Source organism: Diaphorobacter limosus, from assembly GCF_033100095.1.
GTDB classification, from domain to species: domain Bacteria; phylum Pseudomonadota; class Gammaproteobacteria; order Burkholderiales; family Burkholderiaceae_C; genus Alicycliphilus; species Alicycliphilus limosus.
The window spans coordinates 3,791,401-3,847,529 of record NZ_CP136921.1 but is presented as its reverse complement, the minus strand read 5'-3'; the positions used below and the strand labels follow the sequence as shown (position 1 = coordinate 3,847,529).

52 protein-coding genes, 1 tRNA gene and 1 riboswitch (2 of these 54 only partly in view) are annotated in these 56,129 nt (G+C 66.7%); of the genes, 12 read left to right on the top strand and 41 right to left on the bottom strand.

The window, feature by feature from the left end:
• The 6 genes from mobB to P4826_RS18490 form a co-directional block, all read right to left on the bottom strand.
• Positions 1–31, bottom strand: the beginning of a protein-coding gene (mobB, locus tag P4826_RS18515; protein ID WP_317701810.1) for a molybdopterin-guanine dinucleotide biosynthesis protein B. 521 nt of this gene lie to the left of the window's left edge; the window shows 31 of its 552 coding nt (coding positions 1–31); its start codon is at positions 29–31; its stop codon lies off the left edge, out of view.
• A 70-nt stretch (positions 32–101) separates the two neighbouring features.
• The gene (thrC, locus tag P4826_RS18510; protein ID WP_317701809.1) at positions 102–1,532 is read right to left on the bottom strand and encodes a threonine synthase; all 1,431 of its coding nucleotides are present in this window, start codon (positions 1,530–1,532) and stop codon (positions 102–104) included.
• A gap of 8 nt (positions 1,533–1,540) precedes the next feature.
• Positions 1,541–1,969, bottom strand: coding sequence for a PIN domain-containing protein (locus tag P4826_RS18505; RefSeq protein WP_317701808.1), 429 nt, complete (start codon positions 1,967–1,969; stop codon positions 1,541–1,543).
• Positions 1,970–1,975: 6 nt separating this feature from the next.
• The gene (locus P4826_RS18500) at positions 1,976–2,239 is read right to left on the bottom strand and encodes a type II toxin-antitoxin system Phd/YefM family antitoxin (protein WP_317701807.1); all 264 of its coding nucleotides are present in this window, start codon (positions 2,237–2,239) and stop codon (positions 1,976–1,978) included.
• 61 nt (positions 2,240–2,300) lie between these two features.
• Positions 2,301–3,635: a homoserine dehydrogenase gene (locus P4826_RS18495; protein WP_317701806.1), complete on the bottom strand. Its 1,335-nt coding sequence runs from the start codon at positions 3,633–3,635 to the stop codon at positions 2,301–2,303.
• Between the two features lie 68 nt (positions 3,636–3,703).
• Positions 3,704–4,936 (bottom strand): pyridoxal phosphate-dependent aminotransferase, encoded by a 1,233-nt coding sequence (locus tag P4826_RS18490; RefSeq protein WP_317701805.1) that lies wholly within the window; start codon positions 4,934–4,936, stop codon positions 3,704–3,706.
• A gap of 128 nt (positions 4,937–5,064) precedes the next feature.
• Here P4826_RS18490 and P4826_RS18485 point away from each other — a divergent pair, with 128 nt between their 5' ends.
• From P4826_RS18485 to P4826_RS18475, 3 genes are all read left to right on the top strand, one after another.
• Positions 5,065–5,439 carry an Mth938-like domain-containing protein gene (locus tag P4826_RS18485; protein WP_317701804.1) on the top strand — a complete coding sequence of 125 codons (375 nt, stop codon included), beginning with the start codon at positions 5,065–5,067 and terminating at the stop codon, positions 5,437–5,439.
• A gap of 27 nt (positions 5,440–5,466) precedes the next feature.
• Positions 5,467–5,554 (top strand) — tRNA-Ser (locus tag P4826_RS18480).
• A gap of 58 nt (positions 5,555–5,612) precedes the next feature.
• Positions 5,613–6,308: a class I SAM-dependent methyltransferase gene (locus P4826_RS18475; RefSeq protein ID WP_317701803.1), complete on the top strand. Its 696-nt coding sequence runs from the start codon at positions 5,613–5,615 to the stop codon at positions 6,306–6,308.
• 4 nt (positions 6,309–6,312) lie between these two features.
• On the opposite strand, the gene bluB is transcribed toward P4826_RS18475, so the two are convergent.
• The 17 genes from bluB to P4826_RS18390 form a co-directional block, all read right to left on the bottom strand.
• Positions 6,313–6,999, bottom strand: a complete 687-nt coding sequence (gene bluB, locus P4826_RS18470) for a 5,6-dimethylbenzimidazole synthase (protein WP_317701802.1) — start codon at positions 6,997–6,999, stop codon at positions 6,313–6,315.
• Positions 6,989–7,516: a methylated-DNA--[protein]-cysteine S-methyltransferase gene (locus tag P4826_RS18465; protein ID WP_317701801.1), complete on the bottom strand. Its 528-nt coding sequence runs from the start codon at positions 7,514–7,516 to the stop codon at positions 6,989–6,991. The genes bluB and P4826_RS18465 overlap by 11 nt, the downstream gene beginning before the upstream one ends.
• Positions 7,517–7,519: 3 nt before the next feature.
• Positions 7,520–9,097 carry a hypothetical protein gene (locus P4826_RS18460; protein WP_317701800.1) on the bottom strand — a complete coding sequence of 526 codons (1,578 nt, stop codon included), beginning with the start codon at positions 9,095–9,097 and terminating at the stop codon, positions 7,520–7,522.
• A gap of 116 nt (positions 9,098–9,213) precedes the next feature.
• A complete protein-coding gene (locus tag P4826_RS18455) occupies positions 9,214–11,352 on the bottom strand; it encodes a TonB-dependent receptor (protein WP_317701799.1) in 2,139 nt (712 codons plus the stop codon).
• Positions 11,353–11,384: 32 nt separating this feature from the next.
• Positions 11,385–11,828, bottom strand: a complete 444-nt coding sequence (locus P4826_RS18450; protein WP_425605188.1) for a VWA domain-containing protein — start codon at positions 11,826–11,828, stop codon at positions 11,385–11,387.
• A 221-nt stretch (positions 11,829–12,049) separates the two neighbouring features.
• Complete coding sequence (locus P4826_RS18445) at positions 12,050–13,087, bottom strand: magnesium chelatase ATPase subunit I (protein WP_317701797.1); 1,038 nt, start codon at positions 13,085–13,087, stop codon at positions 12,050–12,052.
• A 197-nt stretch (positions 13,088–13,284) separates the two neighbouring features.
• On the bottom strand, positions 13,285–17,085 hold the full coding sequence (cobN, locus tag P4826_RS18440; RefSeq protein ID WP_317701796.1) for a cobaltochelatase subunit CobN: 3,801 nt from the start codon (positions 17,083–17,085) through the stop codon (positions 13,285–13,287).
• Between the two features lies 1 nt (position 17,086).
• Positions 17,087–18,145, bottom strand: coding sequence for a cobalamin biosynthesis protein CobW (gene cobW / locus P4826_RS18435; protein WP_317701795.1), 1,059 nt, complete (start codon positions 18,143–18,145; stop codon positions 17,087–17,089).
• A 400-nt stretch (positions 18,146–18,545) separates the two neighbouring features.
• Complete coding sequence (locus P4826_RS18430) at positions 18,546–19,388, bottom strand: ABC transporter substrate-binding protein (protein WP_317701794.1); 843 nt, start codon at positions 19,386–19,388, stop codon at positions 18,546–18,548.
• Positions 19,388–19,957 (bottom strand): cob(I)yrinic acid a,c-diamide adenosyltransferase, encoded by a 570-nt coding sequence (gene cobO, locus P4826_RS18425; protein WP_317701793.1) that lies wholly within the window; start codon positions 19,955–19,957, stop codon positions 19,388–19,390. The genes P4826_RS18430 and cobO overlap by 1 nt, the downstream gene beginning before the upstream one ends.
• Positions 19,958–20,080: 123 nt before the next feature.
• The gene (locus tag P4826_RS18420; protein WP_317701792.1) at positions 20,081–20,758 is read right to left on the bottom strand and encodes an energy-coupling factor ABC transporter permease; all 678 of its coding nucleotides are present in this window, start codon (positions 20,756–20,758) and stop codon (positions 20,081–20,083) included.
• Between the two features lie 36 nt (positions 20,759–20,794).
• Positions 20,795–21,562, bottom strand: a complete 768-nt coding sequence (locus tag P4826_RS18415; RefSeq protein WP_317703799.1) for an ABC transporter ATP-binding protein — start codon at positions 21,560–21,562, stop codon at positions 20,795–20,797.
• A gap of 166 nt (positions 21,563–21,728) precedes the next feature.
• On the bottom strand, positions 21,729–22,778 hold the full coding sequence (locus P4826_RS18410) for a FecCD family ABC transporter permease (protein ID WP_317701791.1): 1,050 nt from the start codon (positions 22,776–22,778) through the stop codon (positions 21,729–21,731).
• Positions 22,779–22,844: 66 nt separating this feature from the next.
• Positions 22,845–23,732, bottom strand: coding sequence for an ABC transporter substrate-binding protein (locus P4826_RS18405; RefSeq protein WP_317701790.1), 888 nt, complete (start codon positions 23,730–23,732; stop codon positions 22,845–22,847).
• Positions 23,729–24,316 (bottom strand): bifunctional adenosylcobinamide kinase/adenosylcobinamide-phosphate guanylyltransferase, encoded by a 588-nt coding sequence (cobU, locus tag P4826_RS18400; protein WP_317701789.1) that lies wholly within the window; start codon positions 24,314–24,316, stop codon positions 23,729–23,731. The genes P4826_RS18405 and cobU overlap by 4 nt, the downstream gene beginning before the upstream one ends.
• Entirely contained in the window at positions 24,316–25,662 is a 1,347-nt protein-coding gene (locus P4826_RS18395) for a cobyrinic acid a,c-diamide synthase CobB (RefSeq protein WP_317701788.1), read from the bottom strand. The genes cobU and P4826_RS18395 overlap by 1 nt, the downstream gene beginning before the upstream one ends.
• Positions 25,663–25,677: 15 nt before the next feature.
• Positions 25,678–27,567, bottom strand: coding sequence for a TonB-dependent receptor domain-containing protein (locus P4826_RS18390; protein WP_317701787.1), 1,890 nt, complete (start codon positions 27,565–27,567; stop codon positions 25,678–25,680).
• Positions 27,568–27,655: 88 nt separating this feature from the next.
• A riboswitch (cobalamin riboswitch) is annotated at positions 27,656–27,898 on the bottom strand.
• A gap of 39 nt (positions 27,899–27,937) precedes the next feature.
• Here P4826_RS18390 and P4826_RS18385 point away from each other — a divergent pair.
• Entirely contained in the window at positions 27,938–28,159 is a 222-nt protein-coding gene (locus tag P4826_RS18385; RefSeq protein WP_317701786.1) for a DUF904 domain-containing protein, read from the top strand.
• On the top strand, positions 28,156–28,524 hold the full coding sequence (locus P4826_RS18380) for a cell division protein ZapA (RefSeq protein WP_317701785.1): 369 nt from the start codon (positions 28,156–28,158) through the stop codon (positions 28,522–28,524). The genes P4826_RS18385 and P4826_RS18380 overlap by 4 nt, the downstream gene beginning before the upstream one ends.
• Before the next feature lie 253 nt (positions 28,525–28,777).
• On the opposite strand, the gene P4826_RS18375 is transcribed toward P4826_RS18380, so the two are convergent.
• From P4826_RS18375 to hemN, 4 genes are all read right to left on the bottom strand, one after another.
• Positions 28,778–31,261 (bottom strand): sensor domain-containing protein, encoded by a 2,484-nt coding sequence (locus tag P4826_RS18375; protein ID WP_425605187.1) that lies wholly within the window; start codon positions 31,259–31,261, stop codon positions 28,778–28,780.
• Complete coding sequence (locus P4826_RS18370) at positions 31,258–32,523, bottom strand: HD-GYP domain-containing protein (protein WP_317701784.1); 1,266 nt, start codon at positions 32,521–32,523, stop codon at positions 31,258–31,260. Before P4826_RS18370 ends, P4826_RS18375 begins: the two co-directional genes overlap by 4 nt.
• 105 nt (positions 32,524–32,628) lie before the next feature.
• On the bottom strand, positions 32,629–33,351 hold the full coding sequence (locus P4826_RS18365; protein WP_317701783.1) for a sulfite exporter TauE/SafE family protein: 723 nt from the start codon (positions 33,349–33,351) through the stop codon (positions 32,629–32,631).
• A 3-nt stretch (positions 33,352–33,354) separates the two neighbouring features.
• Positions 33,355–34,737: an oxygen-independent coproporphyrinogen III oxidase gene (gene hemN / locus P4826_RS18360; protein WP_317703797.1), complete on the bottom strand. Its 1,383-nt coding sequence runs from the start codon at positions 34,735–34,737 to the stop codon at positions 33,355–33,357.
• A gap of 186 nt (positions 34,738–34,923) precedes the next feature.
• Here hemN and fnr point away from each other — a divergent pair, with 186 nt between their 5' ends.
• Positions 34,924–35,652 carry a fumarate/nitrate reduction transcriptional regulator Fnr gene (gene fnr / locus P4826_RS18355; protein ID WP_317701782.1) on the top strand — a complete coding sequence of 243 codons (729 nt, stop codon included), beginning with the start codon at positions 34,924–34,926 and terminating at the stop codon, positions 35,650–35,652.
• Positions 35,653–35,686: 34 nt separating this feature from the next.
• On the opposite strand, the gene P4826_RS18350 is transcribed toward fnr, so the two are convergent.
• From P4826_RS18350 to P4826_RS18310, 9 genes are all read right to left on the bottom strand, one after another.
• Positions 35,687–35,974, bottom strand: a complete 288-nt coding sequence (locus P4826_RS18350) for a hypothetical protein (protein WP_317701781.1) — start codon at positions 35,972–35,974, stop codon at positions 35,687–35,689.
• A gap of 83 nt (positions 35,975–36,057) precedes the next feature.
• Positions 36,058–36,336 carry a FixH family protein gene (locus P4826_RS18345; protein WP_317701780.1) on the bottom strand — a complete coding sequence of 93 codons (279 nt, stop codon included), beginning with the start codon at positions 36,334–36,336 and terminating at the stop codon, positions 36,058–36,060.
• 79 nt (positions 36,337–36,415) lie between these two features.
• The gene (gene ccoG, locus P4826_RS18340; RefSeq protein WP_317701779.1) at positions 36,416–37,858 is read right to left on the bottom strand and encodes a cytochrome c oxidase accessory protein CcoG; all 1,443 of its coding nucleotides are present in this window, start codon (positions 37,856–37,858) and stop codon (positions 36,416–36,418) included.
• Positions 37,859–37,943: 85 nt separating this feature from the next.
• A complete protein-coding gene (gene ccoP / locus P4826_RS18335) occupies positions 37,944–38,858 on the bottom strand; it encodes a cytochrome-c oxidase, cbb3-type subunit III (protein WP_317701778.1) in 915 nt (304 codons plus the stop codon).
• A gap of 29 nt (positions 38,859–38,887) precedes the next feature.
• Positions 38,888–39,028, bottom strand: a complete 141-nt coding sequence (locus P4826_RS18330) for a cbb3-type cytochrome oxidase subunit 3 (RefSeq protein ID WP_317701777.1) — start codon at positions 39,026–39,028, stop codon at positions 38,888–38,890.
• A 12-nt stretch (positions 39,029–39,040) separates the two neighbouring features.
• The gene (ccoO, locus tag P4826_RS18325; RefSeq protein ID WP_317701776.1) at positions 39,041–39,673 is read right to left on the bottom strand and encodes a cytochrome-c oxidase, cbb3-type subunit II; all 633 of its coding nucleotides are present in this window, start codon (positions 39,671–39,673) and stop codon (positions 39,041–39,043) included.
• An 18-nt stretch (positions 39,674–39,691) separates the two neighbouring features.
• A complete protein-coding gene (gene ccoN / locus P4826_RS18320) occupies positions 39,692–41,131 on the bottom strand; it encodes a cytochrome-c oxidase, cbb3-type subunit I (RefSeq protein WP_317701775.1) in 1,440 nt (479 codons plus the stop codon).
• A 65-nt stretch (positions 41,132–41,196) separates the two neighbouring features.
• A complete protein-coding gene (gene ccoS, locus P4826_RS18315) occupies positions 41,197–41,334 on the bottom strand; it encodes a cbb3-type cytochrome oxidase assembly protein CcoS (protein ID WP_317701774.1) in 138 nt (45 codons plus the stop codon).
• Between the two features lie 2 nt (positions 41,335–41,336).
• Positions 41,337–43,715, bottom strand: coding sequence for a heavy metal translocating P-type ATPase (locus P4826_RS18310; RefSeq protein ID WP_317701773.1), 2,379 nt, complete (start codon positions 43,713–43,715; stop codon positions 41,337–41,339).
• 112 nt (positions 43,716–43,827) lie between these two features.
• Here P4826_RS18310 and P4826_RS18305 point away from each other — a divergent pair, with 112 nt between their 5' ends.
• Positions 43,828–44,271: a universal stress protein gene (locus P4826_RS18305; protein ID WP_317701772.1), complete on the top strand. Its 444-nt coding sequence runs from the start codon at positions 43,828–43,830 to the stop codon at positions 44,269–44,271.
• A gap of 111 nt (positions 44,272–44,382) precedes the next feature.
• Here the strand turns inward: P4826_RS18305 and P4826_RS18300 are convergent, their stop codons facing one another.
• Genes P4826_RS18300 through P4826_RS18280 form a run of 5 tightly spaced genes read right to left on the bottom strand, consistent with a single transcriptional unit; the run spans position 44,383 to position 50,014 of the window.
• Positions 44,383–45,942, bottom strand: coding sequence for a malonate--CoA ligase (locus P4826_RS18300; protein ID WP_317701771.1), 1,560 nt, complete (start codon positions 45,940–45,942; stop codon positions 44,383–44,385).
• Positions 45,943–45,960: 18 nt separating this feature from the next.
• Positions 45,961–46,776 carry an enoyl-CoA hydratase/isomerase family protein gene (locus P4826_RS18295; RefSeq protein ID WP_317701770.1) on the bottom strand — a complete coding sequence of 272 codons (816 nt, stop codon included), beginning with the start codon at positions 46,774–46,776 and terminating at the stop codon, positions 45,961–45,963.
• 29 nt (positions 46,777–46,805) lie between these two features.
• Entirely contained in the window at positions 46,806–47,828 is a 1,023-nt protein-coding gene (locus tag P4826_RS18290; RefSeq protein WP_317701769.1) for a Bug family tripartite tricarboxylate transporter substrate binding protein, read from the bottom strand.
• A 48-nt stretch (positions 47,829–47,876) separates the two neighbouring features.
• Positions 47,877–49,349: a malonyl-CoA decarboxylase gene (locus P4826_RS18285; protein WP_317701768.1), complete on the bottom strand. Its 1,473-nt coding sequence runs from the start codon at positions 49,347–49,349 to the stop codon at positions 47,877–47,879.
• Positions 49,346–50,014 carry a GntR family transcriptional regulator gene (locus P4826_RS18280; protein ID WP_317701767.1) on the bottom strand — a complete coding sequence of 223 codons (669 nt, stop codon included), beginning with the start codon at positions 50,012–50,014 and terminating at the stop codon, positions 49,346–49,348. Before P4826_RS18280 ends, P4826_RS18285 begins: the two co-directional genes overlap by 4 nt.
• Positions 50,015–50,307: 293 nt before the next feature.
• On the opposite strand from P4826_RS18280, the gene P4826_RS18275 reads away from it, so the two are divergent.
• From P4826_RS18275 to P4826_RS18255, 5 genes are all read left to right on the top strand, one after another.
• A complete protein-coding gene (locus P4826_RS18275) occupies positions 50,308–51,183 on the top strand; it encodes a pirin family protein (RefSeq protein ID WP_317701766.1) in 876 nt (291 codons plus the stop codon).
• A 14-nt stretch (positions 51,184–51,197) separates the two neighbouring features.
• The gene (locus P4826_RS18270) at positions 51,198–52,112 is read left to right on the top strand and encodes a pirin family protein (RefSeq protein ID WP_317701765.1); all 915 of its coding nucleotides are present in this window, start codon (positions 51,198–51,200) and stop codon (positions 52,110–52,112) included.
• A gap of 347 nt (positions 52,113–52,459) precedes the next feature.
• Positions 52,460–53,233: an SDR family oxidoreductase gene (locus tag P4826_RS18265; RefSeq protein ID WP_317703796.1), complete on the top strand. Its 774-nt coding sequence runs from the start codon at positions 52,460–52,462 to the stop codon at positions 53,231–53,233.
• A gap of 21 nt (positions 53,234–53,254) precedes the next feature.
• Positions 53,255–54,487, top strand: coding sequence for an acyl-CoA dehydrogenase family protein (locus P4826_RS18260; protein ID WP_317701764.1), 1,233 nt, complete (start codon positions 53,255–53,257; stop codon positions 54,485–54,487).
• Between the two features lie 8 nt (positions 54,488–54,495).
• Positions 54,496–56,129: the 5' portion of a long-chain fatty acid--CoA ligase gene (locus P4826_RS18255; RefSeq protein ID WP_317701763.1), read on the top strand. The gene runs 64 nt beyond the window's last position; 1,634 of the gene's 1,698 nt are visible here — the first part of the coding sequence; it begins with the start codon at positions 54,496–54,498; its stop codon lies off the right edge, out of view.

Sequence of the window (56,129 nt, the reverse complement as noted above, 5' to 3'; positions counted from 1 at the left end):
CCGAATAACCGGCAAAGCCCAGCACCTTCACACCGCCGCTCCTTATGCAAAAATGATAGCTATCAGCAGCCTACCAGCAAGCGCTACGCCCTCATTTGACTTCAATCACAGTGCGCGGCGATATAGGCCTTCACCCGCTCGACATCGGCCGGCAGCTGCTGCACGCGCTTGGGTAGCAGCTCTATGCCCTCGAACCTGGCCGGACGCTCGGGCGCGCGGCCCAGGGCCTCTTGGATGGTCTCGGCAAACTTGATGGGCAGGGCCGTCTCCAGCACGATCATCGGCACGGCCAGGTCGCCGCGCCGCTCGCGCGCCACCTTCACGCCATCGGCGGTGTGGGTGTCGATGATCTGGCCGAAGCGCTGATACGTGTCACGGATGGTGGCCAGGCGGTCGGCGTGCGTGCTCTTGCCGCTCACGAAACCATATTTGCCGGCCGTGTCCTGGAACACGGCGTCCTGGCTCAGGTCGAAGCGCCCCGCCCGGCCCACGCCGTCGGCAAACAGGGCCTGGGTACGCGCGCCGTCGCGGCCCACCAGGTCGAACACGAAGCGCTCGAAGTTGCTGGCCTTGCTGATGTCCATCGAGGGGCTGGACGTCTCGTAGGTGTGCTCGCTGGCGCGCACCTGGTAGACGCCGGTGCGGAAGAACTCGTCGAGCACGTCGTTCTCGTTCGTGGCCACCACCAGGCGGTCGATCGGCAGACCCATCTGGCGCGCCACATGGCCGGCGCAGATGTTGCCGAAGTTGCCGCTGGGCACGGTGAAGCTGACCTTCTGCTCGTTGCCTTGCGTGGCCTGTATGTAGCCGGCAAAGTAGTACACCACCTGGGCCAGCAGGCGCGCCCAGTTGATGGAGTTGACGGTGCCGATCTTGTAGCGGGCCTTGAAGGCATGGTCATTGCTCACGGCCTTGACGATGTCCTGGCAGTCGTCGAACACGCCCTCTATCGCCAGGTTGTGGATGTTCTCGTCTTGCAGGCTGAACATCTGCGCCTGCTGGAAGGGGCTCATGCGGCCGTGCGGGCTGGTCATAAAGACGCGCACGCCCTGCTTGCCGCGCATGGCGTATTCGGCCGCGCTGCCGGTGTCGCCACTGGTGGCGCCCAGGATGTTCAGCTCTTCGCCACGGCGCGCCAGCTCGTACTCGAACAGGTTGCCCAGCAGCTGCATGGCCATGTCCTTGAAGGCCAGCGTGGGGCCGTTGGACAGCGCTTCGATCCACAGGCCGTCTTCCAGCTGGCGCAGGGGCACGATCTCTTTCGTGCCGAAGACCTCTTGCGTATAGGTCTTGGCACACAAGGCCTTCAGGTCGGCGGCGGGAATGTCGTCGATGTACAGCGAGAGGATGCGAAACGCCAGCGCGGCGTAGCCTTCCTCGTTGTAGGCGCGGCGCAGCTGGGTCAGCGCAGCGTCGTCGATCTGCGGGTAGGTCTCGGGCAGGTACAGGCCGCCGTCGGGCGCCAGGCCTTCGAGCAGGATGTCGCAAAAACGCTTGCGTTCGGGGTGGCCGCGGGTGGAGAGGTATTGCATGGTGTTACTCAAGCCTGGGACACGTCGGCCCAGGGGTTGACGAGCCTGAGGCCCGTGTCTTCAAAGTGGCGCGTGTTGCGGGTGACGAGGGGCAGGCCGTGGTGCAGCGCCGTCGCGGCAATCACCATGTCCAGGGCATCCTGCATACGGCCCATGGCGCGCAACGAAGCCTTGAGGTCGCCAAACTGGCGCCACACGGCATCGTCGGAGGCAAGAATACGACCATCGAACTGCTGAGCCAGCTCCAGCGCCCATGCCTGTAGGCGATTGCGCTTGGCGCCATGTGGCAGGCAGGCGATGCCGTAATGGATTTCGGCAAAGGATGCCGCAGCGATGGCGCAATCATGGTGGTGCCGACGCAGCCAGTCGAGCACGCCAGCATGGGGTTGGGGATAAGTCGACTCCGATATCGTGCAGGTATCGAGCAGCCAGCGCATGGCGAGTCAATCCTCGCCAAACATGGGCGAGCGCCCCGGGTTTGTGTCGCGCGGCATCTCAGGTAGCCCGCCCTCGACCTTGGGCGCGCTGAGCAAAAACTCCAGGAACCCGTCATCGGCAGGCTCCTGCATGTCGCCCTCGGTCACCGCGACCACCCGCACCACGGGCTTGCCATGGCGCGTGACGGTCTGCGGCCCTTCGGTGAGGGCGCGCTCGATCACTTCGCTGAAGTGGTTCTTGGCTTCTTGCACTTGCCAGATTGCGGACATGGCGACCTCCTGATGGCGTCAATCTGGCCAGAATTTTACGCATTCTGGCCAGATTAATCCATCAGTTCAGTTCTTCCTTGCGGATGCGCGTGATCGGTGCCAGCACCGTGGGCAAGGCCTGGATCTGGGCCAGGGCGCCGTCCATGTCGCCCTCGCGCGTGTCGTGGGTGAGGATGATGACGTCGGTTTGCGTCGAGCCCTCGCCGCCCACCTCGTCGGCCTCGCGCTGCAGCACGGCGTCGATGCTGATGCCGGCGTCGGCCAGCAGACCGGTGATCCGGGCCAGCACGCCGGCCTGGTCGGCCACGCGGATGCGCAGGTAGTAGCTGGTGACCACCTCGGCCATGGGCAGCACGGGCAGGTCCTGCCCCGCCGCGCCCAGCGTGTGGCTCTGGAAGGCCAGCGGCGGCACACGGTGCGCGGGGTCGGCCTCGATCAGGCGGGTGATGTCCACCAGGTCGGCGATCACGGCGCTGGCTGTGGGCTCCGAGCCCGCGCCCTTGCCGTAGTACAGCGTGGTGCCCACGGCGTCGCCGTGCACCACCACGGCGTTCATCGCGCCCTCGACGTTGGCGATCAGGCGCTTGGCCGGCACCAGGCTGGGGTGCACGCGCAGCTCCACGCCCTTGTCGGTGCGCTTGGTGATGCCCAGCAGCTTGATGCGGTAACCGAGCTGCTCGGCGTAGCGGATGTCGGCGGCGCTCAGCTTGGTGATGCCCTCCACATAGGCCTTGTCGAACTGCACCGGAATGCCGAAGGCAATCGCCGACATGATGGTGGCCTTGTGCGCGGCGTCCACGCCCTCGATGTCAAACGTCGGGTCCGCCTCGGCGTAGCCCAGGCGCTGCGCCTCCTTCAAGACCACGTCGAAGTCCAGGCCCTTGTCGCGCATCTCGGACAGGATGAAGTTGGTCGTGCCATTGATGATGCCGGCCACCCACTGGATCTGGTTGGCCGACAGGCCCTCGCGCAGCGCCTTGATGATGGGGATGCCGCCGGCCACGGCCGCCTCGTAGGCGACGACTACGCCCTTGTCGGCGGCGGCCTTGAAGATCTCCGTGCCATGCACGGCCAGCAAGGCCTTGTTGGCCGTGACCACATGCTTGCCGGCGGCAATCGCCTCCAGCACCAGTTGTTTGGCTATGCCGTAGCCGCCGATCAGCTCGATGACGATGTCGATCTCGGGGTTGGCAATGACCTCGCGCGCATCGCCCACCACGCGCGTGCCCTCGCCGACGATGGAGCGGGCGCGCGCGGTGTCCAGATCGGCCACACAGGCGATCTCTATGCCGCGGCCGGCCCGGCGGCGAATCTCTTCCTGGTTGCGTTGCAAGACGTTGAACACGCCGCTGCCCACGGTGCCGATGCCCAGCAGGCCTACTTGTATGGGTTTCATTTCAGTTTTACCAGTCAAAAATGGCTCTAGCGCCCTACTATCAAGCGCCACTAGCTATAAAAAAATAGTCAAGCCGCCTTGGCGTTGCGCTGTCGATAGGTTGCCAGGAAGGCCGCCAGACGCGCGACCGCCTCACGCAGGTCGTCCTCGTGCGGCAGAAAGACGATGCGGAAATGCTGGTTGTCCGGGTAATTGAAGCCCGAGCCCTGCACCAGCATCACGCGCGTGGCGCGCAGCACCTCCATGAAGAACTGGCGGTCGTCGGCGATCGGGTACATGTCCGGATCCAGGCGCGGGAACATGTACAGCGCCGCCTGCGGCTTGACGCAGCTGACGCCCGGAATCTGCGTGATCAGCTCATAGGCCAGGTCGCGCTGGCGGCGCAGGCGCCCGCCCTCTTTCACCAGGTCGTTGATGCTCTGGTAGCCGCCCAGCGCCGTCTGTATCGCCCACTGGCCCGGCACGTTGGAGCCGAGCTTGATGTTGGCCAGCATGTTCAGGCCCTCGATGTAGTCGCGCGCCGCAGCCTTGTCGCCCGAGATCACCATCCAGCCGGCACGGTAGCCGCAAGAGCGGTAGGCCTTGGAGAGCGAATTGAAGGTCAGCGTGAGCACGTCGGAGGACAGGCTGGCCATGGCCGTGTGGCCCACGCCGTCGTACAGCACCTTGTCGTAGACCTCGTCGGCAAACAGCACCAGCTCATGCTCGCGCGCGATCGCGACGATGCCGCGCAGCAGTTCGTCCGAATACAGCGCGCCGGTGGGGTTGTTCGGGTTGATGACCACGATGCCGCGCGTGCGCGGCGTGATCTTGGCGCGGATGTCGGCCAGGCTCGGCATCCAGCCGTTGTCCTCGTCGCACAGGTAATGCACGGGCTTGCCGCCGGCAAGACTGGCCGAGGCAGTCCACAGCGGGTAGTCGGGCGCCGGCACGAGCAGCTCATCGCCGTCATCCAGCAGCGCCATGGTGGCCATCACGATCAGGTCGCTGGCGCCATTGCCCAGGTAGATATCGTCCAGCGTCACGCCGGCCACGCCCTGCTGCTGGCTGTAGTGCATCACCGCCTTGCGCGCCGCGAAGATGCCCTTGCTGTCCGAGTAGCCCGCCGAGTTGGGCAGGTTGCGGATCATGTCCTGCTGGATTTCCTCGGGCGCATCAAAGCCGAACGGCGCCAGGTTGCCGATGTTGAGCTTGATGATCTTCTGGCCCTCGTCCTCCATCTGCTTGGCCGCGTCCACGATCGGGCCGCGGACGTCGTAGAGAACATTGCTGAGCTTGGCGGATTTGTGGATGGGCTTCATGCGCGGGCAGGTGGTCAGGAGCTGGCACCGATGGAGCCAGCGAGACAGTCGGTGAAACCTATAATTTAAGCACAGTTCCCACCCGCGGCCCCGTCGCCAACGGCGGCCCCAGACCTCTCACGGCGCCCATGAAATTCCAGCCCGACCAATTCGACGTGCAGACCATCACCGCCTACGGGCCGGGCTGGATCAGCGTGGACGCCGACAAGATCACCAGCAGCGTCATCATCAGCTCGCGCGGCCAGCGTATCGCCTGGGACTGCAGCCGCTTTGAAGACCTGACCCCGGCCCACTTCGCGCAACTGGCCGAGCTGGACGCCGAGGTGGTGATCTTTGGCAGCGGCGCGCGCAACCGCTTCCCCCCGCCCGCCTGGCTGCAGCCGCTGATGGCCAGGCGCATGGGCCTGGAGACCATGGACACCCAGGCCGCCTGCCGCACCTACAACATCCTGGCCGGCGAAGGCCGCAACGTGGTCGCGGCCCTGCTGCTGGAGACCCCTTGATGCGCGTTTAGAATACGCGGCTTGCCTGGAGACTTGGGTGAGTGGTTTAAACCAGCAGTCTTGAAAACTGCCGACGGGCAACCGTCCGTGAGTTCGAATCTCACAGTCTCCGCCACCCCGCCCTGTCATCAACGCCCGCCACTGTGGCCGGTGGCGGCTTGCCACGCCGCACCATGACCCGCCTGATCACCGACGAACTGGATCTCCTCGCCGAGCTGGTGCCCGCCCCCGGGCCGCAGGTGATAGAGCTGGGCTGCGGCGCCGCGCGCATGGCGCAGCAGATGCTCAAGCGCTGGCCGGGCCTGCGCTACATGGGCCTGGAGGTGGATGCCATACAGCACGCACGCAACCTGCAAGACCCGCCAGAGGGCATGCGCTTCGTGGCCGCTGGGGCGCAGGACATTCCCTGTGGCGATGGCGAATTTGACCTGGCGCTGATGCTCAAGTCCCTGCACCATGTGCCGCTGACGGCCATGGACCAGGCGCTGGCCGAGGTGGCGCGGGTGCTGCGCCCTGGTGGCTACCTGTATGTCTCCGAGCCCGTGTATGCCGGGCCGCTCAACGAGATCGTGCGCCTGTACAACGACGAAGGCGTGGTGCGCGCCGCGGCACAGGCGGCCGTGGATCGTGCCCTGTCAGCCTTCGGCAGCCCCTGGCAACAGGTGGCCGAGCGGCGCTTTGACATGCCGGTGCAATTCAGCGACTTTGCCGAGTTCGACCAACGCATGATGCGCCCCACGTTTGCCGATCACCGCATCGATGCCGCGCTGCAGGAGCGTGTGGCCGCGGCCTTTGCGCCGCATTGCACGGCCGAGGGCGCACGTTTTGTGCGCCCCATGCATGTGCGGCTGCTGCAACGCCAGGCTTGAGCCTTCAGGCCCGATCCAGCCAGTCGGCCTGCCGCCTCCAGCCATCGTCAAACACCACCGATGCGAGCGGCGCCCGGCGTGCCCAGCGTTCGCGGGCAAGCATGGGCTCCTCGTAAAAACCATGCACCGGCCCCAGGCAGAGCAGCGCCACGGCGCGCGCGCCCGGCGGCAGTTGCAGCAGCCGGGCGACATCGGCCGGATCGAAGAAGGACACCCAGCCCATGCCCAGCCCCTCGGCGCGCGCCGCCAGCCACAGGTTCTGGATAGCGCAGGCGACCGAGGCCAGATCCATCTCGGGCAGGGTGCGACGGCCGAACACATGGGCCTCGCGCCCATCGGCCAGGGCCACGGCAAAGACCTCGGCGGCATCGAGCAGGCCTTCGACCTTGAGCTGCAAAAAGCCATCGCGGCGCTCGCCCAGGGCGTCGGCCGTGCGCTGGCGCTCCACCTCGACACAGGCATGGAGCTGCTCGCGCAGGGCGCGGCTGCGCACGCGGATGAAGCGCCAGGGCTGCATGAAGCCGACGCTGGGCGCGTGGTGCGCGGCGGTGAGCAGGCGCGTGAGCACCTCGGGCGCCACGCTGCCGCCGGCGAAGTGGCGCATGTCGCGCCGCTCGTCGATGGCGCGGTAGATGGCGGCGCGCTCTTGTGCGCCGTAGGCCTGGGCCGTGGGTGGGGTGTCAGATGCCATGTAAATCCTGTTGTTGCGCCCGGCCTTCCAGTGCCAGCAGGGCCTGCTTGCGCGCCAGGCCGCCGCCAAAGCCGGTCAGGCTGCCGTTGCTGCCGATCACGCGGTGGCAGGGCACGATGATGGACACCTTGTTGGCGCCGTTGGCCGCCGCCACGGCGCGCGTGGCCGTGGGTTGGCCTATGGAGCGGGCCTGCTGCGCATAACTGCGCGTCTGGCCGTGGGGAATGGCCAGCAGCGCCTGCCAGGCGGCCAGCTGAAAGGCGGTGCCCACAAGATCGAGCGCCACGCCAAAACCCTGGCGCCGCCCGGCAAAGTATTCGGCCACCTCGGCCCGGGTCTGGGCCAGGATGGGGCTGGCGCCCGCCTGCACGGCCGTGCCGCGCGCCGCCTGCACCTGGGCCAGTTCACGCTCCAGGCCCTTCTGGCCGACGAATTCAAGCAGGCACAGGCCGGCCGGCGACGCCACAGCCAGCATGTCGCCCAAGGGGGTGGTGAAGGTGCAGGAGTGCAGCGTCATGGTTCAGGCTTCCTGGGCCGCGATTGTCGCCCCAGCCCTCGCCACCCCCGATGGCCGCTGGCGCCGGCGCTTTGGCACCAGCACGCGCCAGGCCAGCACGCAGGATGTGACGCACAGCGCCACCCCAAGCAGCGACAGCCCCACGACCAGCGCTTCGCGCAGCAGCGGGCGTGCCAGCAGCGGCGCGAAGTCCAGGCTGTGCAGGCCGTGGTAGAGCCAGCGTTTGTAGGGCGTGCGGTTGTCGGCCTGCATGACGATGCGCGCGCTGGCAGGGTCGGCATAGACCGTGATGCCGTCCTGCGGCCAGTGCGCGCGCCACACGGGCAGCGGGCGCCGCGCCAGGGCGTCGATGTCCTGGGTGCGTGCGTAGTAGGCGTCGTCGTACTGCGCCAGCTGCGCGATCTGCGGCGGCGGCAGTTGCGGGCGCATGGCGGCCAGCGCCTGCAGCACGGCAGCGTCGGGCAGGGCCGCGCGCACGGCCGCACCATCGGTTGCACTACTGACTGCACTACTGGCGCCGTCGTCGGCGCGCACCAGGCGCTGGGCCAAGGCGCCATCGGCCAGGCGCCCCTGCACGCGCCACCAGGCTTGGCCGGCGACCTGCTGCATGTCCAGCTCCAGCGGCGTCAGGCCGGCGGCCTGCGCCAGCGCCGTGGCGGCGGCCGGGCCGCGTGTCAGCACCGGGGCAGCCCCGGCCCACAGCGCACGCGCCCGCAGCTCCAGCCGGGTGCCGTCAAAAACGCCGAACGGCCCCATGGACAGCAGACCGGACAACATCCAGGTGAAGGTAAACACCCCAGCCACCAGTCCGGTGATGTGGTGCCAGCGCCACCAGGGTTTGCGGTAGGGAATCCAGCGGCTCTTGTTCAAGAACAGCTGCCACACACCCAGCACCAGCCCGGTGGCGGCCAGCAGCACGGCGGGTATCGACAGCCACACCACCACCTGGTGCCACGCGGCCGGAAACATGCGCAACACGGTCGGGTAAATCCAGTGCGGCACGGCGCCCAGCCAGTTCCAGAAGCGCTCGGCGCGGCGTGTATCGCGCACCACCTCTGCGGCGCCGGGTGACACGTACAGCTCCAGGCCATCGTCGCCCGCAAGGCGCACCTTGAGCAGCGGGCGGTGCGCGTCCAGGCCTTGCGGCACGGTCCACTGGTCGCGCTCCAGCCATTCGCTGCCCAGGGCGCTGCGGCCGCTGAAGGCCTCGGCCAGCTGCACCGCCTGCGCGGTATCGAGTGGCGCCAGCAGCTTCCCGTGGACGGCGTCAATGACATGCCAGCGCGGCGCCCCGCCCTCGCCGGCCGCGCTCAGGCGCCACACCGGGCGCGTGCCCAGCATCCCCAGGCGCGCCTGCTCCAGCCGGGGCGCGGCCAGGCCGGCGCGTGCGGCCGCATCCGGTGCGGCAAGGCAGCACCCCCCAGGCAGCTGCAGCGGCGCCAGGCCGGCCAGGCGCTCGGTCTGCGTCAGGTTGGGAAAGGGCACGTAATACAGCACCACCCCGCTGGCAAACCACATCAGGAAGAACAGCGCCAGCACCACGCCCAGCCACTTGTGCAGCCAAATCAGCGTCTTTTTCATTTCAGTTATCCATGGCGCTGCGCGCCACCCACGGCCCATGAAACTGGCGCGGCCCCAGCGTGGGCCACCGCGCAAGGGCAGCCCCGCCGCGCAGCGGCACAGGGGGGTGATTCATTTCAGAACTGCGTTCGCAGCGTCAGCATCACGGTGCGCGGCGCGCCCAGCAGCCAGGTTCTGCCGGCCTGGCCCGAAACAGCGTAGTCGCGGTCGGCCAGGTTCTTCACCGACAGGCCCAGCTGCAGCTGGCGCGTGGGCTCGTAGCCCAGGCCCGCGTCCCACACCGTGTAGGCGGGCAGCTTGGTCGTATTGGCGGTGTTGCCCTGGCGCTCACCCACGTAGCGCAGGCCCAGGCCCAGGCGCCACTGCGGCGCAAAGCGCCAGGCGGTCCAGACGTTGAGGGTGCGCTCGGGCACGCCGGTGGGCGTGTTGCCGCTGCGCGAGACCAGTTGGCCCGACACCAGCTCCTGGTAGTCGTCGTAGCGCGCGCGCAGCAGGGCGGCGTTGGCGTCTATGGTCCAGCCGCGCACGGGCTCGGCGGCAAAGGCCAGCTCCAGGCCGGTGGAGGACTGCTGGCCGATCTGCTGGGTGATGGTGGGGTCGTTTGCGTCGCGCGAGAGCAGGTTGCGCTTCTCGATCTTGTACAGCGCCACCGTCCACTCACCGCGCAGCTCGGGCAGCGCGCCCTTGGCGCCCAGCTCCACCTGGCGGCCTTTGGTCAGGTCAAACTTATCCCCCCCGCCCGGCAGCGACAGCGCGCCCGAGAGCGGATCGGTGCCGGTGGCAAACTGGCCATACAGCGACAGCGTGCTGCTGGGCGACCACACCGCGCCCAGGCGACCGGTGAGGGGGTCGTACTTCTTGCCCTGCTGCAGACTCCGGCGCACGTCGGTGGTGTCAAGCTCCATGCGGTCGCTGCGCAGGCCGGCCACCAGCTTCCAGGTGGGCGACACATCCAGCACGCCTTCGGTAAACAGCGCCGTGGTGCGCAGGGTCGAATCGCGCCCCAGGGTGGTGGCCACGGGGCTGATGAACTGCCCGGCATCAAACACGAACGGGTCAACGCTGCTCGCGCCGCCATATGGCGAGTTGTTGGTGTGCAGCAGATGCGTGCGGTACCAGTCCAGACCGACGATCACGCGGCTCTTCATGCCGCCCAGGTGGCCATCGATGGTGGCGTCCAGGCGGTTGCCGGTCTGGGTCTGGTCGTGCAGGATCTCCAGGTAGTCGCTGCGCAGCACCTGCGTGCCGGCGGCGTTGAAGGCGTAGCTCTCGGCGTTGCGCCAATGGCGGTCGGTGCTCAGGTGGTAGGTCTCGTTGCGCAGGCGCAGGCCCGGCGCGGCCTGGTAGTCCACCTTCAGGCGCCACATGCGGTCGTCGTACTTGACCACCGAGTCGGCAACGTTGTAGTTGGTGCGGCGCACGCGCTTGTCGAGCTGGCCATTCTTGAGCGGCGTGCCAAAGTAACGCGCATCGTCGTTCACGCCACCGTCCAGCGACAGCGTGGCCGTCAGGTCGCGGCTGGCGCGCGCCGTCAGCGCCAGGGCGTAATTGCGGCGCTGCACGTCCATGAAGCGGCGGTAGCCGTCGCTGCGCTCTGCATCCAGATAGACCGAGTAAGCCAGCGTGTCGTTGATCGGGCCACGCAGGCCGATGCCGCCCTGCACGGCGCCGTAAGAGCCGGCGGCGACGAAGGCCTCGCGCTCGGTCTTGTCAAAGCGCGGCTGCTTGGTGATGTAGTTGACCACCGCACCGATGGCGCCGTCGCCATACAGCACCGATGCCGGGCCGCGCAGCACCTGCACCGACTCCATGGGCCAGGTGGAGAACGGGTAGGTGATGGTGCCCGAGGCGACGATGAGGCGTGTGCCATCGACCATTTGCGCCACCGAGTTGTGGCCGCTGAAGCCGCGCGCTGCCAATGACGTACCGCCATTGCCGGGCGCGGGCGATTCGGTGATGCCGGGCATGCGCACGGCCACGTCCTGGGCACGGGTCAGCGCACGCTCGGCGATGTCGGCGGCCCCCAGGCTGCTGACGCTGGCCGGGGTTTCTCGTGCCGTCAGCCCCAGGCGCGAGCCGGTGGCAGAGGGCTCGTCCAGCGCCAGGCTGCTGCCGGCCGGGGTGGGCTCGGCGCGCACCTGCACGGTGGGCAGGGTGGCGCCCTCCTGGGCCTGAACGGAAAACGCCAGGCCAGAGACGGCCAGCGCCAGGGAGTGCAACGGCAACTGCCGAGGCAAATGGAGAAGGTTGCGCATGAAGATCCTTTCTTGAAAAAAACAGCAAAACATCAAGCCGGCAAGCGGTAGTCCGCCCCCCAGGCTGCGGCCCAGGCCGGGCAGCGGCCGGCGGGGCGCAGCGGGTCGTCAAAGTCCACGATCACCTGCTGTGCGATCTGCGGCGCGGGCGGCGATGCCAGCGTGCGGCCGTCGGTCAGCAGCCACAGGCAGGCCCCGCCCACGCCCCGGCGCAGCGCCTGGGCGGCCAGGCGATCGGCCTGCGCCAGGGCGGCCGCCAGCGGCGTGCCGCCGCCGCCGGCAAGCGGCCGCACCCGCCCCGCCCCCGATGCGCGCGCCGGGCCGGGCGGCAGCAACAACTGCACGCCCTGGCCGCCAAAGGCCAGCAGCGCCACATGCTCGCCCGCGCGCGCGGCCTGCTCGATCAGGCGCGCGGTGTAGCCCTTGGCCAGCGCCAGGCGGGCGCCGCGCTGCATGGAGCCCGAAGTGTCGAGCACGATAAGGTGCAGCCGGCTTGGGCGCTGCGGCACCGCGCGCCGTCGCAAATGGCCGCTCTGCAGCGCCTGCGGCCCTTTGACTCGCAGGGTGTGCGGCCAGTCGATCTGCCTGCCCTGCCCGGCCGCCCGCGCCAAGCCGGGCCGGGGCAGCGCCGCACTGCGTGGGGGGCTGCGCCACCGCCAGGCGCCCTGCGCCTGTGCAGCGCCGGGCCTGGAGTGGCTCAGGCTTTTTTTGGCGCCAGCCCTCCGGTGTTGACCACGCGCACCATGGGCGCCGGCCGGGGCGGCAGCGCGCCCCAGTCGCCCGTGGGGCTCGCCTGCCCGCCCTGAGATGCTGCGGTCTGCGATGGCGGTTGCGATGGCGGCTGCTGTGCGGGTTGGGGTGACTGGGCCTGGGCCTGTGGCTGCGCGTCTGCGCGCCGGTGCGCCAGGGCCAGATCGGCCACGGCGTCCACGTCTTCAGGCAGCACCTGCGGGCGCGCCTGCAGCGCCGCCAGGGCGCGGGCGGCGCGCAGCATGACCAGGTCGGCGCGCAGGCCGTCCACGCCGGCTGCGAGGGCCAGCTCGGCGGCGCGGGCCAGCACGGCGTCGCTCCAGGCCAGCTGCGCCAGGCGTGCGCGCGCGGCTTCTATGCGCTGACCCAGCTGCGCCAGCGCATCGTGGTGCGCAGCCAGCAGGGCCTCTGGGTTGGCCTCGAAGGCCAGGCGCGCACGCACGATGGCGCTGCGCGTGGCCGCGTCCTGCGGGTTGGCCAAGGTCAGCGCCAGGCCAAAGCGGTCGAGCAGCTGCGGGCGCAGTTCGCCCTCCTCGGGGTTCATGGTGCCCACCAGCACGAAGCGCGCCGCGTGACGCTCAGAGATGCCGTCGCGCTCAACGGTGTTGACGCCGCTGGCGGCTGCGTCCAGCAGCGCATCGACCAGCGCGTCGGGTAGCAGGTTGACCTCATCGACATACAGCACGCCGCCATGCGCGCGCGCCAACAGGCCGGGCTGCAGGCTGACCTGGCCGTTCTGCAGCGCGTCCTGCAGGTTCAGCGTGCCCACCAGCTGCTCCAGGCTGGCCGCCAGCGGCAGGGTGACAAAGGGCGCGCCCGGCAGCAGCGCCGCCAGCGCGCGCGCCGCCGTGGACTTGGCCGTGCCACGCGGCCCGGCGATGAGCACGCCGCCTATGGCAGGGTCGATGGCGGCGAGCAACAGCGCGCGTTGCAGCTGCTCCTGGGCGACCAGGGCGGTGAAGGGGAAGCTGGGGCTGGTGGACATGGCGGGCGGCCCCTCACCCCTCCCCAAAGGGGCGAGGGCGATCGGCTGCGCCGGTTTTACGCCCTCTCCCTCTGGGAGAGGGTGGGGGTGAGGGCCAGCAACGGTGGAATCATCCGATGCTGGTAGAAGCTCAGCCGGGGAAAGTTTTATCATTTTGATAGCTGCTTTCGCTTTACTGACGGGCGCTGCGGCCGTTTTTAATCATGATCCGAACCCTCCAGCCGCTGCTCCAGCGCCAGCAGCTGCTGCTGGATCAGCGCACGCTGGTCGCCCGGCTCCTGCCACAAACCCCGGGCCATGGCTTCGAGCAGCCGCTCGGCGATGGCGCGCAGGGCCTGGGGGTTGTGCTGCTGCAGAAACTGCCGGGTGTCGTCGTCATGCACATAGGCGTTGGCGATCAGCGCGTATTGGTGATCGGCCACCACGCCGCTGGTGGCGTCGAAGGCGAACAGGTAGTCCACCGTGGCGGCGATCTCGAACGCGCCCTTGTAGCCATGGCGTTTGACGCCATCCAGCCACTTGGGGTTGACGGCGCGCGCGCGCACCACGCGTGCCAGCTCCTCGCTCAAGGGGCGGATGCGCGGCGCGCCGGGCACGCTCAGGTCGCCGTGGTAGAGCGCCGGCTGCGCGCCGGTCAGCGCCTCCACGGCCGCGCCCATGCCGCCGTGGAACTGGTAGTAGTCGTCGGAGTCGAGGATGTCGTGCTCGCGGTTGTCCTGGTTGTGCAGCACCGCCTGCACGCCCGACAGGCGCTGCTCAAACGCCGCGCGCGCGGCCACGCCGTGGGCATCCTGGCCGTAGGCAAAGCTACCGGCGCGCAGATAAGCCGCGCCCAAGTCAGCGCGCTCTTTCCAGCGGCCGCTGGCGATCAGCTCCTGCAGCCCGGCGCCATAGCCGCCGGGGCGCGGGCCAAAGACGCGCCAGCTGGCCTGGCGCAGCGCGGCGTCCAGCGCCACGCCCTGCGCCACCGCCTGCTGGGCCTCGCGGCGCACGCGCACGCGCACGGGGTTCATGGCGTCGCTTTCGTCATCCAGCGGCACGCGCGCGACGGCCTGCACAGCCGTGTCGAACAGGTCGATGACGTTGGGAAAAGCGTCGCGGAAGAAGCCCGAGACGCGCAGCGTCACGTCCACCCGCGGGCGGCCCAGCACGCTGGTCGGCAGCACCTCGACGTCGCTCACGCGGTTGCTGCCCGGTGCCCATTGGGGACGCACGCCCAGCAGGGCCAGGGCCTGGGCGATGTCCTCGCCGCCCGAGCGCATGGTGGCCGTGCCCCAGACCGACAGGCCCACCGACTCGGGGTAGGCGCCATGGTCCTGCAAGTGGCGTTCTATCACCCGCTCGGCCGCCAGCCGGCCCATGTGCCAGGCGGTAGGGGTGGGCACGGCGCGCGTGTCCACCGAATAGAAATTGCGCCCGGTGGGCAGCACGTCAGGCCGCCCGCGGGACGGCGCGCCGCTGGGGCCGGCGGGCACGAAGCGCCCGTCCAGTCCACGCAGCAGCTGGCGCATCTCGTTGGCGCCGCTGGCGTCCAGGCGCGGCGCCAGCTGCTGGCGCAGGCGCATCAGCACGGCGGCGGTCTGCGGCCAGGCCTGCGCGTCGGGCGCGGGGGCTGCCGCGTGGCCATGCGCCGCCACCAGGGCGTTGGCGAGCAGCTCCAGGCGCTCGCGCGTGTGGCCGGCGTGGCGCCAGGGGGCGTCGCTGATCTGCGCCAGCACGGCGGGACGCGGCCCGGCCCAGGGTGCGGCCCAGTCGGGCGTAAGTGGGTCGAACCCCGCCAGCCCCAGGTCTTGCGCCAGCGCCGCCAGCAGGCCGCCCTGCCCCGCCCCCTGGCCCGATGCCACGCGCGCCAGCGCCACCAGGGTGTCGGTACGCTGGCGGCCCTGGGGCGATTGGCCCAGGATGTGCAGGCCGTCGCGGATCTGCGACTCCTTGATCTCGCACAGGTAGGCGTCCAGGCGCGCGAGCAGCGCCTCGCGCTCGTCGTCGGTGGCGGGAGCGGCAAAGCCCAGCTCCAGGTGCAGCTGGGCGGCAATCACCTGCTGCAGCATCACGCCGCGCAGGTGGCGCGCGCGGCGCGGGTCGAGCTGCAGCGCGTCGTAATACTCGTCCATGCTGCGCTCAAGATCGAGCAAGGGCCCGTAGCTCTCGGCGCGCGTCAGCGGCGGCATCAGGTGGTCGATGATGACGGCCTGGCTGCGCCGCTTGGCCTGGCTGCCCTCGCCGGGGTCGTTGACGATGAAGGGGTAGAGGTGCGGCAGCGGCCCCAACAGCGCATCGGGCCAGCAGGCCGCGCCCAGGGCCACGCTCTTGCCCGGCAGCCATTCCAGGTTGCCGTGCTTGCCGACATGCACCACGGCATCCACCGCAAAGGCCCGGCGCAGCCAGAAGTAGAACGCCAGGTAGCCATGCGGCGGCACCAGGTCGGCGTCGTGGTAGCTGGCCAGCAGGTCCAGGTCACGCCCGCGCGCGGGCTGCACGCCGATGAAGACCTTGCCCAGGCGCAGGCCAGCCACCATGAAGCGGCCGGAACGCACCATGGGGTCTTGCTCGGGCGCGCCCCACAGCTGCGTTACCGCTGCCTGGCTCTCGGGCGTGAGCTGGGCAAAGTCGGCCAGGTAGTCCGCCAGCGCCAGGCTTTGCAGCGCCGGGCGGGCGGGGTTGGCGGCATGGTCGTTGGTCACGCCCGCCACCAGGGCGTGCATCAGCGCGTCGCTGCTGGGCGGCAGCGGGGCCGCGCCCAGGTCGTAGCCCGCGCCCTGCAGCGCGGCGAGTATCGCCAGCGTGGATGCCGGTGTGTCCAGCCCCACGCCGTTGGCCAGGCGCGCGTCGTCGTTGGGGTAGTTGGCCAGGATCAGCGCCAGGCGCTTGTCGGTGGCGCTTTTGTGCCGCAGCGCGCACCAGCGCCGCGCCAGTTCGGCGACGAAGGCGATGCGCTCGCCCTCGGGCTCGTAGCGCACCACGTCCACCTCGGTGCGCTCGCAACGGCGCGCCAGGCCCTTGAAGCTGATGGCGCGCGTGGTGATGCGGCCGTCCACCTCGGGCAGCACCACATGCATGGCCAGGTCGCGCGGCGTGAGGCCGTGCGGGTCATCCTGCCACTGCTCGCGCGTGCCGCCGGCGGTGATGAGCTGCAGCACCGGCGCGTCGCCCGCCAGCAGCACCGGCGCGGCCGGCTCCGCACCATCGGCGGCCAGCGAGACGATGGCAAAGCTGGTGGCGTTGAGCACCACATCCACGCCGCGCTCGTGCGCCAGTTGCTGCACCGTGGCCAGCGTGTCGGGGGTTTTGAGCGAATCAATCGCCAGCGCCAGGGTATTGAGGCCCTGGGCCGAAAGCTGCGCCAGCAGCGCGTCGAACACCGCCGTGTTGCCCGACTGGGCGTGCGCCCGGTAGAACAGCAGCAGCGCCAGCGGCGCGCCGGGGTGCTGCACCAGCGTTTGCGCCGGCGCATAGGGCAGCACGGCGGGCAGCGGCTGGGCGGGCGGCGGGCGCTGGCCCAGGCCCAGGGCGGCGTGGGCGATCAGCGCGTAAAAACCCTGGGCGTTGTCGGCCCCGCCCTCGCGCAGGCAGCGCCAGAGCTGGTCGCAGTCCGCCGCCTGCGCCGTGCTGCGGCGAATCAGCTGCTCGTCGGGCTGGTTGTCCCCCGAAAAAAACGCCACCCACAGGCCGCGCCGCAAGGCCAGGGCCTGCACCTGTTCGACCACGTAGGCCCAGTCGCTGGCCGCGCCCAGGTGGTCTATGACGATGGCGCGGGCGTGCTGCAGCACGTCGTCGATGTACATGTCCACCGACGCCGGCTGGCGCAGCCACATCAGATTGGCCAGGCGCACGCTCGGGAATCCATCCGGCAGGCGCGCAGCCGCCTCGGACAGCAGCGACAGCGTGGTGTCGGCCGCCGACAGGATGACGATGTCGCCGGGCGTCTGCGCCACGCGCACCACGCCCTGGCCGCCGTCGTCCACGTAGCCGCCGGGGCGGGTGGAGAGCAAATGCATGTCAGGCCGCCACTGCGTCCAGTTGCGCCTGCAGCTCGGCCTGCAAGGCGGCGGCGTCCAGGTGATCGCCGATCAGCACCAGGCGCGTGGCGCGCGCCTCGGCCGCGCCCCAGGGACGGTCGAAGTGGCTGTCGAAGCGCTGCCCAACGCCCTGCACCAGCAAGCGCATGGCCGCGCCCGGCAGGGCGACAAAGCCCTTGACGCGGTAGATCTCGTGGCGCTGCGTCAATGCGGCCAGCGCGGCCAACAGGCGCTGGCGGTCTGCCACCTGCAGATCGACGGCGACCGAGTCGAAGGCATCGTGGTCGTGGTCTTCTTCCGCGTCGTGGTGGGTGTGGCGCGCATCGATCAAGTCCTCCACCGCACGGCCCTGGCCCAGCAGCACCTCGGGGGCGACGCGGCCTTCGGTGGAGTGCACCAGCTGCACGCCGGCGGGCGTCTCGGCGCGCACGATGGCCTCAACCTGGGCGATCGCAGCGCCGTCCAGCCCTTCAATTTTGTTGAGCACCACCAGGTCGGCGGTGGCCAGCTGGTCTTCAAACAGCTCGGCCAGCGGCGACTCGTGATCCAGGTTGTCGTCGGCACGGCGCTGGGCGTCCACGGCCACGGGGTCTTCGGCAAACTGGCCGGCCAGCACGGCGGGCGCGTCCACCACGGTGACGACCGCATCCACGGTAAAGGCGTTGCGGATTTGCGGCCACTGGAAGGCCTGCACCAGGGGTTTGGGTAACGCCAGACCCGAGGTCTCGATGACCAAATGGTCGATCTCGCCGCGCCGCGCCGCCAGCTGCTCCATCACCGGGGCAAATTCTTCCTGCACCGTGCAGCACAGGCAGCCGTTGGCCAGCTCGAACAGCTGGCCGTTGTCGGCACCAGTCTCATCGCAGCCCACGCCGCAGGCGCGCAGCAGCTCGCCGTCGATGCCCAGGGCGCCAAACTCGTTGACGATGACCGCTATGCGCCGGCCATTGGCGTTGGCCAGGATATGGCGCAGCAGCGTGGTTTTGCCGGCGCCGAGAAAGCCGGTGACGATGGTGGCGGGGATTTTGCGGATTTGCATAAAAACTCCTTGAATCAGAAATGGGGGGCGACTCCTTCCCCCGCTGAGGGAAGGTGGGGATGGGGGCTGCATGCCGGCGCGAGCGTCGCTGGCCCCCACCCCAGCCCTCCCCCAGAGGGGGCTTCTGTATGCACACATCTTTTTGATAGCGCGTCACGCAACATCAACGGGGATTTCCGGCTGTTTCTCCCTCCCCTTTCGGGGGAGGGCTGGGGTGGGGGCCGGCGACACTCGCGTGCTCATGCCGGCAAGATGCCGGCGCTCCCGGCCCCCATCCCAACCTTCCCCCGGGGGGGAAGGAGCCAAAACCCGCGTCAAGTAACTGCCATGCGCTTTCAGAAGTTGTGTGCATACACAAGCCCAGAGGGGGAGGGAGCAAGGCCGCAGCGCCCGCTTGGCATCAGCTGCGCACGCCCGGCAAGGCCAGCAGGCAATCGACCAGCATGTGCGCGGCCTCGCCCAGGCGCGGGCCGGGGCGCTCCAGCAGCGCCATGCGCTCGGGGTCGAGCGCGCAGACCTGCTGGCGGCGCGCGGCGCTCAAGCGCTCCCAGCCAGGGCGCTGGTGCAGATTGGCCAGCAGCGCAGCGGGGCCGACGATGAGGTCGGGCGCGCGGCGCACGATGTACTCGGGGTTGACCTGCGGGAAGAAGCCCTGCTCGCGGCCGATGATGTTCACCAGGCCCAGGCGCGCCAGGGTCTCGCCGATGAAGGTGGCCTCGCTGGCCGCCTTGGGGCCCAGGCCAATCTCGACGTACACGCTGCGCCCGCGCAGGCTGCCTGGCAGGCGCGCGGCGGCGGCGTCCAGCTCACGCTCAACCTGGGCAATCAGCATCTCGGCGCGGGCCTGCTCGCCCAGCGTGCGGCCCAGTGCGCGCAGCATGGCTTTTTGCTCGGCGTGGGTGCGCACGTTGTGGGTTTGCACGGCAATGCCCAGCTGCGCCAGGCGCTCGGCAATGCGCGAGCGCGGGCCCAGCAGCACCAGGTCCGGCCGCAGGGCGACGATGCGCTCTATCGACGCATCGGCCAGGCCGCCGACCTTGGGCAGGTGCCCAATGGCACCCGGCCCGGTGGAATAACGGTCGGTGCCGACGATCTGGCCGCAGTGGCCCAGGGCGCAGACCGACTCGGTGAGCGAGGGCGCAACGGTGACGATGCGCTCCTGCGCCTGGCCTGGCGTGGCCAGCGCGCACAGCAAAGCCAGCGCCGGCACTTTGTGGCGCTGCGTTAGGGATGGGCAGGTCATCAGTCTTCTATGCCGCGCTGCGCCGGAACGCCGGCCTGGAAGTGGTGCTTGATGAGAGTCATCTCGGTCACGGTGTCGGCCAGATCGACCAGTTCAGCCGGCGCGCCGCGCCCGGTCAGCACCACATGCACATGGCCGGGGCGCTCGCGCAGGCAGGCCAGCACATCGCCAAGCTGCACCCAGCCGTAGCGCAGCGGGTACATGATCTCGTCGAGCACCACCATGAAGAAATCGCCCGAGCGGATCGCCGCCTCGGCCTTGGCCCAGCCGTCCTGCGCCAGGGCGGCAGAATGGTCCAGGTCGCGGCTCTTCCAGCTGAAGCCGTCGCCCAGGCCCTCGATGGGGATGCCCAGCTGCTCGAACAACCGGTGCTCGCCAAAGCGCGCCGACGGCACCTTCATGAACTGATACACCTTGACGGCCTTGCCGCGCCCGTGCGCACGCAGCGCCAGGCCGAAGGCCGCCGTGCTCTTGCCCTTGCCGTTGCCGGTGTGCACCAGCACCAGGCCACGGCGCTCGCCCTGGGGCTTGGGGGTGTCGCGGTGAATGGGAGGGGTTTCGATTTCCATGGGACTCAATGGGGAGTTGCTGTATGGACTCCTTCCCCCTTTGGGGGAAGGTGGGGATGGGGGCTTGCGGGGCGCCACAGACAGGCCCCCACCCCGCCCTCCCCCAGAGGGGGAGGGAGAAGATCACACCGCGCTGTACACGCGGCTTTGCAGCAGCGCGCTGCCCTGCAGGCCACGCAGCGCCTTGGCACCGGCCAGCACGGCCAGGTCCACCAGCGGCTCGAGCAGCACCACGCCCATGTAGGCGGCGCCAAAGCTGGCAATGCTCTGCAGATTGCCAGCGCCCACGCCCTGGCCGTACAGCGCCCAGAAGGCCACCCAGGCAACGATGCCGCCCTGGTAGGCCAGCGACAGCTTGAGCGTTTGCGTATAAGTCAGGTCAACGTAGGCGGTGGCGCGCGGGATGATGCGCCGCGCCAGCGCGGCGGTGGCAAACAGCGGCACCAGCAGCGTGGTGACGTTCATGCCGTACTGGGGCAGGTCTTGCGGGGCAAAGAACAGGCTTTGCACCAGCAGGCCGGCAGCCAGGCCGATGGCGGCGGGGGCGGCGCCCAGCATCAGGAGCAGCGTGGTGCCCAAGATCAAATGCACCTCGGACACGCCCACCGGGTGGTGCGGCAGGATCTCAAACGATGCGAACACCAGCGCCGTCGCGACCAGGCTGCGCAGCAGCAGCGCGCCAGCGCCTTCCTTGCGTAGCATGTCCAGCGCCAGCCTGGCGCTATAGCCAAGGGCCGCGGCGCCAGTGGCGTAGCTGAGAAAAATCTTGCTGGCGTCAACCAGTCCGGGTTCGATATGCATGGCACTTCTCCTTGGGTTCATCCATCAACAAAAAAATCAACACGGCAGCGCCACCCACTGCCCCTGGAGGGCATGGATGGCAATGCGCTGGTCAAACACGGCCTGCACCGCGCGGTGCGTGGCGGGGTCGATGCTGGCGCCCTGGTGGGCGATGCAACCCGCCTGCATCACCACCAGCTCGTCGGCGTGCAGCGCCATGCCCACCTCGTGCAGCACGCTGACCACGGTGCGGCCCTGCGCCACCAGGGCGCGCACCAGCGCCAGCCAGTCGGCCTGGTGCGGCGGGTCCAGATTGGCCAGGGGCTCGTCCATCAGCAGCACCTGCGCCTGCACCGCCAGGGCGCGCGCCAGCAGCACGCGCTGGCGCTCGCCGCCTGAGAGCTGGCCGAGCGCGCGCGTGCGCCAGTCCCAGGCCTGGGTGGCGCGCAGCGCCTGCTCCACGGCGGCGCGGTCCTGGTCGCTGGCGGGCTGCAGAAAGCCCTGGTGCGGCAGGCGCCCAAGCATGGCCACGTCGTACACCGTCAGGTCGTCGGCGGCGGCCTCGTTCTGGCCCAGCCAGGCGAGCTGCCGCGCGCGCTCGCGCCGCGGCCAGGCATGCAGGTCACGCCCCAGCAGCTCGACCCGCCCGGCGCGCAGAGGCAGCAACCCGGCCAGGGCCTTGAGCAGCGTGGACTTGCCGGCGCCATTGGGGCCGACGATGCAGCTCCAGCGCCCAGCAGGCAACGGCAGGTCGAGCCGCTGAAGCACAGCATCTTTTCCGGCTCCAGCGCTTATCTGACAAGCGCTAATAGCTATTGTTTTTATATCATTCATTGCACACCCCACAAGCTGTGCATGGGGCGCTGGCGCTGCGCAGGCATGGCCCAAGCCAGCGGCCACCGCGCAAGGGCCGCCCCGCCGCGCTGGTGGCGTCCTCCCTCCCGCTGCGCGCAGCGCTGCAAGGAAGGCACGAAGCGACTCGGGGGGGTGTTCATAGCACAGTCCTGCGGTGCATCAGCCACAGCAGGTAGCCCCCGCCCAGCACGGCGGTGAGCACACCCACAGGCAGCTCCTGCGGCGCCAGCAGGCCGCGCGCCAGCAGGTCGGCCGCGGCCAGCAGCGCGCCACCCATCAGGCTGGCCAGGGCCATCAGGCGCCCGTGCGGCACGCTGACCACGGCGCGCACCAGGTGCGGCGCCGCCAGCCCGACGAAGGCGATCAGCCCGGTCTGCGCCACCGCCGTGCCCGTGGCCAGGGCCAGCACGGCCACCAGGGCGGCGCGCAGCGGCGGCAGGCGCAGGCCCAGGCTGGCGGCTGTGGCCTCGCCCAGGGCCAGGGCATCGAGCGTGCGCGACAGCAGCCCGGCTGCCGCCAGGCAGGGCAGCCACACCGCCAGCAGCAGCAGGCACGAAGTCCAGCCGACAAAGCCGGTCGAACCAAGCAGAAAGCCCTGCATGGCCTGCAGCGAGTCGGGCGAGATCAGCAGGATCAATGAGGTACACGCGCCCAGCACCACGCCCACCACCACCCCGGCGAGCAGCAGGCGCAGCGTGTGCTGCACGCCGCGCGCCAACGCCAGCGTCAGCAGCACGGCAGCCACGGCGCCGACGAAGGCCGCGCCCGTCAGACCCAGGCGCACCAGCCAGTGTGCGGAATACACGGACACCGAGAGCCCCGCCTGCGAGGCGCCCAGCATGCCGCCCGCCCCCCCCATCAGCGCCAGCGCCGCCGCCACGCCCAGCGACGCACCCGAGGCGCTGCCCAGCAGATAGGGGTCGGCCAGTGGGTTACGAAACAGCCCCTGCGCCACCGCGCCCGCCAGCCCCAGCAGGGCCCCCGCGGCCCAGGCGCCCAGGGTGCGCGGCAGGCGGATGTCCCAGACAATCTGCCGCGCCATGGCGGCCTCGACGCCATCGCCCCACCACAGCGGGCGCAGGCTCTCCAGCCCGGTGCTGCCCACCCCCAGCCCCAGCAACACCAGGGCCAGCCCCAGCAGCGCCAGGCCCAGCCCCAGAGCCCCCGAACGGCCGATGGAGCCCATGGGGGTCTGACCCCAATTCCGGTCATCAGGATTGGAGCCGGCCTTTAATGGGACTCTGACCCCCATTTACTGCTTTCCCCGCAGGCAGTCGGCCATGAGGCGGGCCGCCTCGGCCATGCGTGGGCCGGGACGGATCAAGGTGTCGGATTCGTCGGCATTGAAGCGGCACAGCCGCCCCTGGCGCAGGGCGCGCATCTGCGCCCAGCCGGGGCGGGAGAGCAGGCCTTCGGCGCTGCGCGAGCCGACCATGATGCGGTCCGGGTCGGCGCGCACGATGTATTCGGGGTTGAGCTTGGGGAAGGGCCCCAGGCTGGCCGGCAGGATGTTGCGCGCGCCCAGGCGCGCCAGCGTCTCGCCGATGAAGGATGCCTCGCCCGCGCCGAACGGGCCGGGGCTGACCTCGAAATAAACCCGCTGGCCACGGGCGCTGGCGGGCAGCGACTGGGCGGCGGCGGAGACGGCGGCGTCAATCTCGCGCCACACGCGCTTTGCGTCGGTACTACCCAGCAGCTGGCCGACCTTGTCGAGCACGCGCTGTACGTCGGCGTGGGTCTTGGGCTCCAGCGCCAGCACGGCAATCCCCAGGGCGCGCAGGCGCTCGGCCGCGCGCGAGGACGTGGCCATCAGCACCACGTCCGGGCGCAGGGCGACGATGGCCTCGATATTCGGGTCCAGCCCGCCGCCCACCTTGGGCAGCTGGTTCACGCTGGCCGGCCAGTTGGTGTAGCGGTCCACGCCCACCAGGCGCCGGCATTCGCCCAGAGCGCAGACGGTCTCGGCCAGCGAGGGCAGCAGGCTGACGATGCGCTCGGGCGGCTGGGGCAGTTGCACCGTGTGGCCCCGGTCGTCGGTCACCTGCACGCCCTGCGCCTGCGCCAGGCTGCTCATGAGCAGCAGCAGCGCCAGCAGCACGGCGACGACGATAAGAATGCGTTTGACAGGCGTGGGCTTCATGTGCGGTCGCCTTTCAGGGCAAGCGGCAGGCCGGCGGCCATCAGCGTCACGCGCTGGCAGGCGGCCGCCACCTGCTGGTTGAGCTGACCCAGGGCATCGACAAAGGCGCGCACCTCGCGCCCCAGCGGGATCACGCCCAGGCCGATCTCGTTGCCCACCAGCACCACGGGGCCGGGGGGCTGCTCTATAACTCTCAAAAACATAGCTAGTTGCGCTTGCCAGTCGGGCGCTGCAGGCCTTTTTGCTTCAAATTCTTGGGTATCTGCCGGCATCAACCAATGGGTCAGCCACAGGGTCAGGCAGTCCACCACCACCAGGGTATCGGGGCGGCTGGCGCGCTGCAAGGCGCCGGCCAGGTCGCGCGCCTCCTCCAGCGTGGCCATGCCGGGCACGCGCGCGGCGCGGTCCTGCTGGTGGCGCTCTATGCGTTGGCGCATCTCCTCGTCCCAGGGCTGGGCGGTGGCGATCAGCACAGCGCGGTGCGCGGCAGACTGTGCCAGCCAGGTTTGCGCCAGCAGCTCGGCACGGCGCGACTTGCCGCTTTTCTGGCCGCCCAGAATGAGCTCGGTGCGTGCGATGTCCATCAGGCCTCCCCGGCGCCGAACAGCGCCGCCGTGGCTGCGGGGCTGGAAGCAAACCAGGCGTGAAAGTAACTCGCCCGCAGGCTGCCCTGGCGGTAAACGGCCTCGCCCACGTTGGGCGCCACGGCCTGCCCGGGGCGCGCAGTGCGCGTGGCCACGGCGGCTGCGCTGTCGAAGGTGGAGTAGTGAAAGGTATGGCCGCGCAACTGCCCCTGCGGCAGGTCGAGCTGCTGCGGCCCCAGGCCCGCCAGGTGCTTCTGCATCTGCACCCGCCCGGGCAGCAGGCCCCACAGCGGCTGGGTGGCGCCGTCCTGCAGGGTGATGGAATCGGCCAGCGCCATCATGCCGCCGCACTCGGCCCACAGGGGCTTGCCCGCCGCCAGATGGGCGCGCAAATCGTCGCGCAGCGCCTGGTTGGCCGCCAGGCGCCCGGCGTGCAGCTCGGGGTAGCCACCGGGCAGCCAGACGGCGTCGCACGCGGGCAGGCTATCGCCCGCCAGCGGCGAGAAACATTGCACCCGCGCGCCCAGCTGCGCCAGGGTTCGCAGATTGGCCGGGTAAATGAAGCTGAAGGCCGCATCGCACGCCACGGCCACGGTGCGGCCTGCCAGCAGCGCCGGGATCTGCCCTGCGAGGGGCGGAGCGGCAAAATCGACGGAAAAGCGCTCAAGCGCCGCACTGCCCATGCGCCCCAGCGGTGTCGCGGCGAGTGCGTCGGCCGTGGCATCCAGTCGTTGCAGGGCGTCGGGCAGCTCGTGCGCCGCCACCAGGCCCAGGTGGCGCTCGGGCAGCAGCTTGCCGCCCTCCGCGCCTGCCAGTCGCGGCAGCGCGCCCAGCCAGTCGGAGGGGTCTTGCAGGCCCTCTTGCAGCAACCTGGCGTGGCCCTCGCCGGCCACGCGGTTGGCCAGCACCCCGGCCCAGGGCAGGCCGGGGCGGTAGGTCTTGAGCCCATGGACGATGGCGCCCAGCGTACCGCCCATGGCCCAGGCGTCCACCACGGCCAGCACGGGAATGGCAAAGCGCTGCGCCAGGTCGGCAACAGAGTTCTGACCGTCAAACAGGCCCATCACGCCTTCGATGAGGATCAGATCCGCCTGCTGCGCAGCAGCATGCAGGCGCGCCGCGCAGTCGGCCTCGCCCGTCATCCACAAATCAAGCTGCTCGACCACGGCGCCGCTGGCCAGCTGGTGCCAGTATGGGTCGAGGTAATCCGGCCCGCACTTGAACACCCGCACCCTGGCGCCCTGGCGCTCGTGCAGGCGCGCCAGCGCGGCGGTGACGGTGGTCTTGCCCTGGCCGGAGGCGCAGGCGGCAATGACCAGTGCGGGGCAACGGGCGGCAATGCGCATGGTGCGATCAGTCGATCAGTACTTGGGCGACCACTTCAGGCCGACGTAGAAGGTACGGCCGGCAGTGGCGTAGTCGCGCGCCACCTGGTAGTCCTTGTCGGCCAGGTTGTCGATGCGCGCCACCACCTGGTAGTCACGCGCCAGGCGGGTGCTGGCGTACAGATTGAAGAGCGCATAGCCGCCCAGGCGCCTGGTATTGGCCGCATCGTCCCAGCGCTGGCTGTTGGCCTGGACCTCGCCGCCCAGCGTCCAGCCGGCCAGCTGGGTGTCGGCCCCGAGGGTTGCATGGCGCTTGGCGCGGCGCGCCAGCAGCTTGCCGTTGTCCAGGTTCTTCGGGTTCTGCACGTCCAGCGATGCGTACAGCTGCACGCCAGCCAGACGGGTCACCCCCGCCACGGTCACGCCCTCATAGCGCGCCTTGCCGACGTTGGCGTAGCAGCCGGGAAACGGCCCGGAGTTGCCCGCACAGGTGCCCGTTGAGCCAACCCAGTTGATGAGGTTGCTGACCTTGTTGCGATAGACCGTGGCCGAGAAGCTGCTCGCGTCCTGCGCCCATTTCAGGCCCAGTTCAACGTTTCGGCTGGTCTCTGGCTGCAGCGAGGCGTCGCCGTACAGGCTGAAGCGCTGGTACAGCGTGGGCGCCCGGAAGGCCGACCCCAGCGAGGCAGTGGCGCGCCAACCTTTGGCAAAGGCGTAGCCGTAGGCCGCGCTGCCAGTGCTCTTGCCACCGAACTCACTATCGTCGTCGTGGCGGGCATTGAGCTGCAGGGTGTGCGCTCCCGCACTCAGGCCATAGCCCAACGCCACGGCGTTCTGCGCGCGGCTGCGGTCGATGGGGGCGTTCTGCAGTTCGTCCTCACGGCGCTCCAGCGCTGCCGTGAACTGGTGATTGCCCAGGCGCCATTCGTTCTGGAACAGGTAGCCGCGCAGCTGGGTCTCAGTCAGATAGGGCGAGGGCTGGGTCTCGTAGCGGTCGCGCGAATCGGTCACGGCCAAGCGCGTCTTGTAGGCTTCGGTCCACTGCGCCTGCCACGCCAGGCCCAGGGTCTGCAGGCGGTGCAGGCTGCGGTCGTCAGCCTTGCTGGTGTCGTAACCGCTGTCGCTGTCGCTGTACAACAGCGTGCCCTCCAGCCGGTGCGCGCGGTTGACCTGCAGGCCCAGGCGCGCGTTGGCCGCCGTGCTGGTGTAGCCGTCGCGGTCGGGGTTGCTGGTAGCCCTGGTGCTGGCACTGAAGCCCTTGCTGCCTTCGCGGGCCAGGCCAATGGCGTAGTCCACGGCGCCGCTGGCGCCGCTGACGCCGGCTTCGGCCTTCCAGGTGCGGTGCGTGCCGTTGCCCACGCCCACATAGGGCGACACACCGGCCTCGCCCTTCTTGGTGAAGATCTGCACCACGCCGGCCACGGCATCCGAGCCGTAAACCGCAGCCGCCGGGCCACGCAGCACTTCGATGCGATCGACCAACGACAGGGGAATGGCCTCCCACGACGCGCCGCCCGAAGCCTGCGAGTCCACGCGCACGCCATCGATATAGACGGCGGTGAAACGCGTCTCGGCGCCGCGCAGGTACAGGCTGGTCGAACCCATCGGACCGCCGTTGCGCGCAAATTGCACACCCGGCAAGCGCGCCAGCACATCGACCAGACCAGTGGCGCCGCTGTTTTCTATCGTCTCACGATCGACAATGGAAACGTCGGCGACGATGTCGGTCAGCGGCTGCTCGGTGCGCGTGGCGGTCACGACCATCTCGTTCAGCGCCGGCGCGTGGTACTGGGCGATTTGTAGGGGGGGTTCTGACGCCACCTGGGCCTGGGCCGAACAAACAGCCAGAACCGCCAGGGCCAGCGCGGAACGGCGCAACGCCACGCGCGCATCGATGGCACGGTTGCATAGAGATATATGCTTCATAAAGGGAATCGAGACCTGCAATGAACCCCGTGCCAGCCTCCCCGCCGACAATGGGTAATCAGCCGCCACCGACGTCGTTCATGACGCTGGGCAACCACCTGTGTTGGCCGGTATCCGGGCTGGCGGTGCACCCTTCATCGCCTTCCCAGACGCTTGTTCAAGGCATCCAGTGGCTTGTGAGTGAAGGGGGAGTCGGGATGCGACTCATCCGCTGACCGTTGCGGGGGCAGCGCAGGCTCGGGGTGTGCTTCATGGCGAAGTCCCCCTCCCTGCTTCCCGTTGAACTGCGGCCGTGCGAACCACGGCAGCGAGCACCAACGGCGCGCATTTTACCGGCAAACGCATGCCCCGCCCTACAATGCACGGCTCTATGGCCACAACGCACCCCATTGATCTGATTGCAGAGCGCGTCGAGCGCCTGCTGCTGCGCCACACCGAACTGGAGCGCACCAACGCCCTGCTGGCCGCGCAGGTGGCGGCCCTGGCCCAGGAACGTGATTCGCTCAAGTCCCGTCTGAGTGCGGCACGCGCGCGGGTTGACTCCTTGCTCGAACGCCTGCCCGAAAACAATCCGCCCAAGGATGTGCCATGAAGCAGATTGAGGTTCAAATCCTGCAGCAAAGCTATTTGCTGGCCTGCCCCGATGGGCATGAGTCACGCCTGCTGGAAGCGGTGGAACGCGTGGACACCGCCATGACGCGCATCCGCGACGCCGGCAAGGTGCGCGCACGGGAACGCATTGCCGTACTGGCGGCCCTGAACCTGGCCTTCGAAATTGCCGACCGCGAAGTCGCCGATCTAAGCGCAGCGGCCCAGCAACGCAGCGCACCCGCACCGGTCACCGGCACTGATCCAGATACCGCGACGCCACAGGCCAGTACAGCACAGGAGCAGCGCCTGGAACAACTGCTGCTGCGGCTGGACGAAGCCCTGGGGGACGACGGGCGCCTGTTGTAACCAACCGCCCTCGGCCATCACGAAGAGATGCAGCAAGTACAATAGAGCCGTCTGCAGTGCTGCCGGGCTTTATAGTTCCTTGAACCAATGCTCACTGAGCACGGGCTTGGTACATTGCCTGGTGAGCGTGATCGTCTCGCGTCAGATGAACCCAACGCCAGGTTGCCCTCGCCCACCTGAACCCCCGGTTCAGGATGACGGCCCGGTGGCATTTGCAGACACCTTTTTTTGCAGCCCGTGCGGATCCCAGTCTTCAGCGCTTGGCAGCGCGCGAGCGGCAGGGCGTTCTTTTGGACTGGTGCTTTTGTTCCACGGCTGATGGGCCAAGAACGCGGGAGCGAAATTCCGCGGCGCTCAGGGCTGGCGCGCACAAGAAACCCTGGTAGTACTCACAGCCCATGGTGTGCAGCGCAAGGCGCTGTTCCTGCGTCTCCACGCCTTCCGCCACCACGCTGAAACCCAGGGCCCGGCCCATGCCTAGAACCGCCTTGACGATGGCGCTGTCACCCTCGTCATCAGGCAGGCCACAGATAAATGTCCGATCGATTTTCAGCCGGTGAATGGCCAGCTTCTTCAGGTAGGCCAGGCTGGAGTATCCGGTGCCAAAATCATCGATGGAGAGCCTGAGTCCCTGGCGCGTCAGGCTTGCCAGCACCTGCTCCATTTCCTGGGCATCGTGCAGCAACACGCTCTCCGTCAGTTCCAGCTCCAACTGCTGGGCCGGCAGGCCATAACGGGTCAGCAAGGCGGTGATGCGCTCGACAAAACCCGGCTGCCGAAACTCGAGCGCGGAGACATTGACCGACACCACCAAGGGCGTGCCGCAGCTCATCCAGTGCGCCGCCTCCTTGATGGCCTGCTCCATCACCCAGCCACCCAGACTGACGATGAAACCGGACTCCTCCGCCAGCGGAATAAAGCTGCCCGGCGACACGACACCAAACTCCGGATCCGTCCACCTTGCCAACGCCTCCGCACCCACAATGCGCCCCGTGGCCATGTCCACCTGAGGCTGGTAGTGCACAGCCATATGCCCCAAGCCCAGCGCCTGGCGCATGGCATGCTCCAGCTTCATGCGCGACAACAGATTGGCATTCATCTGCGGCCGATAGAAGCCAAAATTGCCGCGCCCACGCTCCTTGACCTGATACATGGCCGTATCGGCCTGCTTGATCAGGTCGTCCAGCGACTCGCCATCGCGCGGGAACATCGACACGCCGATGCTGCACTGGATGGAAAACCCCATGCCATCGAGCATGAACGGGCGCTGCAATTCATCCAGCATGCGACGCGCCACGCCCTCGGCAATGCCGACATCGGCGCCATGCAGGTAGATGACGAACTCATCGCCTCCCAGGCGGCACAGCATGTCTGCCTGGCGCAGGCAACCCTGCAGGCGTTCGGCCACCAGTTTCAGCACGCGGTCGCCAAAGGGATGCCCCAGTGAATCGTTGACGATCTTGAAACGATCCAGATCCAGACACAGGATGGCAAAGCTGTCCCCGGTGGCACGCGACAGCTCAATGGCCGCAGTCACCCTTTCACTCAGCAACAGGCCGTTGGGCAACCCGGTCAACGCATCACGGTAGGCCAACTGCTCAATGCGCCGCTTGGCCGCATGCTGCTGCGTCAGATCGCGCATGAAGCCTATGCTTTGCGCGTCACCTCCCTCAGCGTCGCGCAGCACAACCCAGGACAAATGCACACTGCAGTCACCGCCGTCGCGCTGGCGCAGATGCAGCTCGCCCTCCCAGAATCCGTTCTGCAGCCACCCCTGTTGTACCTCGGACAGGAAGGCGCTCCGGCCCTTTCCCCTGGCGAACAGCGTGGTGACGGATTGACCAACCACCCCGTCGGCGGATGCCCTTAAAAGCCTCTCACAAGCCGGATTGATGCGCAGGATCGCGTTGCGCCGATCGGCTATGAAGACGGCATCCAGACTCGATTCAAACACCCGGGCCGCCAGGCGCAGGTCGGCCTGATTCTGGATGTCACTGGTGATATCGCGAAACGTATACACCCGCCCTGCTGGCCGCCCCTGAACGAGTTGAGGCACGGAGCGCTGCTCCACCGTCATGCCATTGCGCAGAAGAAGGATGTCGTGGCTCTCCCGCATCGGTTCACGCACAATTTCAGCACGCCCGGCGCGATAGACCTCACTGTCGAGCACCAGGCTTTCGATATGCGTCCATATCGCCGCATCATCGCGCTGCAACAGCATTTCGTGTGGCAACTGCCATATCTCGACCAGGCGATGGTTGAAGGCCCGCATCTGCCCGTTCAGATTGCAGGTCAGCACTCCATCCACAGCTGAATCAAGGGTTGCGCGCAGCTCCGACAGCAAGGCCTCCAGCTCAAGCCGGGAGGCCTCATGCTCCGATCGATCCTGCATGGTCAACAGCAGGCACTGTGCAGCACCTGCATTGGCGCCTGCATGAATCGCCAGCACGCGACGATCCACCGGCACCAGCGCCTGGCTGCGCATGTTGCGCACCCAGGTGTGTGAATGGATCCCGGCAGCAATGTCGGTGGTGGGCTGGCCCCAGAAAATCTGATCCTCTGGCGTCGCCGCAAGCTCAAGGATGGGCATGCCCTCCATATCTGCCACGCGCCGCCCGACCAGCAGCGACGCGGCCTCATTGGCCTGCAGGATCTGCAAAGACTTGGCATCAACCAGCCAGGCAGCCAGGGCCAGGCCATCCCAAATGGCTTGAAAGGGCTGCCGGCCCATATTCATGCCGCATCCCCTTCGCCAAGTGAATCCAGGGCGCGCGCAAAAAAGTAGCAAATACGCGGTTGTGGCAACAGATATTCAAGGGCAGCACGTGGCAACTGCGCCGGCTTGAGGCTGCGCAGAATGCCAAGCTCGGGCGTTTGCGCCAGGTTCAGCAAGGCCACCTGGCTGCGCGGCACGTCCGGTTGATGCGGCACCACCCAAGGGCGCAGGGGACGCGCCGGATCCACAACCATCACCACCGCCAAACGCCCGTCCACCAGCTGCACCAATGAGCCCGGCGGATACACACCCATCAGCCGTATGAAGGCACCCAGCACCGACGCATCGAAACTTCCCCGCAGCTGGGCAAAAAGCTTTGCCACTGCCTCATGCGGCGTCAAAGCCTGATCACCGTGCAGCGGATTGCACAGCCGGTCATAACGATTGACCAAAGCCAGAATCTGCCCCCAGCGACTGATGTCGTCCGCCACAAGATGCAGCGGGTAGCCACTGCCATCGGCCATTTCGTGATGCTGCGCAATTGCAATGAGCACATCGCTTGGCAAAGCCATGTTCTGCGCCAGCTCCACCGACAGTCCTACATGACTGTGGTAGCGCTGCATGTCGGCAGCCCTCAGGGCAGCACCCGGCTCACCAATATGGGCTGGCAGATTCACCTTGCCCAGATCATGCAGCAATGCAGACAAAGCCAAACCATGCAACTGTTGCGCCTGCAAGCCGATGGCCTGCCCAAGCAGCAAGGCCAGCACCATCACGTTGACCGCATGCGCTGCCGAGCGCTGGCTGACACCATCGGCCAGCAAATGCACGGCGCAGGGACCTCGCGTCAGGAGATCTGAAACACATGTTCGGATCAGCGCTTCTGCCTGCTCGCGCGCCTGCGCCGGTTCAGCGCGCACATGGGCTGAGACTGCGGCATAGGTGCGAGTGGCCTCTTGAAACCGAAGATTGCAGTGCTGCTGGCGCGCATTGAATTGCGCCAACAGATCGGCAGCACCCAGCTCCGCTTGGACCATGGCATCGCTCTCAGGCTCATCCCTCGCCTCTTCAGACCGCAGCCCGGCGTTTGCGGCGGTTACCGTGCTTTTGGCAGGGATGTAACGCACGGATTGAAGCCCGATCTCACGCAACACGCGGATCTGGTCGGGAGATGAGAGCCTGAAACTACTCATCGGAAAGGGATGATTGATCCAACCCAACTCGAGCTGGATGAACATCCCAACTCGCAGAGCGTCGATATCAATCAGGACAGCCTGGTTCACGTCAATTCAGTTGTAATGGGCACGACAAACACATGTCGACACGGCCCATGTGCCTGAAACATTATCACCTGTTACGCGCCAAGCACTTTGTTGCACATTGTCTTTTCAGGGCAAACACCAGGGAGCGGGTTGCCCATGCACAACATCCATCCACAATGCCGTGCCGCCCATGGCGAAAAGCACAACGCCAGCCAGCTTTGAGCCCCAGGAACTGGCGACGCGATTTACGCGGGCACGGAAACTGCGCCACAGAATTGGCCCCGCCACCAACCAAACCCCACTGCCCACACCAAAGAGCACCATGCACAGCGCACCGCGCAGCACACTGCCGCTCAGGGCCGCAGTCAGCAGAGCGGTATAGAGCAAACCACAAGGCAACAGCGCCCAGGCCATGCCCGTGACGAACAGTCCCCCTGGGCGTGCCACCAGAGCACGCACCTTCGTCCAGACCGAACGACCGGCATGCTCCAGCCACGCTGGCTGACGCGCCTGCAGCATCATCAGCAGACCCCAGGCCAGAATCAGCACATGCAGCAATGTCCAGGCCGGACGCAAGGCAGCGGTGTTTTGGCCAAGCCATGCAAGGCGGTCCATCGCCCAGGCAGCCAGGGCTCCGGCGAACCCATAGCCCATCAGCCGCCCCAGATGAAAACCCGCCGTGCGCTGCAGAGTTCCAGCCTGCGGCGCCAGCCGCACCACCCGGGTATCACCCGCCGGCGCCGCGCCCTTCCCCGTCAAAGCCGCACAGGGTGCGGCACACATGACGAGACAATGCGTCCCGCCCATCAAACCCATGAAAAAAGCCGTCGATGCCAGAGCCCATAACATGGCTCAAATGATGCGGGAAAAGCGCGCGCGGTTCCTATCTGCCTGTAAATACCTGTCAAATACCATGGCCACACCGCGCACAAAGAACCACCCCATGGTTGTGACCTTGACGCCCTCGGGACTGATGCTGACCAACCCTTGCTCGGCCATTTCTTCAAGCTGCCGCAGCTCCGCTTCAAAGTAACTGCGGAAGTCGATGAGCCAGGACTGCTCCAAGGGCTCGAACAGCAACTCGCCCTGACACATCAGAGCCATGATGACGGCGCGGCGCACCAGATCATCCTTGGTCAATGCCAGCCCCCGCACGACCGGCAGGTGGCCATGGTCGATGGCGTCGTAGTATTCGTCCAGGGTCTTCACATTCTGGCTGTACGTTGCACCGACGCGGCCAATGGCGGATACGCCCAGGCCAATCAGATCACAGTCAGGCTGCGTGCTATAGCCCTGGAAATTACGGTGCAACCGCCCCTGGCGCTTGGCCACCGCCAGCGCATCCTCGGGCAGTGCAAAGTGATCCATGCCCACGTAGACATAGCCGGCGTTCATGAATGCATCAATGGAGCGAGCCAGCATCGACACCTTGGCCGACGCCATGGGCAGTTCTGCGGTGATGATGCGGCGTTGCGACTTGAAACGCTCGGGCAAATGGGCGTAGGCATAGAGCGCTATCCGATCAGGTCGCAGTTGCGCAACCTGCTCCAGGGTACGGTCAAATGACTCTGGCGTCTGCCTTGGCAGACCATAGATCAGATCCACGTTCACCGAGTCGAAACCCAGCTTGCGCGCGCTTTCAACCAGACCAAACACCTTTTCTGCTGGCTGTATGCGGTGTACGGCTTTCTGTACCTCTGGGTCGAAGTCCTGCACCCCGAAGCTGAGCCGATTGAAGCCCAGCTCAGCCAGCAACGCCAGCCGCTGTTCATCAACCGTGCGCGGATCGACCTCTATGGAGTACTCCCCTCCTGGCACCAACACAAAACTGCGCTTGAGCATGCCCATGAGCTCACGCAAGCCGTCATCGGACAAAAAAGTCGGCGTCCCACCACCAAAGTGCAGCTGACTGACATGCTGGCCGACACCGCAGTGCGCGGTGTGCAGGTCAATTTCCCGGCTCAGGTAACGCAGATATACATCGGCCCGCTCGGGGTGGCGGGTAATGATCTTGTTGCAGGCACAGTAGTAGCACAACGATTCGCAAAACGGTATGTGAATGTACAGCGACAACGGCATGGCCTTGGCCACTGATCCCACGCGGCGCTGTTGCAATGCCAGGATGTACTCCTTTTCACCAAAAGCCTCCACGAAACGATCGGCGGTAGGGTAGGAGGTATAGCGCGGCCCCGGAACGTCAAAGCGACGCAAGAGCTCGGTGGTAACGACAGTCATGAAAGGGTTCCTTGCAATTCGTGCGCACTGTGCCGTAGAGTCCACCCTGTGTCCTTGACGCCGATCAAGCCCCCATGAAGCCGAGTTGACGACAATTTGACCTTGGATCAAAGTCACTCAACGAATCGCGACATCCCAAGTCTCGGTTACATTCGGCTGTAAGTCCGTACTAGGAACCGAGTATCCATGTCTTCCAACCTGCAAACCATCAAAGTAGCCTGCTCCAATTGCAGCCTGCGCGAGCTGTGCATGCCTGTGGGTCTGGATGACCAGCAGCTCAAGCGCATTGATGACATCGTTGCAGTTCGCCGCAAGGTCAAGCGCGGCGGAACCTTGTTTCGCAACGGGGAGGCATTTACCTCGCTCTTTGCCATCCGCACAGGATTCTTCAAAACCTGCGTAGCAACCGAAGATGGGCGCGACCAGGTCACCGGATTCCAGATGGCTGGAGAAATCATCGGTCTGGATGGCATCGTCAACGACCGCCACACCTGCGATGCCGTGGCTCTGGAAGACGCCGAGGTTTGCGTCATGCCCTTTGAGCGTATCGAGGAACTGTCGCGCGAAGTTACGGCACTGCAAACCCATGTGCACAAGATCATGAGCCGTGAAATCGTCCGTGAGCATGGGGTGATGTTGCTGCTGGGCAGCATGCGCGCCGAGGAACGCCTGGCCGCCTTCTTGCTGAACCTGGTGCAGCGCCTGCATGCGCGCGGCTTTTCGCAGTCAGAACTGGTGCTGCGCATGACCCGCGAGGAAATTGGCAGCTACCTGGGCCTGAAACTTGAAACCGTGAGCCGCACCTTCTCCAAATTCGTTGAGGAGGGCATTGTGGAAGTCAAGCAGCGCCATGTTCGCATTGTGAATACGGAAGCCTTGAAGCGAATTGTCAACAGCCAGCAGGCTTGTCACTAAACTTGGGCGATTCAGGCCTCCCGCATTGTCAGGATCATGACACGTACTTGGGGTTATCAGCTGGCCTGTCCGTCTCCGACGACTCCCGATGGTTGAACTCGAAGGGAGAGAACGACAACAGGGTCGTCAAAGCGCCTGATATCGTAATCACCAGCCAGAACAAGAAAAACGCGACGGTATAGACGCCTTCGCGCGACAGATTCACAGGCTGGTCAAACCACTGCAACGCCTCCGGATCGACAAAGGCAAAAACCACCATCTCCATGACACCGGCCATGAGAAACGCAGGCCACGCAATCCACATCAGTCGTTGCATCCACATCGAAGCACCTCCAAGCTGTTGTGCTCGCAGACTAGCACTACATGCACGGCAACTGTCTCCTTGATTCCCCTTAGGCCCCAGAATCAGCGTGGTTGATCCTGCACCGGGGTAGCAGCGTGGTTGCGCCCCTTGGTTGCTGGCGTCATGCTCATCTGAGAGTTTTGCAATGTCTTGTTGATGTCAAGACCCCGTTGATAGTAGTCTTCCGTCAACACTGGATCTGGCCGTGCTAACGCCAGCCAAAGTGTGATGAAGCCAGCGATTACCACGATCACCGGCCCGGCAATGATCAACCAGACATGGCCATACTTCCACCAAGGCTGAGACTCAGGCGTCGAATTCGCTGATGAGTTGGGTGACATGACTGCGGACTCCCTGGGCCTTCCGAGGCCCAATACAAAAAAATCAATACAAAAACAGCGGATGCTCGTACATCAACCCTTAGCGCGGCACCAGGAACACGGATTTTTCTGCCACCTGGCCTTTGTCATCCTGGGCACGGACATCAAAATACACGGTGTGTGAGCCAGGCGCTGCCGATCCATAGGGAATTTGCAGCCGCACGACCACCCAGCGAGATTCTGCCGGGCCGATGTCAATCTCCGGTTCGGAGATCACCTCAAGCCCGTCCAGTCCACGTGCACTGATCACATAGCGCTGCGCCCCCTCGGTGGCGTTCATGATTTGCAGTCGGTAAATGTTTTCAAGCTTCCCGCCTGCCACGATGCGCGACAGAGCCGCTCGATCCCTCACGATATCTACCTTCAATGGGGTACGCACCACCAAGCTGGCCATCATCCCTATGCACAAGGCGATCAAAATACCGGAATAAAACAATACCCGTGGCCGCAGGACACGTTTGAGCATCTGCGACTGCGTCCAGTGGTTCTTCACGCCGTTCTGCGTGGAAAACCGAATCAGGCCGCGTGGATACTGCATCTTGTCCATCACGGTATTGCAGGCATCCACGCACAGGCCGCAGCCAATACAGTCGTACTGCAGCCCATCGCGGATATCGATTCCCGTGGGGCAGACCTGTACGCACAGTGAACAATCGATGCAATCACCCAGACCCTTGGCCTTGTAGTCCACCGCCTTGGTGCGCGGGCCACGGGGCTCGCCACGCTCCGGGTCATATGTGACAACCAGGGTGTCGTTATCAAACATCGCGCTTTGGAAGCGCGCGTACGGACACATGTATTTGCATACCTGCTCACGCAAGTAGCCGGCGTTGCCGTAAGTCGCCAAGCCGTAGAAAAACACCCAGAAAATCTGCCAGCTTCCGTGCAGCGACATAAGTTCGCCACCCAACTCCCGGATGGGTACAAAATATCCGACAAATGTAAAACCGGTCCAGAATGACACGGCAATCCACACCAGTTGCTTCAGCGATTTTTTCCAGGTCTTTTCAAATGTCCAGGGGCCGTTATCGAGCCGGATGCGCGCACTGCGATCGCCTTCGATCTTGTGCTCTATCCACATGAAGATCTCGGTATAAACCGTCTGTGGACAGGAAAATCCGCACCACAGCCGCCCTGCCACCGCCGTGAACAAGAACAGTGCAAGCGCCGAGATGATGAGCAGCCCCGTCAGATAGATGAAATCCTGCGGGTAGAGCACCAGACCGAAGATGTAGAAGCGCCGAGCACCCAGATCAAACAACACCATCTGGCGCTCACCCCATTGCAGCCAGGGCAGGCCATAAAAAACCAACTGGGTGACATACACCATGATCCAGCGCCAATTGGCGAATACGCCACTGATCGAGCGCGGATAGACCTTTTTCTGCGCCTCGTACAAAGATGCGGATTCGGTCTTCGGCTTTTCTGCCGGCGCTGCCGCAATGGGGATAACCTTGCGGGGCTTTCCGTCGGCTGGCTTCATGTTGAAAATCTCTTGGTGCAAGACGGGCTTGCAAAACAAAAAAAACCGGCACCCCTAGGAGGGGCTGCCGGCCGATACAAATGCCTTATTTTGCAGCGCCGGGCTTGTTGGACATGCCCCAGACATAGGCGGTCAGCACATTGATCTGCTGATCTGTGAGTTTGCCAGCCTGGGCCGGCATTTGATTGGTCTTGCCATCGTTGATCATAGCCACGATCGCTGCCTCGCCCCAGCCATGCAGCCAAATGTCATCGGTCAGATTAGGGGCTCCCATGGCAGTCATGCCCTTGCCGTCCATGCCATGGCAAGCCGCACAGGCGGTGAACTTGGCCTTGCCCAGCGACGCCTTGAGAGAATCGTGCGGACTTCCCGACAGACTTAGCACGTATTGGGCCAGGTTGCGCACGTCGTCGGGCGAACCCACCGCTGCGGCCATGGGGGGCATCACACCGACTCGACCATCATGGATGGTCTTGCGAATGTCATCGGGCGTACCACCGTGCAACCAATCCTTGTCCGACAGATTCGGGAAGCTCTTGCTACCGCGTGCGTCCGAGCCATGACACTGGGCACAGTTGTTCATGAACAAACGCTCGCCGATCGCCATGGCCGCCTGGTCGGCTGCAATGTCCTCGGTTTTCATGCTGTCGAACCGTGCATACAGTGGCTGCAACTCGGCATTGGCCTTGTCAACTTCTGCCTGGTACTCACCGACTTGCGTCCACCCCAGCTGGCCCTTGAAGGTGCCCAGGCCCGGGTAGGCCGCCAGATAGGCAAAGGCAAAGACGATGGTGATGACAAACAGCCACATCCACCAACGGGGCATAGGGTTGTTCATCTCCCTCAGATCCACATCCCAGACATGGCCCGTGGTGTTGTCAGCAGCGGATTCGATCTTCTTGCGTGATGTCAGCCACAGCAGCAAGGCACAGGCGATGATGCCGGCAAGGGTGATCCCGGCCACATAAATAGACCAGAAATTACTGGTGAAGTCGCTCATGGGTTCTCTCTTCGTATCGGTTGGAGCAATCAATCGTCATTGGCGAAGGGCAGCTGCGCTGCCTCATCGAACTGGGCCCGGTTGCGAGCCGTATAGGCCCAGTACCAAATACCCAGAAAGCACGCGAGCGAAGCCAGCGTGACCACGATGCGCATGGTGGTGATGTCCATGGCAAGCTCTCTTTACTTGAGCGCGGTGCCCAGCACCTGCAGGTAGGCAATCACGGCTTCCATCTCGGTCTTGCCCTTGACGGCCTCGGCCGAGCCGGCGATTTCCTCATCCGTGTAGGGCACGCCAACGCGGCGCAATGCGCGCATATGCGGAGCCATGCTGGCGGCATCCACCTGGTTCTTTTCGAGCCAGGGGTAGGCAGGCATGTTGGACTCGGGCACCACATCACGCGGGTTGACCAGATGAATGCGGTGCCATTCATCACTGTACTTGCCGCCAACACGATGCAAATCCGGGCCGGTGCGCTTGGAACCCCACTGGAACGGGTAGTCGTAGACAAACTCACCGGCAACCGAATAGTGACCATAGCGCAGCGTCTCGGCGCGGAACGGACGAATCATCTGCGAATGGCAGTTGTAGCAGCCCTCGCGTTGATAGATGTCGCGCCCTGCCAGCTGCAGCGCCGTGTAGGGCTTGAGGCCCTGAACCGGTTCGGTGGTGGACTTCTGGAAGAACAGCGGAACGATTTCCACCAAACCTCCCATGGCGATCACCACCAGGATCAGGACGATCATGAGGAAGTTGCTGGTTTCCACCTTCTCATGGGTGAAACCGGAGCTTGTTTGCTTGTTTGTATTAGACATCTACGGATTCCTCAGACCTCAAGCGTGCGCCGGATTGACGGCCGGAATGGCCACCTTCACGGAACGACCGGAAATTGCGGTCATCCAGGTGTTCCAGGCCATGAAGCACATACCAGCCAGATACAGCACACCGCCCAGGAAACGAATGGCATAGAAGGGATAGGTGGCTTTCACGCTTTCGACAAAGGTGTAGGTCAGCGTGCCATCAGGGTTGACCGCGCGCCACATCAGGCCCTGCATCACGCCGGCAATCCACATCGCGGCGATGTACAGCACGATGCCGATGGTGGCCAGCCAGAAGTGGATTTCAATGGCCTTGATGGAGTGCATCTTTTCGCGACCGAACAGGCGCGGGATCATGTAGTAGAGCGAACCCATGGTCACCAGCCCCACCCAGCCCAGCGCGCCGGAGTGCACGTGACCCACGGTCCAGTCGGTGTAATGCGACAGAGCGTTGACGGTCTTGATGGACATCATCGGGCCCTCGAACGTGGACATGCCGTAGAACGACAGTGACACGATCAGGAAGCGCAGGATGGGGTCGTCACGCAGTTTGTGCCAGGCGCCCGACAGGGTCATGATGCCGTTGATCATGCCGCCCCAGCTGGGAGCGAGCAGGATGAGCGAGAAGACCATGCCGACGGACTGCGTCCAGTCAGGCAGGGCCGTGTAGTGCAGATGGTGCGGGCCGGCCCACATGTAGGTGAAGATCAGGGCCCAGAAGTGGACGATGGACAGGCGGTAGCTGTACACCGGGCGGCCGGCCTGCTTGGGGATGTAGTAATACATCATGCCCAGGAAGCCCGTGGTCAGGAAAAAGCCCACGGCATTGTGGCCATACCACCACTGCACCATGGCATCCTGCACGCCCGCGTAGGCGGAGTAGCTCTTCATCCAGCCAGCGGGCATCTCCGCGCTGTTGACGATGTGCAGCAGGGCCACGGCCAGGATGAATGCGCCAAAGAACCAGTTGGCCACATAGATGTGCTTGACCTTGCGCTTGCCGACGGTGCCGAAGAACACGATGGCATAGGACACCCAGACCAGGGCGATCAGGATGTCGATAGGCCATTCCAGCTCGGCGTACTCCTTGCTCGTGGTGTAACCCAGCGGCAGGGAGATGGCGGCAGCCACGATGACGATTTGCCAACCCCAGAAGGTAAACGGGATCAGCGGCCCACCAAACAGCTTGGTCTGGCAGGTGCGCTGCACCACGTAGTAGCTGGTAGCGAACAGGCCGCAACCGCCAAAGGCAAAAATCACCGCATTGGTGTGCAGTGGGCGCAGGCGGCCATAGCTCAGCCATGGAATACCAAAATTAAGCTCGGGCCATGTGAGCTGGGCGGCGATGAACACGCCGACCAGCATGCCGACCACCCCCCAGACGACCGCCATGATCGAGAACTGGCGCACGACGGTATCGTCGTAGTGCGCAACTTTTGTTTGTGATGACTCCATCGGTTACCTCGTTGCTAAGCAGAAAAAAGTTTCAACCAGACTCGCACTAGGGTTATTGACTATTGTCAATCGCCCCGCAATATGCGCTCTCCCTCTTGTTCGACGTTTTCAAATTGTCCTCGGTAGACCGCCCACCACAGGCCCGCCAGCACAAACAGCACAAGCACGACGGATAGAGGAATCAACAGATACAAAATGTCCATGGTCAACCCACCCCCACAGGCCCTTGCGCCGAGAGCGGCGCGTGGGCGTTGGCGGGAGCATCACCACCCGCGGTACGCGCCAGGCGCGCGGCATTCAAAACCACCAGCAGCGAGCTGAGCGCCATGCCCAGCCCTGCCAGCCAGGCCGGCATGTAACCGGCAATGGCCAGGGGTACACCCACGGCGTTGTAGCCAGCAGCCCACCACAGGTTCTGGCGCACGATGTGCATGGTGCGCCGCGCCATTAGCAGGGTCTGGGCTACGAGGGCGAGATTGTCGCCCAAAACAACGATGTCAGAACGGGATTGCGCCAACGCAACAGACTTGCCAAAGGCCAGCGAAGCGTGTGCGCCAGCCAACACCGGACCGTCATTGAGGCCATCACCCACCATGGCCACCAGGTGCCCCTGCGCCTGCAGAGCCTGCAGATGCTGCAGCTTGTCCTGCGGTGTGCAGGCCCCTTGCGCCGCATCGATGCCCGTGCGCTGTGCCACGCGTTGCACGGCCTGGCCATGGTCGCCAGACAACAGCTCCACGGCGATCCCCGCGTCGCGCAGCTGCTGCACCACGGCTGGAGCCTCGGGGCGCAGTTCTTCGCTCAAGTCAAAGCGCGCCAGTTCGGTAACCCGGCCTTCCCGCTCAGCCGACAGCATGACCTGCTGAGGCGCACCTTCTGCGGGCGCCACACGCGCATGCGCTACCGACCCCAGGCGCAGGATCGCCTCCCCCTGCTGTCCATTCCGGCTCCCAAGCGCCTGCAGGCCTGCGCCCGGCAACTCCTCCACCGCGCCCACGAGCCAGGAGTCGTCATGCGGCGGCAAGACCTCGGCCGCGGCCACCACTGCACGCGCCACCGGATGCAGGGAATGCTGCGCCAGCCGGGCCGCCAGGGCCAGAGCCTGCATGGCCGTAAGCCCGGCATCAGGCCCCAGCTGCGTACCGGTAACCGCCAGCCGGTCGCGCGTGAGTGTGCCGGTCTTGTCGAACACCACGGTATCCACAGCGGCGAGAGCCTCCAGCCCCTGCAGGTTGCGCACCAGCACGCCGCTGCGCGCCAGGGTGCCTGCAGCGGTGAGCATGGCCACCGGCGTGGCCAGCGACAGCGCACAGGGACAGGTGACCACCAGCACCGCCACGGCGACCATCAGCGCATGGCTGGGATCGGTGGGCCACCACCAGGCGGCGGCCAGCGCCGCAGCAAGCAGCACGCCGACCAGAAACGGCCGCGCGACACGGTCGGCCAGCTGCGCCAGGCGTGGCTTTTGCAGCGAGGCGCTTTCCATCAGCGTGACGATCTGGCCAAAACGTGTCTGTGCGCCCAGTGCCTCCACCACCACCTCGACCGCCGCGCTCAGGTTATAGCTGCCGGCCGTCACCGGGCTGGCGGGCTGCTTGGCCACTGGGGTGGACTCCCCCGTCAGCAAGGCCTCATCGGCCTGGGTCGCTCCGGTGAGGATGCGCCCATCAGCGGGGAATGCCTCGCCGGGTAATACCCGCACCACGTCGCCCAGCTGCAGGCGTCGCGTGGCCACGCGCTCAAAGTCTCCCGCCGCCGTGCGCCGCAACACGCTGTCGGGCAGGCGGTTCATGACCGCTTCCAGCGCCCCCGCCGTGCGGTCGCGCAGGCGCAGCTCCAGCCAACGGCCAGTGAGCAAAAAGAACACGAACATGGTCAGCGAGTCGTAATACACCTCGCGCCCGAACGGCCCGGCGGGGTCGAAGGTGCCCAGCATGCTCACCACAAAGGTGATCAGCATGCCCAGCGCCACCGGCAGATCCATGCTCACGGTGCGCTGACGCAGATCGCGCAGCGCGCTGGAGAAGAACGGCCCGCAGGCAAACAGCACCACGGGCAGGCTGATGACCCAGGAAGCCCAGCGCAGCAGCTGCTCCATCTCGAACGTCAGGTCACCGGGCATGGCCTGGTAGGCGGGCCATGCGTACATCATGACCTGCATCATGCAAAAACCCGCGACCAGCCAGCGCCAGAGGGCGCGGCGGTTCTCACGCCGGCGCTCCTCGCGCGCCAGCGCGTCCATGGCGGGGATGGATCGGTAGCCGGCCCTGCGCACGGCCTCCATCCATTGCGATGGCAGCACCTGCGCCGGGTTCCACACCACGCGCGCGCGGCGCGTGGCGGCGCTCACGTCCACGTCGCTGACGCCGGGCACCTGGCGCAAGGCGTCCTCAATGGTCAGGGCGCAGGCCGTGCAATGCATGCCCTCCAGCACCACATGGGATTCCCAGGCGGTCTGCGTCGGTGGCATATCCGCCGCCGCACGGCGGCCATGCGGCCTACCGAAGGCCGACCATTCCTGAGGGTCGTCCAGCAGCATGGCGGTATCGGTGGCCGCCAACTGGCCGGCGGGTTTGTTTGACATAGATCGCGAATTATCCGTATTGCGTCAAGGCTCAGATTGATATGCATCAAGACGAGCGCCGTGGGCTATCCTATGCTGGTTCGCCGTTTCAACCAAATATTAGGAGCAGCTCATGTACAAACGCATACTGATCGCCACGGACGGTTCACAGCTGTCGGACATGGCCGTGGAGAGTGGCCTGTCGCTGGCAGGCCTGACGGGCGCATCGGTGATTGCCCTGAAGGTGGTGCCGCGCTACCCGCGCAGCTACTTCGACGGCACCCTGCCGGTCGAGGCAGCGGACATCAAGCGCATCGAGAAGCAATGGAGCGATGCGGCCCAGGTTCTGGTGAACAAGGTCAAGGCACGCGGCTCGGACGAGGGCGTGAGCGTCAAGGCCGTGGTGGTGAAGTCCGACCTGATCGCCGAGGCTGTGATCTCCGCTGCCAAGAAGCACAACTGCGACCTGATCGTCATGGCCTCGCACGGCCGCAAGGGCATCAAACGCCTGCTGCTGGGCAGCGAAACCCAGCATGTGCTGACGCATTCACACATCCCGGTGCTGGTGCTGCGCTGAAGGCAAAACAAGCCGCCAGCGCCCTGGATACGGGCGCAAGCAGCTATTATTTATATAGTATTTGAGCAAAGGCGGCCCTGGCCGCCTTTGGTTTTTCTGGGCGCGGCGCCCTCAGGGAAACAAGCCCTTGTGCTGCTCGCGCAGCAGGTTCTTCTGCACCTTGCCCATGGTGTTGCGTGGCAGTTCGGTGGCGACGAAGCAGCGCTTGGGGATCTTGAAGTTGGCCAGCTGGCCCTTGAGTGCGGTGATGATCGCCTCGCCGTCGAGCTGGGCGCCGGGCTTGGCAATGACCACGGCCACGCCCACCTCGCCGAAGTCGGGGTGCGGCACGCCCACCAGGGCGCTCTCGGCCACGCCGGGCATCTCGTTGATATAGCCCTCGATCTCGGCCGGGTAGACGTTGTAGCCGCCGCTGATGATCAGGTCCTTGCTGCGGCCGACGATGCTCACGTAGCCGCGCTCGTCCACCCGGCCCACGTCGCCGGTCTTGAACCAGCCGTCGGCCGTGAACTCCTCCGCCGTCTTCTCCGGCATGCGCCAATAGCCCTGGAAGACGTTCGGGCCGCGCACCTGGATGTTGCCGATCTCGCCCACGGGCAAGTCCTGATTCGCGTCGTCCACCACGCGCAGGCCCACGCCCGGCAGGGGAAAGCCCACGGTGGCGCCGCGGCGCTCGTCCTGGTCGCCGTGGCGTGCGTCGGCCTGGTAGGGGTTGGAGGTGAGCATGATGGTCTCGCTCATGCCGTAGCGCTCCAGGATGGTGTGGCCCGTGCGTCGCTGCCATTCCTGGAAGGTCTCGATCAGCAGCGGCGCCGAGCCCGAGATGAACAGGCGCATATGCCTGGCGGCCTCTGGGGTCAGCCCCTGCTCGGCCAGCATGCGCACGTACAGCGTGGGCACGCCCATGAACACGGTGGCACGCGCCATGGCGGCGATGGCCGCTCGGGGATCGAACTTGGCCAGCCAGATCATCTTGCTGCCATTCAGCAGCGCGGCGTGGATGGCCACGAACAGGCCATGCACATGGAAGATGGGCAGGGCGTGGATGAGCACGTCCCCAGGCACCCAGCCCCAGTAGTCCTTGAGCATCACCGCGTTGGACAGCAGATTGCCGTGCGTCAGCATCGCCCCCTTGCTGCGCCCGGTGGTGCCGCTGGTGTAGAGGATGGCGGCCAGGTCGTCAGCGCCCCTGGCGACTGGGACATGGTCGTCGCCAAAGTGCGCGGCCCGCTCCAGCAGGCTGCCCGTGCGGTCGTCGCCCAGCGTGAACACATGCTGCGTACCGGCGGTAAACGCGATTTTTGACACCCAGCCGAAGTTGCCCGGCGTGCAGACCACCACGGCCGGCTCGGCATTGCCGACGAAGTATTCGATCTCGGCGCTCTGGTAGGCGGTGTTGAGCGGCAAGAACACATGGCCCGCGCGCAGCGTGGCCAGGTACAGCAGCATGGCCTCGACCGATTTTTCCACCTGCACGGCGATGCGGCTGCCCTCGGGCAGCTCGAGCGCGGCCAGCAGGTTGGCGATGCGGGCGCTGGCGCGATCGAGGTCGCGCCAGCTGTAGAGCAGCGGCTCGCCGCTGGCGGACATGGTCTCCACCGCGATCTGCTCCAGGTCGGCGGGAAAGGCGGCGCGCAGAGCGGCAAAGAGGTTCTGGTTGGAGGTGCTCATGGTGTGTACAAGCCAAAATCAAAATACAGGGGAGCGCTTCTCCAGGAAGGCGGTGATGCCCTCGCGGTGCTCGGCGCTGTCGGCATAGGCGTACGGATCAACTATTGTTTTAATAGCTATTTGCGCTTGGTGGTCGGGCGTTGTAGGCATTTTTTGTGCTTGAAACGCGCGCAGGGTCTGTTTGTTCATGCGCGCCGCACCCGGCGCCAGCGCGGCAATGCGCAGCGCGGCGCCAACGGCCTGGGCCTCCAGCTGGTCGGCCTCGACGACGCGGCTCAGAAAGCCCCGTCGGGCCATCTCGGCGGCATCGAAAGTGGCGGCCTCCAGCAACATCTGGCGCGCGGTCACGTCGCCCACCGCGCCGGCCACCAGGGCCGCCTCGCGCGGCGCCATCGGAAAGCCGAGCTTGGCGATGGGCGCGCCAAAGCGCGCGCCGGTTTCGGCGATGCGGATGTCGCAGCAGCTGGCGATCTCCACGCCCGCGCCCATGCAGGCGCCAGCAATGCGCGCGACGATGGGCACGTCGCAGGCCAGCATGGCCGACAGGCCGCCCCAGACGTCGTTTTCGTGAAAGTCACGCAGCTGCGCGACATCGAAGCGAAAGTCCGGGTACTCGGAGATGTCACCGCCCGCGCAGAACGCCTGCCCTGCGCCCTCTATGAGCACGCAGCGCACGTCAATACTGCGTTGAACGCTCTCGAAAACAGAGCGCAAGTGGCGCCACATGGCGCGGCTCATGGCGTTCAGCCGCCCATCGTGGCGCAGCGTCACGCGCAGCACGCCGCGGCCGGCGGCCTCCGCTGCGGCCATGGCCGCGACAACTTCACCCGACATGCAATCGCTCTTTCTCTCGTTGAATGAACTCACTCCAGCCTGGCGCCCGATGCCTTGACCACCTGCGCCCAGCGCTTGACCTCGCCACTGACCATCTTCTGGAAGTCCGCCTGCGACAGCTGGCCAAACTCGGCGCCGTTGCCGGCCCAGATGGTCTTGATCTCCTCGGCGTTGCCCAGCTTGCGCATCTCTTCGACGATGCGCGCCTGCACGTCGGCCGGCGTGCCCTTGGGCGCCCACAGGCCGTACCAGGTGGAGACGGTGTAGTCCGGCAGGCCCAGCTCGGCGGCGCAGGGCACGTCGGGGAAGGCCGGGTTGCGGCTGGCGCCCGAGACCATCAGCGCCCGGATGCGCCCGCCCTTGATGTGCGCTGCCGACGAGCCCAGGCCGTCGAACAGCATGTCCACGTTGCCGGCTATCAAGTCCTGCAGCGCCGGGCCCGCGCCGCGGTACGGAATGTGGGTGATGAAGGTGCCCGTCTGCAGCTTGAACAGCTCACCCGCCAGATGGTGCGAGGTGCCCGCGCCGGCCGATGCGTAGTTGAGCTTGGCCGGATTGGCCTTGACCAGCTCCATGAACTGCCTGAAATCGCTCACCGTGACGTTGCGCGGGTTCACCACCAGCACCTGCGGCACCTTGGCCAGCAGGGCCAGGGGGATGAAGTCCTTCTCGATGTCGTAGTCCAGCCGCGGGTACATGGAGGGCGCGATCACATGGTGCACGCCGCCCATGAACAGGTTGTAGCCATCGGCCGGCGCCTTGGCCGCCGCGCTGGCGCCCACCGTGCCGCCCGCGCCGCCGCGGTTGTCGATGACCAGGGTCTTGCCCGTGGACTTGGAAAACTGCGCCGCCAGCGGGCGCGCAAACGCATCCGTGCCGCCACCTGCCGGAAAGGGCACGATCAGGTTCACCGGCTTGGACGGCCAGCCGCTGGCGCCCTGCGCCCAGGCAGCGCCCGTGGCCAGGGCCAGGCCCGCCGCCCCGGCCGTGCGCAGCAGGTCGCGCCGGCTCGACAGCTGCGTGAAGCGCGTGGTGTGATCCTGGTGTTGCATGAATTTGTCTCCTTGGTGTTATGAAAAGAATGCCCTGCCCGCACTGCGTCAAGGGCGGCACAGATCCTCGATGTCGCCCGACACCGGCACCTTGGCCTGAGCCAGCAGGTCGCGGTGCTTGTCGATGCGCTTCAAGTCGTACAGGTAGTTGACCATCAGTCCAAAGGACTGCTTCAGGCCCTTGGCCGAGGGGTCCGCGGCCCAGTTCAGCCGCTCCACGCGCGCGCCGTTGCCCAGGTGAAAACGCGCCACGGGATCCAGCGGCTTGCCATCCTGCAGCTCGCGCGCCAGGTAGCGCGCGGCCCATTGCTGGAGCAGCTGGCGCAGCGCCGACCGGGGCGCCAGCTCCAGCGCCTTGTCGGCTGCGGCCAGCACCTGGGCCGGCAGGTCCTTGGCGCCCTTGGGCTCAAAGCCGACGGCGCGGCCCAGCTCGGCCAGGCGCTTGGCGTCCAGCAGCTCCAGCTGCGTCGCGCAGTTCTTCTGCAGCCAGGCGCGAAAGCCCGGGATGGGCGAGAGCGTGGCGAAATGGCGCAGGCGCGGAAACTCCTGCTGCAGCGTCTCCACCACATGCTTGATCAGCGAGTCGCCAAAGCTCACGCCGCGCAGCCCGGCCTGGGTGTTGCTGATGGAGTAAAAAATCGCCGTGCTGGCGCGCTGTATGTCAGACGGCGCGGCCGATTCGTCCAGCAGCGGTGTGATGCTGTCGGAGATCTCGTCTGCCAGCGCCACCTCGACGAAGATCAGCGGCTCATTGGGCAGGCGCGGGTGAAAGAAGCCATAGCAGCGCCGGTCGCTGTCCAGGCGATTCTTCAGGTCGTCCCAGCTGCGGATGTCGTGCACCGCCTCGTACTTGATGAGCTTTTCGATCAGCGACGCGGGCGAGTCCCAGGACAGGCGTCTGAGCTCCAGAAAGGCGACGTCAAACCAGGTGGAGAACAACTGCTCCAGCTCGGCCTCCAGCGGCAACAGGCATTGGTCGGCCTTCAGATGGGGCAGCAGCTCGGCGCGCAAGTCCACCAGAAAACGCATGCCCTCGGGAAAGGCGGCAAAGCGCTGCAGCAGCCGCGTGCGCGGCGAATTCAGCGCGCGGCGCAGCTGGGCCTCGGCCTGGGGCTCGTCGGCCGTGCCCAGGGCGGCCTGGTAACGCTGCTGGGCGTTCTTCATGCGCGCGGCGTCGGGCACGAACTGTTCGCCCATCAGCAGCCACAGATCGCGCCGCTGGGCCGGCTCGGCCTGGCCATACCAGGTGGCCACGGCCTGGGCGCGGCGCCCGCCCTCGATCTCGCTCACGCGCGGCGCCAGCACATCCTGCAGCTGGGCCAGCAGCTGACGCAGCGCGCGCGGCGACAAGGCCTCGCCGCCACGGCGCAGCGTGGCCGCCAGGCGCTCGTGCGTACTGCGCCCGGACTGGAGCTCGCCCGGGCCGTCCCCGGGCTTGTCCTTGGCCGCAGCTGCCTTGCCCTTGGCGGGCCGCAGGCGATCGACGCTGCGCGAAATCCAGGCGGAGGTGGCGTTGTTCATGGTGCTATGCGGGAGGGGGGGTTGCGGGCCAGTTCGCGCAGCGCCTCGCGCTGGGCCAGAAGATGCTGGCGCATGGCCTGCTCGGCGGCGCCGGCGTCGCCGCTCTTGAGCGCGGCAAACACCTGCAGATGCTCGGCCAGGCTTTGCTGCAGGCGGCCCGGCACATGCAGCGTCTGGTGGCGCGCCAGGCGCAGGATCTTGCGCAGGTCGCCAATCACCTGGGCCAGCCAGCGGTTGTCGGCCAGGGTGATGAAGGCCTCGTGGATGGCGTAATTGGCCTCGTAATACTCGGTGATGCGCCCCGCCCCGGCATGCTCGCGCAGGCGCTGGTGCAGCAGCTCCAGCGCGGCGATGTCGGCCGGGCCGGCATGCGCGGTGGCCTCGTGCGCGGCGCGGCCCTCCAGCAGCGCCATCACCGGGAAGATCTGGTCCACGTCGCGCTCGGTGATCTCGGCCACGAAGCAGCCACGGCGCGGCTCGTGGCGCAGCAGCCCCTCGGCCACCAGCACCTTCAGCGCCTCGCGCAGCGGCGTGCGCGAAACGGCCAGCTGCTCGCACAGCGCCGCCTCGTCGACAAAACTGCCCGGCCCCAGAGCGCCGGCAAAGATCTGCTGGCGCAGCGTCTCGGCGGCCTGGTGGTGCAAGGAGTTGGTAATGCTGCGCATGGTGGCGATTCACGGAGCCCGGTGGCCCTCCAATGACAGGCAGAACAACGCGAAAACATGTGGTTTCGCATAATTTTTCATAATTATGGCGATCCAGGACTCGCACCATGATCGGTGCTATCCCCTACGGCCGGATCCATGGTGCCATCCGCCAGGACAGTGAAGCCGGCTTTTGCGCCCTTGTCTTTGCCGGGATGGCCCCTACCATCCCATCATCGCGCCGCAGTCAGGCTGGCGCCCACTTTGCGGCAGGCCGGCGCAAGCCCATCGCCGCGGCTACACCGGAGTGTGTGATGACCCAAAACACCCACAAGACCGTGCTCTCCACCCGCAGCGCGCCAGAGCGCCACTGGGTCGGCGATGGCTTTCCCGTGCATGGCCTGTTTGGCTACAGCGGCGCGGGCGTGGCCGAGCGCAGCCCCTTCCTGCTGCTGGACTACGCCGCGCCCACCACCTTCACGCCCACCACGGCGCGCCGCGGGGTGGGCAGCCACCCGCACCGGGGCTTCGAGACCGTGACCATCGTCTACGACGGCGAGGTGGAGCACCGCGACTCCACCGGCGCCGGCGGCATCATCGGAGCGGGCGACGTGCAGTGGATGACCGCCGGCGGCGGCATCATCCACGAGGAGTTCCACTCCAGCGCCTACGCCGCCAGCGGCGGCCCGTTCGAGATGGTGCAGCTGTGGGTCAACCTGCCCGCCAGCCAGAAGATGACCCCGGCGCGCTACCAGGCCATCCTGGACGCGCAGATCCCGGCCGTGGCGCTGCCGGGTGGCGCCGGCCGGGTGCGCGTGATCGCCGGCAGCTTCGACGGCCGGCAGGGGCCGGCGCACAGCTTCACGCCCATGAATGTGCTGGACATGCGCCTGGCGGCCGGCCACCGGCTGCAGCTGGCGCAACCCGAGGGCTGGAGCACGCTGGTCGTGGTGCTGGCCGGCACTGTGCAGATCAATGACGGCACGACGCTGGGCGCCGCCGAGATGGCCAGCTTGTCCACACAGGGCACGCAGCTGACCCTGGCCGCGCAAGAAGATGCCAAGCTGTTGCTGCTGGCGGGCGAGCCCATCGCCGAGCCGGTGGTCGGCTACGGGCCGTTCGTGATGAACAGCCAGCAGCAGATCGCGCAGGCCATCGACGACTTCAACCGCGGGCATTTCACCCATTGAAAAGGAGCCGTGCCATGACCGACAGCCAACGCGAAACACCGCCGCAGCGCTACGGCGCACGCGCCACCGTGATCGGCGAGGACACGCGCATCCTGCGCGCCCTGCCGCACCGCGAACGGCGCACCGTGGGCGCCTGGTGTTTTCTGGATCACCTGGGGCCGGTACAGTTCGCGCCGGGTAAGGGCATGCATGTCGGGGCGCACCCGCATATCGGCCTGCAGACCTTCACCTGGATGATCGAGGGCGAGGTGGTGCACCGTGACTCGCTGGGCAACGAGCAGACCATTCGCCCCGGCCAGGTGAACCTGATGACCGCCGGGCGCGGCATAGCGCATACCGAGGATTCGCTGCTGGAGGGCGCGCGCCTGCACGCCGCGCAACTGTGGATTGCCCTGCCCGACGCGCAGCGCCATTGCGCGCCGGCATTCGAGAACTACCCCGAGCTGCCCCAGGTGGACGCCGGCGGCTGGCGCGCCACCGTGCTCGCCGGCAGCGCCCTGGGCCAGACGGCGCCGGCCCAGGTCTACACACCGCTGGTGGGCCTGGACATGGCCAGCACCGGCCCGGCCCAGACCCAACTGCCTCTGCAACCCGGGTTTGAATACGCCGCCATGGTGCTGCGCGGCGCGGCCACGGTGGCCGGCGAGCCACTGGCGCCGGGCGAGTGGCTGTACTTCGCGCCCGGCCGCACGACCCTCGATGCGCGCTGCGACGCCGCGGCGCAATGGCTGCTGCTGGGTGGCGAGCCCTTGGGCGAGGACATCCTCATCTGGTGGAACCTGGTGGCGCGCAACCAGGCCGAGCTGCAAAGCGCGCTGGACGACTGGAACGCCGGCCGCTTTGCCCCGGTGCGCCCCGGCAGCCCGGCCGAACCCCTGCCCGCCCCCAGCCTGAGTGGCGCACGCGTGCGCGCCAGCGACCAGGCCTGATGCCCGCAATGGCCTACCGCCAGGCAAGCCATTTGCTATTATATTCATAGCTATTTGCGCTTATCCATAAAGCGCTACAGGCATTTTCTATCTGATTATGAACAGGCCTTGGATTGGGCCTGGAAGCCGCATCGTTGGCAACCCAACCACGCCCTGCAGCGCCTGCGAGTTTCATAGGTGACAGACAGGGTCTGGACGCCCCCATAGCATCCAACCCCATGCCCCAGTGGCCCATCCGCCTGGCCACAGCCAGGGTTCATGAGCACCCTGCCGCCAGCATCTGCACCACCCATGGCTCCATCGCCCTGGGTGCTGCTGCAGCCCCAGCCTTCCAAGGAGACAAAGCGATGAGCGTGAAGCAACTTTTCGATCTGACCGGCCAGGTGGCCCTGGTCACCGGCGGCTCGCGCGGCCTGGGCCTGCAGATGGCCCAGGCGCTGGGCGAGATGGGCGCCAGGCTGGCCATCACGGCGCGCAAGGCCGACGAACTGGCCCAGGCCAGGGCGCAGCTGGAGGGCCTGGGCTACGAGGTCGAGACCATCGTCAACGACCTCTCAAAGTTCGAGCAGATACCGGCCCTGGTCGATCAGGTGCTGGCACGCTTTGGCACCATCGACATCCTGGTCAACAACGCCGGCGCCACCTGGGGCGCCAAGGCCGAGGACTACCCCGACGCCGCCTGGAACAAGGTGATGGATCTGAACGTGAACGCACCCTTCTTCCTCTCGCGCGAGGTGGGCAGGCGCGTGATGATCCCCAAGGGCCGGGGCAACATCATCATCACCGCCTCGGTGGCCGCGCTCAAGGGCACGCCGCCGGGCATGAACACCATCGCCTACAACACCTCCAAGGCCGCGGCGCTGCACTTCGCGCGCACCCTGGCCTCGGAATGGGGGCCCTACGGCATCCGCGTGAACGCCATCTGCCCGGGCTTTTTCCCGAGCAAGCTGGCCAGCGGCCTGATCGACAAGCTCGGGCCAGCACTGATCGAGCGCACGCCGTTGCGCCGCATTGGCGGCGACGAGGATTTGATGGGCGCGGTGGTGTTCCTGGCCTCGAACGCCTCGCGCCACATCACCGGCCAGGGGCTGGTCGTGGACGGCGGCGCCAGCCTGATCTGATTATTTAAAAGGGACTCTCTCATGGACTTCTCCTACTCCCCCAAGGTCGTCGATCTGCAACAGCGCCTCACGGCCTTCATGGATGAACATATCTACCCGGCCGAGGCCGTCTACCACGCCGAGGTGGAGGCCAACCGCCGCGCCGGCAACGCCTGGCAGCCCACGCGGGTGATGGAGGACTTGAAGGCCAAGGCCCGCGCCGCCGGGCTGTGGAACCTGTTCCTGCCCGAATCCCAATACGGCGCCGGCCTCACAAACCTGGAATACGCGCCGCTGTGCGAAATCATGGGCCGCTCGCATGTGGCGCCCGAGGCCTTCAACTGCTCGGCGCCCGACACCGGCAACATGGAAACCCTGGTGCGCTACGCCACGCCCGAGCAGCAACAGCGCTGGCTGCTGCCGCTGCTGGACGGCAAGATCCGCTCGGCCTTCGCCATGACCGAGCCCGCCGTGGCCTCGTCGGACGCCACCAACATCGAGGCGCGCATAGAGCGCGTGGGCGACGAATACGTGATCAACGGCCGCAAGTGGTGGACATCGGGCGCGCCCGATCCGCGCTGCGAGATCCTGATCTTCATGGGCAAGACCGACCCCGGCCACGCCAGCCGCCACCGCCAGCAGTCCATGATCCTGGTGCCCATGAAGACCCCGGGCGTGACCATGGAGCGCCCCCTGTCCGTGTTTGGCTACGACCACGCGCCGCACGGCCACGGCGAGGTGAGCTTTGACAACGTGCGCGTGCCGGTCGCCAACGTGCTGCTGGGCGAGGGCCGCGGCTTCGAGATCGCCCAGGGCCGCCTGGGCCCCGGGCGCATCCACCACTGCATGCGCCTGATTGGCGTGGCCGAGCGCGCGCTGGAGCTGATGTGCCGGCGCGCCTTGGGCCGCGTGGCCTTCCACCGTCCGGTGGCCGACCAGGGCGTGACACGCGAGCGCATCGCCAACGCGCGCATCCTGATCGACCAGGCGCGCTTTCTGGTGCTCAACGCCGCCTACATGATGGACACCGTGGGCAACAAGGTCGCGCAAAAGGAAATCGCCATGATCAAGGTGGCCGCACCCAGCATGGCCTGCCAGGTGATCGACTGGGCCATGCAGGTGCATGGCGGCGCCGGCGTGTCGGACGACTTTCCGCTGGCCGCCGCCTACGCCCATGCGCGCACGCTGCGCTTTGCCGACGGCCCCGACGAGGTGCACCGCAACCAGATCGGCAAGATGGAGCTGGCCCGCTACATGGCGCTGGACAAGCGCTGAGGCACGCCATGTCCAAGCGCCACCTGGCCCATTGGCCGCGCCTGCTGCCGCAGCACCTGACACTGCCGGCCACGCACCTGTACCGCAACCTCGAGGTCTCGGCCATGCGCTACCCGGACAAGGCGGCGCTGGTGTTCTACGACGCGGCCATCAGCTATGCGCGCCTGCAGGACGAGAGCGAGCGCCTGGCGGCCCACCTGCAGCAGCGCTGCGGCGTGCGCCGGGGTGACCGCGTGCTGCTGTACCTGCAGAACAGCCCGCAGTTCGTCATTGGCTACTACGCCATCCTGCGCGCCGACGCGGTGGTGGTGCCGGTGAACCCGATGAACCTGAGCGAGGAGCTGCGCCACTACGTGCTGGATGCCGGCGCGCGCACCGTCCTCGCGCCGCAGGACTTGTGGGCCCAGGTGCGCCCGCTGCTGCACGAAGGCCTGGCGGCCGCCGCTGCCGATGCGCAAGCGCCGGGCCTGCGCCATGCCGTGGTGGCGGCCTATGGCGACTACCTGACGGCGCCCACCGACCTGGCCGTGCCGGCCTTCGTCAGCGCGCCGCGCGAGCCGGTCGAAGAACCCGGCGCCTGCGCATGGATGGACGCCCTGGCCGCCGGTCTGCGCCCCGGGCCCATCGCCGCCGGCCCCGACGATCTGGCCGTGATGCCCTACACCTCGGGCACCACGGGCCAGCCCAAGGGCTGCATGCACACGCACCGCAGCGTCATGTACAACACGGTCTCGGGCGGCATCTGGTTGGGCACGACGCCGGACGCGGTGTCGCTGACGGTGCTGCCGCTGTTTCATGTCACGGGCATGCAGGGCGGCATGAACAGCCCTTTGTATACCGGCTCCACCATCGTGCTGCTGCCGCGCTGGGATCGCGACGCGGCGGCGCAGCTGATAGCGCGCTACCGCGTGACGAACACGCAGATGATCGTCACCATGGTGGTGGACCTGCTGTCCAACCCGCGCCTGGCCGAGTACGACCTGTCCAGCATCCGGCGCCTGAGCGGCGGCGGCGCGGCCATGCCCGAGGCCGTTGCGGCCAAGCTCCAGGAGCTGTGCCAGATCGACTACATCGAGGGCTATGGCATGTCCGAGACCATGGCCGCCACGCATATCAACCCGCCCGACAGGCCACGCAAACAATGCCTGGGCATACCCATCTTCGACGTGGATGCGCGCGTGGTCGATCCCGCCACCTTCACGGAACTACCGCCCGGCGAGGTGGGCGAGATCATCGTCCATGGCCCGCAGCTCATGCAGGGCTACTGGGGCCAGGCCGAGGCCACGGCCCAGGCCTTCGTCACTCTGGATGGCAAGCGCTTCCTGCGCACCGGCGACCTGGCGCGCACCGACGAGGATGGCTACTTCTTCATGGTGGACAGGCTCAAGCGCATGATCAACGCCTCGGGCTACAAGGTCTGGCCGGCCGAGGTCGAGGCCCTGATGTATGCCCACCCGGCGATCCAGGAGGTCTGCGTGATCGCCGCGCGCGACGAACGCCGCGGCGAGACCGTCAAGGCCGTGGTGGTGTTGCGCGACGCCTTCAGGGGCCAGGTGAGCGAGCAGGACATCGTGGACTGGGCCCATGGCCACATGGCGGCCTACAAGAGCCCGCGCCTGGTCTCGTTCGTGGACAGCCTGCC

What these genes read in the sequence shown, in the direction of transcription:
- thrC (WP_317701809.1), bottom strand. Translation starts at nt 1,532, where the DNA reads ATGCAATACCTCTCCACCCGCGGCCACCCCGAACGCAAGCGTTTTTGC.
- P4826_RS18445 (WP_317701797.1), bottom strand. Translation starts at nt 13,087, where the DNA reads ATGTCCACCAGCCCCAGCTTCCCCTTCACCGCCCTGGTCGCCCAGGAG.
- P4826_RS18505 (WP_317701808.1), bottom strand. Translation starts at nt 1,969, where the DNA reads ATGCGCTGGCTGCTCGATACCTGCACGATATCGGAGTCGACTTATCCC.
- P4826_RS18305 (WP_317701772.1), top strand. Translation starts at nt 43,828, where the DNA reads ATGTACAAACGCATACTGATCGCCACGGACGGTTCACAGCTGTCGGAC.
- P4826_RS18455 (WP_317701799.1), bottom strand. Translation starts at nt 11,352, where the DNA reads ATGCGCAACCTTCTCCATTTGCCTCGGCAGTTGCCGTTGCACTCCCTG.
- bluB (WP_317701802.1), bottom strand. Translation starts at nt 6,999, where the DNA reads ATGGCATCTGACACCCCACCCACGGCCCAGGCCTACGGCGCACAAGAG.
- P4826_RS18380 (WP_317701785.1), top strand. Translation starts at nt 28,156, where the DNA reads ATGAAGCAGATTGAGGTTCAAATCCTGCAGCAAAGCTATTTGCTGGCC.
- P4826_RS18475 (WP_317701803.1), top strand. Translation starts at nt 5,613, where the DNA reads ATGACCCGCCTGATCACCGACGAACTGGATCTCCTCGCCGAGCTGGTG.
- P4826_RS18385 (WP_317701786.1), top strand. Translation starts at nt 27,938, where the DNA reads ATGGCCACAACGCACCCCATTGATCTGATTGCAGAGCGCGTCGAGCGC.
- P4826_RS18270 (WP_317701765.1), top strand. Translation starts at nt 51,198, where the DNA reads ATGACCGACAGCCAACGCGAAACACCGCCGCAGCGCTACGGCGCACGC.
- cobO (WP_317701793.1), bottom strand. Translation starts at nt 19,957, where the DNA reads ATGGAAATCGAAACCCCTCCCATTCACCGCGACACCCCCAAGCCCCAG.
- ccoS (WP_317701774.1), bottom strand. Translation starts at nt 41,334, where the DNA reads ATGGACATTTTGTATCTGTTGATTCCTCTATCCGTCGTGCTTGTGCTG.
- P4826_RS18465 (WP_317701801.1), bottom strand. Translation starts at nt 7,516, where the DNA reads ATGACGCTGCACTCCTGCACCTTCACCACCCCCTTGGGCGACATGCTG.
- P4826_RS18265 (WP_317703796.1), top strand. Translation starts at nt 52,460, where the DNA reads ATGAGCGTGAAGCAACTTTTCGATCTGACCGGCCAGGTGGCCCTGGTC.
- P4826_RS18300 (WP_317701771.1), bottom strand. Translation starts at nt 45,942, where the DNA reads ATGAGCACCTCCAACCAGAACCTCTTTGCCGCTCTGCGCGCCGCCTTT.
- P4826_RS18490 (WP_317701805.1), bottom strand. Translation starts at nt 4,936, where the DNA reads ATGAAGCCCATCCACAAATCCGCCAAGCTCAGCAATGTTCTCTACGAC.
- P4826_RS18500 (WP_317701807.1), bottom strand. Translation starts at nt 2,239, where the DNA reads ATGTCCGCAATCTGGCAAGTGCAAGAAGCCAAGAACCACTTCAGCGAA.
- P4826_RS18260 (WP_317701764.1), top strand. Translation starts at nt 53,255, where the DNA reads ATGGACTTCTCCTACTCCCCCAAGGTCGTCGATCTGCAACAGCGCCTC.
- P4826_RS18430 (WP_317701794.1), bottom strand. Translation starts at nt 19,388, where the DNA reads ATGACCTGCCCATCCCTAACGCAGCGCCACAAAGTGCCGGCGCTGGCT.
- cobU (WP_317701789.1), bottom strand. Translation starts at nt 24,316, where the DNA reads ATGGACATCGCACGCACCGAGCTCATTCTGGGCGGCCAGAAAAGCGGC.
- P4826_RS18405 (WP_317701790.1), bottom strand. Translation starts at nt 23,732, where the DNA reads ATGAAGCCCACGCCTGTCAAACGCATTCTTATCGTCGTCGCCGTGCTG.
- hemN (WP_317703797.1), bottom strand. Translation starts at nt 34,737, where the DNA reads ATGACTGTCGTTACCACCGAGCTCTTGCGTCGCTTTGACGTTCCGGGG.
- P4826_RS18275 (WP_317701766.1), top strand. Translation starts at nt 50,308, where the DNA reads ATGACCCAAAACACCCACAAGACCGTGCTCTCCACCCGCAGCGCGCCA.
- ccoO (WP_317701776.1), bottom strand. Translation starts at nt 39,673, where the DNA reads ATGTCTAATACAAACAAGCAAACAAGCTCCGGTTTCACCCATGAGAAG.
- cobW (WP_317701795.1), bottom strand. Translation starts at nt 18,145, where the DNA reads ATGCAAATCCGCAAAATCCCCGCCACCATCGTCACCGGCTTTCTCGGC.
- cobN (WP_317701796.1), bottom strand. Translation starts at nt 17,085, where the DNA reads ATGCATTTGCTCTCCACCCGCCCCGGCGGCTACGTGGACGACGGCGGC.
- P4826_RS18295 (WP_317701770.1), bottom strand. Translation starts at nt 46,776, where the DNA reads ATGTCGGGTGAAGTTGTCGCGGCCATGGCCGCAGCGGAGGCCGCCGGC.
- fnr (WP_317701782.1), top strand. Translation starts at nt 34,924, where the DNA reads ATGTCTTCCAACCTGCAAACCATCAAAGTAGCCTGCTCCAATTGCAGC.
- ccoN (WP_317701775.1), bottom strand. Translation starts at nt 41,131, where the DNA reads ATGGAGTCATCACAAACAAAAGTTGCGCACTACGACGATACCGTCGTG.
- P4826_RS18460 (WP_317701800.1), bottom strand. Translation starts at nt 9,097, where the DNA reads ATGAAAAAGACGCTGATTTGGCTGCACAAGTGGCTGGGCGTGGTGCTG.
- ccoP (WP_317701778.1), bottom strand. Translation starts at nt 38,858, where the DNA reads ATGAGCGACTTCACCAGTAATTTCTGGTCTATTTATGTGGCCGGGATC.
- P4826_RS18330 (WP_317701777.1), bottom strand. Translation starts at nt 39,028, where the DNA reads ATGGACATCACCACCATGCGCATCGTGGTCACGCTGGCTTCGCTCGCG.
- P4826_RS18375 (WP_425605187.1), bottom strand. Translation starts at nt 31,261, where the DNA reads ATGAATATGGGCCGGCAGCCCTTTCAAGCCATTTGGGATGGCCTGGCC.
- P4826_RS18350 (WP_317701781.1), bottom strand. Translation starts at nt 35,974, where the DNA reads ATGTGGATGCAACGACTGATGTGGATTGCGTGGCCTGCGTTTCTCATG.
- P4826_RS18395 (WP_317701788.1), bottom strand. Translation starts at nt 25,662, where the DNA reads ATGCGCATTGCCGCCCGTTGCCCCGCACTGGTCATTGCCGCCTGCGCC.
- P4826_RS18285 (WP_317701768.1), bottom strand. Translation starts at nt 49,349, where the DNA reads ATGAACAACGCCACCTCCGCCTGGATTTCGCGCAGCGTCGATCGCCTG.
- P4826_RS18310 (WP_317701773.1), bottom strand. Translation starts at nt 43,715, where the DNA reads ATGTCAAACAAACCCGCCGGCCAGTTGGCGGCCACCGATACCGCCATG.
- P4826_RS18345 (WP_317701780.1), bottom strand. Translation starts at nt 36,336, where the DNA reads ATGTCACCCAACTCATCAGCGAATTCGACGCCTGAGTCTCAGCCTTGG.
- P4826_RS18390 (WP_317701787.1), bottom strand. Translation starts at nt 27,567, where the DNA reads ATGAAGCATATATCTCTATGCAACCGTGCCATCGATGCGCGCGTGGCG.
- ccoG (WP_317701779.1), bottom strand. Translation starts at nt 37,858, where the DNA reads ATGAAGCCAGCCGACGGAAAGCCCCGCAAGGTTATCCCCATTGCGGCA.
- P4826_RS18485 (WP_317701804.1), top strand. Translation starts at nt 5,065, where the DNA reads ATGAAATTCCAGCCCGACCAATTCGACGTGCAGACCATCACCGCCTAC.
- P4826_RS18495 (WP_317701806.1), bottom strand. Translation starts at nt 3,635, where the DNA reads ATGAAACCCATACAAGTAGGCCTGCTGGGCATCGGCACCGTGGGCAGC.
- P4826_RS18280 (WP_317701767.1), bottom strand. Translation starts at nt 50,014, where the DNA reads ATGCGCAGCATTACCAACTCCTTGCACCACCAGGCCGCCGAGACGCTG.
- P4826_RS18410 (WP_317701791.1), bottom strand. Translation starts at nt 22,778, where the DNA reads ATGGGCTCCATCGGCCGTTCGGGGGCTCTGGGGCTGGGCCTGGCGCTG.
- P4826_RS18365 (WP_317701783.1), bottom strand. Translation starts at nt 33,351, where the DNA reads ATGTTATGGGCTCTGGCATCGACGGCTTTTTTCATGGGTTTGATGGGC.
- P4826_RS18420 (WP_317701792.1), bottom strand. Translation starts at nt 20,758, where the DNA reads ATGCATATCGAACCCGGACTGGTTGACGCCAGCAAGATTTTTCTCAGC.
- P4826_RS18290 (WP_317701769.1), bottom strand. Translation starts at nt 47,828, where the DNA reads ATGCAACACCAGGATCACACCACGCGCTTCACGCAGCTGTCGAGCCGG.